Origin of the sequence: Caenibacillus caldisaponilyticus (genome assembly GCF_002003465.1) — a bacterium.
GTDB lineage: Bacteria > Bacillota > Bacilli > Bacillales > Sporolactobacillaceae > Caenibacillus > Caenibacillus caldisaponilyticus.
In genome coordinates, this window is record NZ_BDDQ01000009.1 from 1 (window position 1) to 57,671 (window position 57,671).

Annotated in this window: 57 protein-coding genes, 1 other RNA gene, 3 pseudogenes and 2 other annotated features (1 of these 63 running past the window's edge); of the genes and pseudogenes, 56 read left to right on the plus strand and 5 right to left on the minus strand. The window is 54.0% G+C overall.

The features are described 5' to 3' along the window. From CCB157_RS03735 to yajC, 22 genes are all read left to right on the plus strand, one after another. On the plus strand, positions 1 to 382 hold a 382-nt coding region (locus CCB157_RS03735), incomplete at its 5' end, for a rod shape-determining protein (protein WP_193432248.1). A gap of 28 nt (positions 383 to 410) precedes the next feature. Further along, positions 411 to 1,280 (plus strand): rod shape-determining protein MreC, encoded by an 870-nt coding sequence (gene mreC, locus CCB157_RS03740; protein WP_077614594.1) that lies wholly within the window; start codon positions 411 to 413, stop codon positions 1,278 to 1,280. Further along, positions 1,277 to 1,795, plus strand: a complete 519-nt coding sequence (mreD, locus tag CCB157_RS03745; protein ID WP_077614595.1) for a rod shape-determining protein MreD — start codon at positions 1,277 to 1,279, stop codon at positions 1,793 to 1,795. The genes mreC and mreD overlap by 4 nt, the downstream gene beginning before the upstream one ends. Before the next feature lie 290 nt (positions 1,796 to 2,085). Then, complete coding sequence (gene minC / locus CCB157_RS03750; protein ID WP_077614596.1) at positions 2,086 to 2,775, plus strand: septum site-determining protein MinC; 690 nt, start codon at positions 2,086 to 2,088, stop codon at positions 2,773 to 2,775. A 2-nt stretch (positions 2,776 to 2,777) separates the two neighbouring features. After that, entirely contained in the window at positions 2,778 to 3,575 is a 798-nt protein-coding gene (gene minD, locus CCB157_RS03755; RefSeq protein WP_077614597.1) for a septum site-determining protein MinD, read from the plus strand. A 284-nt stretch (positions 3,576 to 3,859) separates the two neighbouring features. Then, positions 3,860 to 4,588: a M23 family metallopeptidase gene (locus CCB157_RS03760; protein ID WP_077614598.1), complete on the plus strand. Its 729-nt coding sequence runs from the start codon at positions 3,860 to 3,862 to the stop codon at positions 4,586 to 4,588. Then, entirely contained in the window at positions 4,581 to 5,435 is an 855-nt protein-coding gene (locus CCB157_RS03765; RefSeq protein WP_077614599.1) for a site-2 protease family protein, read from the plus strand. Before CCB157_RS03760 ends, CCB157_RS03765 begins: the two co-directional genes overlap by 8 nt. Positions 5,436 to 5,634: 199 nt before the next feature. After that, positions 5,635 to 5,708: a sequence feature (ribosomal protein L21 leader region), on the plus strand. A gap of 12 nt (positions 5,709 to 5,720) precedes the next feature. Beyond that, positions 5,721 to 6,029 carry a 50S ribosomal protein L21 gene (gene rplU / locus CCB157_RS03770; RefSeq protein ID WP_077614600.1) on the plus strand — a complete coding sequence of 103 codons (309 nt, stop codon included), beginning with the start codon at positions 5,721 to 5,723 and terminating at the stop codon, positions 6,027 to 6,029. Positions 6,030 to 6,040: 11 nt separating this feature from the next. Continuing rightward, positions 6,041 to 6,373, plus strand: coding sequence for a ribosomal-processing cysteine protease Prp (locus CCB157_RS03775; RefSeq protein WP_077614601.1), 333 nt, complete (start codon positions 6,041 to 6,043; stop codon positions 6,371 to 6,373). 14 nt (positions 6,374 to 6,387) lie between these two features. Further along, positions 6,388 to 6,678, plus strand: a complete 291-nt coding sequence (gene rpmA / locus CCB157_RS03780) for a 50S ribosomal protein L27 (protein WP_077614602.1) — start codon at positions 6,388 to 6,390, stop codon at positions 6,676 to 6,678. Between the two features lie 131 nt (positions 6,679 to 6,809). Further along, the gene (locus CCB157_RS03785) at positions 6,810 to 7,340 is read left to right on the plus strand and encodes a Spo0B C-terminal domain-containing protein (protein ID WP_077614603.1); all 531 of its coding nucleotides are present in this window, start codon (positions 6,810 to 6,812) and stop codon (positions 7,338 to 7,340) included. 20 nt (positions 7,341 to 7,360) lie between these two features. Then, positions 7,361 to 8,641: a GTPase ObgE gene (gene obgE, locus CCB157_RS03790; RefSeq protein WP_077614604.1), complete on the plus strand. Its 1,281-nt coding sequence runs from the start codon at positions 7,361 to 7,363 to the stop codon at positions 8,639 to 8,641. Between the two features lie 83 nt (positions 8,642 to 8,724). Next, complete coding sequence (locus CCB157_RS03795; protein WP_077614605.1) at positions 8,725 to 9,804, plus strand: LysM peptidoglycan-binding domain-containing protein; 1,080 nt, start codon at positions 8,725 to 8,727, stop codon at positions 9,802 to 9,804. Positions 9,805 to 9,948: 144 nt separating this feature from the next. Beyond that, positions 9,949 to 10,542 carry a YhcN/YlaJ family sporulation lipoprotein gene (locus tag CCB157_RS03800; RefSeq protein ID WP_158077189.1) on the plus strand — a complete coding sequence of 198 codons (594 nt, stop codon included), beginning with the start codon at positions 9,949 to 9,951 and terminating at the stop codon, positions 10,540 to 10,542. A gap of 167 nt (positions 10,543 to 10,709) precedes the next feature. Then, positions 10,710 to 11,426 carry a YebC/PmpR family DNA-binding transcriptional regulator gene (locus CCB157_RS03805; protein WP_077614607.1) on the plus strand — a complete coding sequence of 239 codons (717 nt, stop codon included), beginning with the start codon at positions 10,710 to 10,712 and terminating at the stop codon, positions 11,424 to 11,426. A gap of 80 nt (positions 11,427 to 11,506) precedes the next feature. Further along, positions 11,507 to 12,004 (plus strand): BofC C-terminal domain-containing protein, encoded by a 498-nt coding sequence (locus CCB157_RS03810; RefSeq protein WP_077614608.1) that lies wholly within the window; start codon positions 11,507 to 11,509, stop codon positions 12,002 to 12,004. A gap of 292 nt (positions 12,005 to 12,296) precedes the next feature. Continuing rightward, the gene (ruvA, locus tag CCB157_RS03815; RefSeq protein ID WP_077614609.1) at positions 12,297 to 12,884 is read left to right on the plus strand and encodes a Holliday junction branch migration protein RuvA; all 588 of its coding nucleotides are present in this window, start codon (positions 12,297 to 12,299) and stop codon (positions 12,882 to 12,884) included. A gap of 63 nt (positions 12,885 to 12,947) precedes the next feature. Beyond that, positions 12,948 to 13,910, plus strand: a complete 963-nt coding sequence (ruvB, locus tag CCB157_RS03820) for a Holliday junction branch migration DNA helicase RuvB (protein ID WP_077614681.1) — start codon at positions 12,948 to 12,950, stop codon at positions 13,908 to 13,910. Next, positions 13,903 to 14,103, plus strand: a complete 201-nt coding sequence (locus tag CCB157_RS03825; protein ID WP_077614610.1) for a DUF2905 domain-containing protein — start codon at positions 13,903 to 13,905, stop codon at positions 14,101 to 14,103. The genes ruvB and CCB157_RS03825 overlap by 8 nt, the downstream gene beginning before the upstream one ends. Positions 14,104 to 14,157: 54 nt before the next feature. Further along, the gene (queA, locus tag CCB157_RS03830) at positions 14,158 to 15,204 is read left to right on the plus strand and encodes a tRNA preQ1(34) S-adenosylmethionine ribosyltransferase-isomerase QueA (protein ID WP_077614611.1); all 1,047 of its coding nucleotides are present in this window, start codon (positions 14,158 to 14,160) and stop codon (positions 15,202 to 15,204) included. Beyond that, complete coding sequence (gene tgt / locus CCB157_RS03835; RefSeq protein ID WP_077614612.1) at positions 15,201 to 16,346, plus strand: tRNA guanosine(34) transglycosylase Tgt; 1,146 nt, start codon at positions 15,201 to 15,203, stop codon at positions 16,344 to 16,346. The genes queA and tgt overlap by 4 nt, the downstream gene beginning before the upstream one ends. 26 nt (positions 16,347 to 16,372) lie before the next feature. Continuing rightward, positions 16,373 to 16,705 (plus strand): preprotein translocase subunit YajC, encoded by a 333-nt coding sequence (gene yajC / locus CCB157_RS03840; RefSeq protein ID WP_077614613.1) that lies wholly within the window; start codon positions 16,373 to 16,375, stop codon positions 16,703 to 16,705. Between the two features lie 90 nt (positions 16,706 to 16,795). Here the strand turns inward: yajC and CCB157_RS03845 are convergent, their stop codons facing one another. Both CCB157_RS03845 and spoVB read right to left on the minus strand, forming a co-directional pair. Beyond that, on the minus strand, positions 16,796 to 17,173 hold the full coding sequence (locus CCB157_RS03845) for a TIGR04086 family membrane protein (RefSeq protein WP_158077190.1): 378 nt from the start codon (positions 17,171 to 17,173) through the stop codon (positions 16,796 to 16,798). Positions 17,174 to 17,332: 159 nt separating this feature from the next. Then, positions 17,333 to 18,886, minus strand: coding sequence for a stage V sporulation protein B (gene spoVB / locus CCB157_RS03850; protein WP_077614615.1), 1,554 nt, complete (start codon positions 18,884 to 18,886; stop codon positions 17,333 to 17,335). A gap of 230 nt (positions 18,887 to 19,116) precedes the next feature. On the opposite strand from spoVB, the gene CCB157_RS03855 reads away from it, so the two are divergent. From CCB157_RS03855 to ssrS, 11 genes and pseudogenes are all read left to right on the plus strand, one after another. Continuing rightward, entirely contained in the window at positions 19,117 to 19,392 is a 276-nt protein-coding gene (locus CCB157_RS03855) for a post-transcriptional regulator (protein ID WP_238594584.1), read from the plus strand. Positions 19,393 to 19,580: 188 nt separating this feature from the next. Then, positions 19,581 to 21,807: pseudogene (gene secD, locus CCB157_RS03860) on the plus strand (protein translocase subunit SecD). 228 nt (positions 21,808 to 22,035) lie between these two features. After that, positions 22,036 to 23,124, plus strand: a complete 1,089-nt coding sequence (locus CCB157_RS17935) for a single-stranded-DNA-specific exonuclease RecJ (protein ID WP_238594585.1) — start codon at positions 22,036 to 22,038, stop codon at positions 23,122 to 23,124. Beyond that, positions 23,093 to 24,412 (plus strand): single-stranded-DNA-specific exonuclease C-terminal domain-containing protein, encoded by a 1,320-nt coding sequence (locus CCB157_RS17940; RefSeq protein ID WP_238594586.1) that lies wholly within the window; start codon positions 23,093 to 23,095, stop codon positions 24,410 to 24,412. The genes CCB157_RS17935 and CCB157_RS17940 overlap by 32 nt, the downstream gene beginning before the upstream one ends. A 1-nt stretch (position 24,413) precedes the next feature. Further along, on the plus strand, positions 24,414 to 24,926 hold the full coding sequence (locus CCB157_RS03875) for an adenine phosphoribosyltransferase (protein WP_077614618.1): 513 nt from the start codon (positions 24,414 to 24,416) through the stop codon (positions 24,924 to 24,926). Positions 24,927 to 25,146: 220 nt separating this feature from the next. Then, positions 25,147 to 27,324, plus strand: coding sequence for a RelA/SpoT family protein (locus CCB157_RS03880; protein ID WP_077614619.1), 2,178 nt, complete (start codon positions 25,147 to 25,149; stop codon positions 27,322 to 27,324). Positions 27,325 to 27,365: 41 nt separating this feature from the next. Beyond that, positions 27,366 to 27,809, plus strand: a complete 444-nt coding sequence (dtd, locus tag CCB157_RS03885; RefSeq protein ID WP_077614620.1) for a D-aminoacyl-tRNA deacylase — start codon at positions 27,366 to 27,368, stop codon at positions 27,807 to 27,809. 63 nt (positions 27,810 to 27,872) lie between these two features. After that, positions 27,873 to 28,037, plus strand: a complete 165-nt coding sequence (locus CCB157_RS17525; protein WP_158077191.1) for a hypothetical protein — start codon at positions 27,873 to 27,875, stop codon at positions 28,035 to 28,037. 169 nt (positions 28,038 to 28,206) lie between these two features. Then, positions 28,207 to 28,453: a binding site (T-box leader), on the plus strand. A gap of 212 nt (positions 28,454 to 28,665) precedes the next feature. Continuing rightward, entirely contained in the window at positions 28,666 to 29,934 is a 1,269-nt protein-coding gene (gene hisS / locus CCB157_RS03890; RefSeq protein ID WP_077614621.1) for a histidine--tRNA ligase, read from the plus strand. 4 nt (positions 29,935 to 29,938) lie between these two features. After that, the gene (gene aspS, locus CCB157_RS03895; RefSeq protein ID WP_077614622.1) at positions 29,939 to 31,702 is read left to right on the plus strand and encodes an aspartate--tRNA ligase; all 1,764 of its coding nucleotides are present in this window, start codon (positions 29,939 to 29,941) and stop codon (positions 31,700 to 31,702) included. 69 nt (positions 31,703 to 31,771) lie between these two features. Beyond that, a non-coding RNA gene (gene ssrS, locus CCB157_RS03900) (6S RNA) lies at positions 31,772 to 31,956 on the plus strand. 147 nt (positions 31,957 to 32,103) lie between these two features. Here the strand turns inward: ssrS and CCB157_RS03905 are convergent. From CCB157_RS03905 to CCB157_RS03915, 3 genes and pseudogenes are all read right to left on the minus strand, one after another. Continuing rightward, a pseudogene (locus CCB157_RS03905) lies at positions 32,104 to 33,698 on the minus strand (IS1182 family transposase). Between the two features lie 116 nt (positions 33,699 to 33,814). Beyond that, positions 33,815 to 34,426 (minus strand): RsfA family transcriptional regulator, encoded by a 612-nt coding sequence (locus tag CCB157_RS03910; RefSeq protein WP_077614624.1) that lies wholly within the window; start codon positions 34,424 to 34,426, stop codon positions 33,815 to 33,817. Between the two features lie 94 nt (positions 34,427 to 34,520). Then, positions 34,521 to 35,858 carry an AAA family ATPase gene (locus CCB157_RS03915; protein WP_077614625.1) on the minus strand — a complete coding sequence of 446 codons (1,338 nt, stop codon included), beginning with the start codon at positions 35,856 to 35,858 and terminating at the stop codon, positions 34,521 to 34,523. A 404-nt stretch (positions 35,859 to 36,262) separates the two neighbouring features. Between CCB157_RS03915 and CCB157_RS03925 the strand changes: the two genes are divergently transcribed. The 23 genes and pseudogenes from CCB157_RS03925 to CCB157_RS04040 all read left to right on the plus strand — a co-directional run. Then, on the plus strand, positions 36,263 to 36,922 hold the full coding sequence (locus CCB157_RS03925) for a YczE/YyaS/YitT family protein (RefSeq protein ID WP_238594587.1): 660 nt from the start codon (positions 36,263 to 36,265) through the stop codon (positions 36,920 to 36,922). After that, positions 36,855 to 37,277: a cysteine metabolism transcriptional regulator CymR gene (gene cymR / locus CCB157_RS03930; protein ID WP_077614628.1), complete on the plus strand. Its 423-nt coding sequence runs from the start codon at positions 36,855 to 36,857 to the stop codon at positions 37,275 to 37,277. Before CCB157_RS03925 ends, cymR begins: the two co-directional genes overlap by 68 nt. A gap of 183 nt (positions 37,278 to 37,460) precedes the next feature. Further along, on the plus strand, positions 37,461 to 38,609 hold the full coding sequence (locus tag CCB157_RS03935) for a cysteine desulfurase family protein (protein ID WP_077614683.1): 1,149 nt from the start codon (positions 37,461 to 37,463) through the stop codon (positions 38,607 to 38,609). 99 nt (positions 38,610 to 38,708) lie between these two features. Continuing rightward, a complete protein-coding gene (gene mnmA / locus CCB157_RS03940; RefSeq protein ID WP_077614629.1) occupies positions 38,709 to 39,821 on the plus strand; it encodes a tRNA 2-thiouridine(34) synthase MnmA in 1,113 nt (370 codons plus the stop codon). Between the two features lie 707 nt (positions 39,822 to 40,528). Beyond that, entirely contained in the window at positions 40,529 to 42,922 is a 2,394-nt protein-coding gene (gene recD2 / locus CCB157_RS03950; RefSeq protein WP_077614631.1) for an SF1B family DNA helicase RecD2, read from the plus strand. 108 nt (positions 42,923 to 43,030) lie between these two features. Beyond that, positions 43,031 to 43,231, plus strand: coding sequence for a YrzR-like zinc ribbon domain (locus tag CCB157_RS03955; protein WP_077614684.1), 201 nt, complete (start codon positions 43,031 to 43,033; stop codon positions 43,229 to 43,231). A gap of 93 nt (positions 43,232 to 43,324) precedes the next feature. Then, positions 43,325 to 44,416: an AI-2E family transporter gene (locus CCB157_RS03960; RefSeq protein ID WP_077614632.1), complete on the plus strand. Its 1,092-nt coding sequence runs from the start codon at positions 43,325 to 43,327 to the stop codon at positions 44,414 to 44,416. A 312-nt stretch (positions 44,417 to 44,728) separates the two neighbouring features. Next, positions 44,729 to 47,366, plus strand: a pseudogene (gene alaS / locus CCB157_RS03965) (alanine--tRNA ligase). An 81-nt stretch (positions 47,367 to 47,447) separates the two neighbouring features. Then, on the plus strand, positions 47,448 to 47,717 hold the full coding sequence (locus CCB157_RS03970) for an IreB family regulatory phosphoprotein (RefSeq protein WP_077614633.1): 270 nt from the start codon (positions 47,448 to 47,450) through the stop codon (positions 47,715 to 47,717). Between the two features lie 19 nt (positions 47,718 to 47,736). After that, positions 47,737 to 48,171, plus strand: a complete 435-nt coding sequence (gene ruvX, locus CCB157_RS03975; RefSeq protein ID WP_077614634.1) for a Holliday junction resolvase RuvX — start codon at positions 47,737 to 47,739, stop codon at positions 48,169 to 48,171. After that, entirely contained in the window at positions 48,168 to 48,449 is a 282-nt protein-coding gene (locus tag CCB157_RS03980) for a DUF1292 domain-containing protein (RefSeq protein ID WP_077614635.1), read from the plus strand. The genes ruvX and CCB157_RS03980 overlap by 4 nt, the downstream gene beginning before the upstream one ends. 214 nt (positions 48,450 to 48,663) lie before the next feature. Beyond that, entirely contained in the window at positions 48,664 to 49,800 is a 1,137-nt protein-coding gene (mltG, locus tag CCB157_RS03985; protein WP_143286916.1) for an endolytic transglycosylase MltG, read from the plus strand. 78 nt (positions 49,801 to 49,878) lie between these two features. Next, positions 49,879 to 50,520: an O-methyltransferase gene (locus tag CCB157_RS03990; RefSeq protein ID WP_077614637.1), complete on the plus strand. Its 642-nt coding sequence runs from the start codon at positions 49,879 to 49,881 to the stop codon at positions 50,518 to 50,520. Positions 50,521 to 50,553: 33 nt separating this feature from the next. Next, positions 50,554 to 51,204 (plus strand): uridine kinase, encoded by a 651-nt coding sequence (gene udk / locus CCB157_RS03995; RefSeq protein ID WP_077614638.1) that lies wholly within the window; start codon positions 50,554 to 50,556, stop codon positions 51,202 to 51,204. Positions 51,205 to 51,275: 71 nt separating this feature from the next. Further along, positions 51,276 to 51,752, plus strand: coding sequence for a transcription elongation factor GreA (gene greA, locus CCB157_RS04000; protein ID WP_077614639.1), 477 nt, complete (start codon positions 51,276 to 51,278; stop codon positions 51,750 to 51,752). 41 nt (positions 51,753 to 51,793) lie between these two features. Next, entirely contained in the window at positions 51,794 to 52,231 is a 438-nt protein-coding gene (locus CCB157_RS04005; RefSeq protein WP_077614640.1) for a hypothetical protein, read from the plus strand. Further along, the gene (locus CCB157_RS04010; protein WP_077614641.1) at positions 52,140 to 53,651 is read left to right on the plus strand and encodes a penicillin-binding transpeptidase domain-containing protein; all 1,512 of its coding nucleotides are present in this window, start codon (positions 52,140 to 52,142) and stop codon (positions 53,649 to 53,651) included. Before CCB157_RS04005 ends, CCB157_RS04010 begins: the two co-directional genes overlap by 92 nt. Positions 53,652 to 53,846: 195 nt before the next feature. Further along, positions 53,847 to 54,500, plus strand: coding sequence for a YrrS family protein (locus CCB157_RS04015; RefSeq protein ID WP_158077192.1), 654 nt, complete (start codon positions 53,847 to 53,849; stop codon positions 54,498 to 54,500). Between the two features lie 334 nt (positions 54,501 to 54,834). Continuing rightward, the gene (locus CCB157_RS04020; RefSeq protein WP_077614643.1) at positions 54,835 to 55,485 is read left to right on the plus strand and encodes a class I SAM-dependent DNA methyltransferase; all 651 of its coding nucleotides are present in this window, start codon (positions 54,835 to 54,837) and stop codon (positions 55,483 to 55,485) included. 12 nt (positions 55,486 to 55,497) lie between these two features. Continuing rightward, positions 55,498 to 56,220, plus strand: coding sequence for a 5'-methylthioadenosine/S-adenosylhomocysteine nucleosidase (gene mtnN / locus CCB157_RS04025; protein WP_077614644.1), 723 nt, complete (start codon positions 55,498 to 55,500; stop codon positions 56,218 to 56,220). Continuing rightward, positions 56,198 to 56,665 (plus strand): S-ribosylhomocysteine lyase, encoded by a 468-nt coding sequence (locus CCB157_RS04030; protein ID WP_077614645.1) that lies wholly within the window; start codon positions 56,198 to 56,200, stop codon positions 56,663 to 56,665. The genes mtnN and CCB157_RS04030 overlap by 23 nt, the downstream gene beginning before the upstream one ends. 10 nt (positions 56,666 to 56,675) lie before the next feature. Beyond that, positions 56,676 to 57,599, plus strand: a complete 924-nt coding sequence (locus CCB157_RS04035) for a PLP-dependent cysteine synthase family protein (protein ID WP_077614685.1) — start codon at positions 56,676 to 56,678, stop codon at positions 57,597 to 57,599. A gap of 4 nt (positions 57,600 to 57,603) precedes the next feature. Then, positions 57,604 to 57,671, plus strand: the 5' portion of a protein-coding gene (locus CCB157_RS04040) for a bifunctional cystathionine gamma-lyase/homocysteine desulfhydrase (protein WP_077614646.1). The gene runs 1,069 nt beyond the window's last position; 68 of the gene's 1,137 nt are visible here — the first part of the coding sequence; its start codon is at positions 57,604 to 57,606; its stop codon lies off the right edge, out of view.

Here is a 57,671-nt window from a genome sequence, read left to right on the forward strand (position 1 = left end):
GGCAGGCAAACCCGATCAGACGGAAAGCATGGAGATACGCGGGCGGGATCTTTTGACGGGTCTGCCCAAGACGATCAACATTACGTCGGATGAAGTCGCCGAAGCGTTGAGCGATACGGTCAACCAAATCATCGAGGCGGTGAAGATCACGCTGGAAAAAAAAACGCCGCCGGAACTCGCCGCCGACATCATGGATCGCGGCATCGTCCTGACGGGTGGCGGCGCGCTGTTGCGCAACCTTGACAGGGTCTTGAGCGAAGAGACGAAAATGCCGGTCATCATCGCGGACAATCCCCTGGATTGCGTTGCCATCGGGACGGGACGCGCGCTGGAAAGCCTGCCGATGTTCCGGTCGAAAAAAGGCATTACTTCAAGATCCTGATCCAAGTGATCGTAAGTAGGTGTCTTACATGCCGCCGTTCTTTTCAAATAAAAAATTAATCATCCTTTTAACGAGTTTGATCGTCCTCGTCGCGCTCATCGGCTTTTCCATGAAGGAGCGCGCCAGGCTGACTTGGCCGGAACAATTCATTCACGACACGGTCGGGGGCGCCGAGTTTATATTTAACAGACCCGCTCAATACGTAGCGGGTCTCTTTGAGAACATTTCTGAGATCAAAAGCGTTTACAAAGAAAACAAAAAATTAAAAGCGCAATTAAAAGACTACGCCGCGTTGCAAGCGAAATATCAAGTGCTCAACCAAGAATTCCAAAGTTTGGAAAAGCAGCTCAAGATTGGTTCGTTGCTGGATTATAAAGCCCGTCCCGCGCTCGTCATCGGCCGCTCCTTCGACGAGTGGAACAAAATGATCACGGTGGACAAGGGCGCGCAACAGGGCATCCAGAAGGGGATGGCGGTCGTGACACCGGAAGGCTATTTTATCGGCAAAGTGACCGCCGTCAGCCAGTTGACGAGTGTCGTTACGCTCATCACCGACCCGTCCGAGAGCAATCAGATTTCAGCGGCCGTCGTCAATAAGAATGAGCGAGCTTACGGCATGATTGAAGGCTATAATGCCGATAAAAACGTCTTGATGTTTGAAAAAATTCCCATTGATAAAAAGGTGAAGAAAGGTGACAAAGTGACGACGTCCGGTCTTGGCGGTGTCTATCCTGAAGGGTTATTGATCGGCGAAGTCGTCTCGGTCAAGCCGGACGAGTACGGGCTGACCAAAATTGCCGAGGTCAAACCGTCGGCTGATTTCAATGCCATCGATTATGTCGACATCATCGAAAGAACCGCGGTGTCGTCTTCCGGCTCGGGGGATGCTGCAAAGTGAGAGAGGTCAAGCTTTTTTTCATTCTCTTTGTCCTGTTCCTTTTACAGGGGACCGTCATGCAAGTCTTTTCCCCGGCTTGGTTCGGTTGGCATTTTTCAGCTATTCCCCATTTTGTCCTGATCGCGATCCTTTTAATCGGACTTTTTTACGACCGCACCCGTGCGGTCTGGTACGGCTTGACCTTCGGTTTTTTGATCGATGTCGTCTATACGAACGTGCTCGGCGTGTACGCGTTCTGCATCGCGCTCACCGGCTATTTATTTTCGTTGCTTTCGCGAATCTTTCATCTTTATCTCGTCGTTGTCGTTCTGATCGGCATCTTGGCGGCGGCGTGCCTGGAATTCGAGGTCTACGGCATTTATGGTTTGATCGGCAAAGCGCCGGAGCCATTGGACCACTTTCTTCAATGGCGGCTCGTTCCGACTTTGGTGTTAAACGGCGCCTTCCTCATTCTTATTTTCTACCCGTTCCGCCGCATGCTTGTGTCGATGCGGTCGCATAAAATCGACGGTTGATGGCGCGTTGAAACAACGTCCAGCGCTTCATCGATCGCGAGGGTGGAAGAAGCGTCTCAGCATTTAAAGGAAATCCCCTTGGGCGCGTCGAATGAATTATCATGAGGAGAAGCGCCGGGTCCGGGCAGCCTCATAAACCCGGTCTGCACACCGTTTTGTACAGCAGGATCGACCCCGGCGTGTCAAGGCCTCCTTGTACGAAGTCGCCCCAAACGCGTTTCATGGTCCGGGCCGTTTGCGCGATCCGCCCCGAGCTGCATGAGAGTACGTCATTTGAGGTGAAACCAGCCATGACTAACAAACGGCCGCTTGTAATGATCATGGGCAAAAAGGACGGACTTGTTCTGAAACTGGACGATCAATGCGCCTATCATGATCTTCTCGAGGAATTGAAAGCGAGGCTGTCCGAACGCCGCCAACACTATTCAGACGGGCCGCTATTGTCGGTAAAAGTGGAGGCGGGCAACCGCTATCTTGATCCGGCCCAACGCGAAGAAATCCAGGCCATCATCCGTTCCGAAAAAATGTTGGTTGTTGAAGAGATCACGTCCAACGTCATGACGGTCGAGGAATGTGATGAGCGGTTGCGGAGGCAGTCGCTGCTGCAGGTGAGGCAGACCGTCCGTTCGGGTCAAGTGTTGGAAGCTCCCGGCGATCTGCTCGTGATCGGGGACGTCAATCCCGGCGGACAAGTCGTCGCCTGCGGCAACATATACATAATGGGCGCGCTTCGCGGCATCGCGCATGCGGGGGCCGACGGCGCGTCTGATAAAGTCATCGTCAGCTCTTTGATGAAGCCGACACAACTGAAAATCGGATCGGTCTTCAGCCGATCGGCGGATGTGGTCGAACAGGAAGGCCGTTATATGGAATGCGCCTATGTGGATCCGAATACCGGGCGGATTGCCGTTGACCGCCTGCAATCGTACATCAAAAGGTTTCACGGACTCGCCAGGATGTCGTATGAAGGGGTGAAATAAGCATGGGGGAAGCCATCGTCATCACATCGGGCAAAGGCGGTGTCGGCAAAACGACGACGACCGCGAATATCGGGACGGCGCTCGCCCTTCAGGGGAAAAAGGTTTGTTTGGTCGACACGGATATCGGCTTGCGCAATTTGGATGTCGTGATGGGGCTGGAAAATCGAATTATTTACGACCTCGTCGATGCGGTTGAAGGGCGGTGCAAACTGAGCCAAACGTTGATCAAGGACAAGCGTTTCGATGATTTGCGCCTTTTGCCCGCCTCGCAATCGAAAGATAAATCGGCCGTCCGCCCCGAACAGATGGCCAAAATCGTCGAGGAATTGAAGAGGGACTTTGACTACGTGCTCATCGATTGCCCGGCAGGCATTGAGCAAGGTTTCCGAAATGCCATCTCGGGCGCCGATCAAGCGATCGTCGTCACGACGCCCGAGACGTCGGCGGTGCGCGATGCCGACCGCATCATCGGGTTGATTGAGAAGGAAGAGCACATCGCTCCCCCAAAACTGATTATCAATCGCGTCCGCAGCCATATGATCAAATCGGGCGGCATGATCGATATCGACGATATCATGGACGTCTTGTCGATCGATTTGCTCGGCATTGTCGTGGATGATGAAGAAGTGATCGCCGCTTCCAATAAAGGCGAACCGATCGCCCTCCAACCGTCATCGCGGGCCGCGATGGCCTACCGCAACATCGCCCGCCGCATTTTGGGCGAATCGGTGCCGCTCATGTCTCTGGATGAAAACAAAGGCTTCTTCAAGAAAGTTAAACAGCTCCTCGGCATGCGCTGATTTCGGAAAAGACTCCCGTGAAGGGGAGTCTTTTTTGTTGTTTTGAGGGCCGAGATGCCCGCCCCGGAATGAAGCGCAAAGGAGACGGCTTTCCTCGGCCCCGCCCCCGTACCGAACAAGTGCGTCCATTCGCCCGGCTCGTTTGCCATCTTCCTTTGTTTATGGCGGAAACCCGTCCCCTTGGGTTGGAACCTTATGAAGCCCTCTTTTGCGGAGCGATGGCATAACTTGTCCGACGCGATCATAAATTTTTGTAAAGGACTTCCGCAAGAGGATGATGGAAGATGTCGCGGATCGATGAAATCAGAAGACGCCATAAGGAAAGGCACCGTCGTTTGGCCGGGCGCGCTGGAACGAGACCCGCGGTTCCCGCGGCCGCCGTGCGCGAGCCGGATGTCCCCCGCCGACCGCTTGATTTTGCCCAAAAATGGCTCATCAAATGTTTGTTATCGGGGATGATCGTCCTCGCCGTCGCCCTTTTTGAAAAATCGTACGCCGATGTCTATCCGAGCGTCCAGACCGCCATGCGCTATGCGCTGGAGGAAGATCTCAATTTCGCCAAGGTTTCCGATTGGTATGAACGGGCGTTCGGCGAACCGCTCACCATTTTTCCGTTTAACGAAAAAGACGGCGGTGACGTCAAGAACGCGGCGTCGCAATTCGCGGTCCCGGTGAACGGCACGGTGACCAAAGGCTTTTCGGATGCGACGAAGGGGGTTTACGTCGAAACCGTCAAGAACGCCGAGGTCGAGGCGATCGACAGCGGATTTGTCGTCTCCGTTGAAAATAAAGAAGGCATCGGCCGGACAGTGGTCATCCGCCATTCCAATGGCGCCGAATCATGGTATGGAAAGTTGTCACAGGCGGACGTCAAGGTATACGAGTTTGTCAAAAAGGGGCAAAAGCTCGGAAAGGTGACGAACGAAAGCGGGAAATCGAACGGCCTCTTTTATTTCGCGCTCAAGGAAAAGGATCGGTTCGTCGATCCGATCCAGGTGATCTCTTTTGATTAAATGGCCGCCGTTGCCTGCGATCCGCTTTCATCCGGTCTTTTGGATCGTTCTCGGCGCGGGCGTTTTGACCGGTCGCTTTTATGAAGTCGCGGCGGTTTTTTTTATCGTCATCCTGCACGAGGCCGGTCACTTCGCGGCGGCCAAGGCTTTCCATTGGCGGGTGGCCTCGATTGAATTGCTCCCGTTCGGAGGCGTGATGAAGGTCGATGAAGTCGGGACGAGACCGTTAAGTGAGGAATTGATCGTCACCCTTTCCGGTCCCCTGCAGCATCTCTGGCTGCCGGCCGTCTCGTTCCTGCTCTGCTTGACGCCTTTTTGGAATCCGGAGAACCACGCGCTATTCATGGACCGGAACTGGATGATTCTCGCTTTCAATATGCTTCCCGTCTGGCCGCTGGACGGCGGCAAGCTGATGTTACTTGTGTTATCAAGAGCCTTCCCATACCGGCGCGCGTATCGCTTCACGCTCGTTGGGAGCGCCTTGATGCTCGGCGCGCTTACGGCCTGGATGGCGTTAAAGGCGCCATATTCCGTCAATTTCATGTTGATCGGCGGCTTTCTCGCCTTTTCCATTTATAAAGAGTGGGCGGACCAGCGCTACATCTTCTTGCGATTTTTGCTCGCCCGCTGGAATCGGAGCGGGAGCGCATCCGGGCCGCCCAGAACGATCACGGTTCCCGCCGAGGCGCCTTTTTGGCGTGTTTTTGATCAATTTTACAAAGATGCCACGCACTGCATCAAAGTGAGGGGATACGGTTTTATGCACACCATTGAGGAACCCGCGTTTCTGGACGCCTTTTTTTCAGGGCGCTTCAACGGCCAGCGCGTCGGAGACTTGTTCCGATAGATCGGCGTCATCAGCCGCCTTCGGCTCGTGCAGACGCCAGCGGCCGGGCCGCCTGGCGGAAAACGGGTCAAAAAAATCGCCCGCATCATAGCATCCGGCGAAGGGTGAAGGGATATGAGAATGATCTCCCGTCTGTTCGGCCGAGAGATTGACACAGCGTCCTTCGGTATGATAGCATAACATTGTTAGTCTGTCGGAGCACCCGCTCCAACCGCACGGTAAGGGCTTTAAAGCGCGTGATGCCGCCCGATGCCGGCGAGTCTGAGTCATTGAGGAGGTGCCTATATGTACGCCATCATTGAGACCGGCGGGAAACAGCTGAAGGTTGAAGAAGGACAAACCCTGATCGTTGAAAAGTTGAATGCGGAGGCCGGTGAAACCGTCACGTTCGATAAAGTGCTCTTCGTCTCCGGCGACGACGTTAAAGTCGGCACGCCTTATGTCGAAGGCGCTTCGGTGACGGCCAAAGTCGTTGAACACGGACGCGGCGAAAAAATCGTCGTTTTCAAATTTAAGCGTCGTAAAAACTATCGCCGCAAACAAGGCCACCGCCAACCGTACACGAAAGTCACTGTTGAAAAAATCAACGCGTAAGGTTGGTCGCGATGATTCGCGTCAAGGCGGAGCGCGATGATCAGGGCCGCATCCGGACGGTGACCGTCAAAGGTCATGCCGGAGCCGGGCCATACGGATTTGATCTCGTCTGCGCGGGGGTGTCGGCGGTCTCCGTCGGAACGGTGAATGCGATTGAAGCGCTGTGCGGATTTGATCCGCTCATCGACATTGCCGACGACGGCGGTTATCTCCGCTGCGGGCTCACCGATCAAGTTTCGGACCCCGGCGCGCGGGAAAAAGCCGAACTGCTTCTCGAAGGCATGTTGGTCGCGCTCAAGACCATAGAGAATACCTACGGCGAACATATCAAAGTGACGGATTGAAGGAGGTGGACGCCGTGTTGAAGCTTGATTTGCAATTTTTTGCGACGAAAAAAGGGGTCGGCAGCACGAAAAACGGGCGAGACTCCATTTCCAAACGCCTCGGGGCGAAGCGAGCGGACGGCCAATTCGTGACCGGCGGATCGATTTTGTACCGCCAACGCGGCACGAAGATCTATCCGGGTAAAAACGTCGGCCGCGGCGGCGACGATACGCTGTACGCCAAAGTGGACGGCATCGTCCGTTTTGAACGTTTCGGACGCAACAAAAAACGGGTGAGCGTTTACCCCGTGGCCAAAGAAGCATGATCGAGAAAAAAACCAGCCCAACGGCTGGTTTTTTTAGTGAACGGAAGCGGCTTGACGGCGCGGAATGGCGGTTTCAATATCCGTCCCGATGCGTTATCATGATATAAAGTAAGGATTGGGAGTCGACACCAATGGAAAAGCCGGAGCGGCAAATTGTGGAATTGATCCGATCGCTGCGTCACGAGTGGATGAACCAATTGCATCTGCTGAAGGCCAATCTGTCTTTAAAAAAATATGACCGCGCCGAACAAATCATTGACGACATCATCGAAAGGGCAAAACAGGAAGCGAGATTAACGAATTTGAACGCGCCGAAGCTGGCCGCGCTTCTGCTGACGTACAATTGGAAGTCGCGGCCCTTGCGCTTGGAGATTGAAGCCGTGGATAGCGAAGCCGATTGGTCGGCGCTCGACGACGACTTGACCGATTTTGTCCAAGCCATGATCGATGCGTTCGAACGGTCCGTTGCGCCTTTTGGTAACCACGTGTTGACGTTTTCGATCAAAAGCGACGGCGGCCGGTCGTTTCTCGCGCTCCGTTTCACGGGAGAAATCCGCGACTTTTTCCCGATTGAAGAGCGGCTTGACCGTCTGAATCAAACGCTCCGTCTGGTTGAAAAATATATGCAAACTCGATGCGCCGTGTTCGTTTTCGCGGTTTGACGTCCGACGAGGTGATGCACATGTTTGTCGATCAAGTGAACATTTATGTCAAGGGAGGAGACGGCGGCAACGGCATCGTCGCTTTTCGCCGGGAAAAATACGTTCCGAACGGCGGTCCGGCCGGCGGTGACGGCGGCAAAGGCGGGGATGTCGTCTTTGTTGTCGATGAGGGATTAAGGACGCTCATGGATTTTCGCTATCAAAAGCATTTTAAAGCCGACCGCGGCGAGAACGGCGGTCCGAAAAACCAACACGGAAAAAACGCAAAGGATCTCGTCGTCCGCGTTCCTCCGGGAACCGTCGTCTACGATCGCAACACGGGCGCCCTGCTCGCCGATCTGACGAAGCACGGCGAACGCGCCGTGATCGCCCGGGGCGGCCGCGGCGGGCGCGGCAACGCCCGATTTGCTACACCCGCCAATCCGGCGCCCCGCCATGCGGAAAACGGGGAACCGGGCGAAGAACGCGAAGTGACGCTCGAGTTGAAATTGCTGGCCGACGTCGGGCTTGTCGGATTTCCAAGCGTCGGCAAATCGACGTTGCTTTCGGTCGTCTCCTCCGCCAAACCGAAAATCGCCGCCTATCATTTCACGACGATCGTGCCGAATCTCGGCGTCGTCTCTTTAGAGGACGGCCGCAGCTTTGTCATTGCGGATCTGCCCGGCCTCATCGAAGGCGCGCACCAAGGCGCCGGTCTCGGCCACCAATTTTTGCGGCACATTGAACGGACGAGGGTGATCGTTCACGTCATCGACATGGCCGCGACGGAAGGCAGGGATCCGTACGAGGATTTCGTCAAAATCAATGAAGAGTTGCGGCAATATGAATGGCGGCTATTGGAGCGGCCTCAAGTCATAGCGGCCAACAAAATGGACATGCCCGGAGCCGAGGAAAATTTAAGGGCCTTTAAAGAAAAGCTGAACGACGATTCGATTCCGATTTATCCGATTTCGGCTTTGACGAGGACGGGGCTGACGGCGCTTCTCGCTCATGTCGCCGATCTGGTGGAACGGACGCCGACGTTCCCGATCCACGTGGAAGACGGGCAAGGCGCGGTCTACAAATTCGCGGAAAAAGAACCGAAATTTGAGATCATGAAGGATGACGACGGCGCCTTTGTCGTTAAAGGCGCGGCCGTTGAGCGTTTATTTCGGATGACGGATTTTAACCGCGATGAATCGGTGCGCCGTTTTGCCCGCGCGCTGAGGAGAATGGGTGTGGATGACGCCCTTCGCGAACACGGCATCGAAGACGGGGATACGGTGCGGATTTTGGATTTTGAATTCGAATTCGTCAATTAGCCTAAAAAAAGATCCCTCCAAAAGTGGCAAGACGCCCAAGAACTCCATATAATGTACTGAAATAGTGCGGGAGGGATCTCGATTTGAAAATTTATGTGGTGCAAAAAGGCGATACCCTGTCGCTGATCGCGAAAAAGCACGGGATCGTCTTGTCTGATTTACTCAAGATGAATCCGCAGTTGACCAACCCCGACAATATTATGCCCGGCATGAAAATCAAGGTACCGACGGGATCGAAGCCTGTCAAAAAGAAAGAAATGCCCAAAGAGGCGCCGATAAAGGTCAAGAAAGAGCTGCCCAAAGAGGCACCAATCAACGTCAAGAAAGAGATGCCCAAGGAAGCGCCGATGAACGTCAAGAAAGAAATCCCCAAAGAGGCGCCGGTCAAAGCCAAGAAAGAGGCGCCCATCGCCGCCAAGAAAGAAGCGCCGATCCACATGAAGAAAGAGGCGGTCAAAGAGACGGCGCCCGTCGCTCCGAAAAGCGTTAAAGAAAAAGCGGAACCGAAGAAGGAGGGGCCGGCGATCGGCAAGATGTTGCCTGACGAGGTGAAATACAAACCGACGGAAATCCTCGCTCCTTCCATTCCGCTTATGGATGGCGAATGGAACGCACCGGGGCCTGAAATCAATCCCGGGCAATATCAAAACATTCCGATGATGGAAGAGCCGTTTCCAAACATGATCGCCCCGAAGAAGGACGTCCAAGAGCCGACGGGCAAGGAAGATGAAAAGCCGTGGGATCTCACCTATGGGTCGCCCAGCGCCCCGGTCTCCCCTTCCGCGTATTATCCGGAACCTGCTTATTCCCCTTCATCGGATTACGGACCGCAGCCATATCCCGCCCCGTATCCATCCGGTTACGCGCCGGTTGCGAGTCCATACGCGCCGTCTTACGGTTATCAAGGGTATCCGTGCGGCTGTCATGCGGGTTATGATTATTCCGGCGGTTATTATCCGACCCCTTATGGGCAGCCGGTTTACGGGTATTACTATCCGCAATATTACGGCGCGTTCCCTATGCCGTCGGGTTACCCAGCCGCCTCCAATCTTTACAGGTATACGGATTATTCGGATAATGGTGAATTCGGTTGGTACGGGTACGGCGTTGCCGGACCGTATGATCAGCCGCCCAAAAATCCTGACGACAACGACCATTCGTGACGACGAAAGGTCGTTTTTTCTTTCTATGCGGTTCGTTCCGTTGCTTGGATGAATGCCATGTGTATTTTTAGCATTGCCCCCTGCATCTGTCAGTTTAAGCGGTCTTGGCGCCACACATGCTAATGGATGAAAGGGGGCATCAGAATGAAAAGAACGATGGCGATTTTGTCAACCGCCATGATGGTTGTAAGCTTCACGACGGCGTGCGGCACGACGTACGATCGCGATAATGCCAACCGCGGCGTCCGAAATGTCGGCTATTACACCGATCGGGCGGGCCCGGATCTCGTCCCGGATAACAACTACGCCCAAAACCGCCCGTATGTGCGCAATGGCAGAGACAACGTCGTAAGGAATAATGACGTGACCGATAACAGCTTTCAATGGGATAATGCCACCGCCAGACGGATTGCCAGTCAGGTCAGCCGCTTGAAAGACGTGAAGGACGCGAGCGTGCTCATTAATGGCAACACCGTCGTCGTCGGCGTCATCCCCGAGGACAACGTGCAAAACACGCAAACCTTGGATGAACAAGTTCGGGCGGTCACCAAAAGCCTGGTTCGCGACAAACAAGTGCGCGTGGTGACCGATCGGAACATCGTGAGAAGAATTATGGACGTCAACGACCGCATGGATAACGGGACGGCGCCCGGAAGGGAAGTTCGCTCGGACGTTAAAGGCATACTTAACGACATCGGCAATGCCATTAAACGCCCTTTTCAAAATAACAGCCGTTAGATCGAAGGCAGGCTTTCAGCCTGTCTTATTTATTGTTCCAAAAACAAGTTTATTTTGGAAAAAAGTGTTGTACCTTCCATCCGTCGCGGGTTGTCTGCCGGCTCCTTCTTCCGAGGGGAAGATGTGTTATAATGTGGATGAATTTGTTGATGAGAGGGAGAGTCAGAATGGCCGGACATTCGAAATGGAAAAATATACAACACCGCAAAAGCGCGCAAGATGCCAAGCGCGGTCGACTTTTCATGAAAATGAGCAAAGATATTTTTACTGCCGCAAAAGAGGGCGGCGGTGATCCGGACAGCAACCCCGCCCTTCGCACGGCTATTGAAAAAGCCCGCGCGGTGAACATGCCGAACGAAAACATTGAGCGGGCCATAAAAAAAGCGACGGGAAACCTCGACGGCGTGTCGTATGAGGAAATCACGTATGAAGGCTATGGACCGGGCGGGGTGGCCGTGATGGTCGACGTGTTGACGGACAATAAAAACCGTTCGGCTTCCGAAATCCGCCACGCTTTTTCCAAACACGGCGGAAACTTGGGAGAGAGCGGATGCGTGGCGTTTATGTTTGACAAAAAAGGCGTCATCACCGTCGCCAAAAACGACGTCGATGAAGATCAACTCATGTTGGACGCGTTGGAAGCCGGCGCCGAAGAAATGGAAACCGAAGATGACGTTTATATCATCACGACGGAACCGGAAGCGTACCGCGCCGTTCGCGATGCGCTTCGCGAAAAGCAATATCCGGTCGAAGACGCCGAATTGACCATGGTGCCGAAAACGACCGCGTCGTTGTCTGAAGAGGACGCCGCGAAAATGGAAAAACTGATCGACGCTTTAGAAAGCCTCGATGATGTTCAAGACATTTATCACAACATGAATTAATCTTTTATCATAATCATCTCTTGGTCGGGGGATAATACAAATAAAATTTTACGATCCTCCCACTAAGGGGTGATTTTGTTATGATTTATCGTTGTCTTTTGGCGCTCCTCCTTGCCGCCGTTTCGCTCGGCGTCGAGCTTTTTGGCGGCGGGACGGCCTTGGCGAATACGAAAGTCCCGGCGTGCGCCAAACTTCACGTGCGGGAACATGCGGTGTCCGGGTCGGTGCGGGTGCAAAAGCCGGAGACCGTCCGGATCCATCTCAAGACCACCTATGCCGACGGCATTTCGGTTGAACGAGTGATCGATGGGCACGTCATCGCGATCGACGATGTCCAAAGCAAATATCGCGGCTTTCATGTCCGGAAGTGCTCGGGAAATGAAGTCTTTTTGAATAAAAGAGTCGACGCGCCGTCGCCCGTGACCGAAACCGCGGCCATTATTGGTTTGGAAAGCGGACGGGTTCTCAGCCTCCATAACAGGACGCTCCGACACCGACCGATTCAAACGTTTTTTCAGATTGACGTGAGCGCGCTCGAGACGAATCGCGCCGCGACATTGAACAAATCGTTTTCGTAAGCCTCGAACCATCCGCCCCGATGCCGGGGCTTTTTTCATGCTTCCGGAAGAGCGCGGCGCGGTTCGCACCGTTGGAAACGGTCGCTTGCGCGCGCCACCAGCGGCGGAAAGCGGCCGCGTCCTGATCAGGGGATCAACTGCCCAAGTTTTTCCCGTTCGTCGGATTATGGTATGATGGATGTTGAAGTGTTTCTAGTAAAGAAGAGCGATCGCAACCGCCGCTTGGGCGCGGCGCCGTCCACGTCCTCGGGTTGCGATAAAGTTGCTGCAGAGTGCTGTGGGGGATAGCGATTTGATCGAATACATTCGCGGAACGCTTTCGGATGTGACGAGCGCCTATATCGTCGTGGACAACGGCGGCATCGGCTATTTGATTTACTGCCCGAATCCTTATTCGTTTCTACCGATCGGGGCCGAGCTCACCGTGTTTACCTATCAATACGTTCGCGAAGACGCAATCCATTTATACGGTTTTAAGACGAGAGAAGAACGCGACCTTTTCATTCACCTGTTGAGCGTTTCCGGCATCGGCCCGAAAGGAGCGCTCGCCATTGTGGCTTCCGGAGAACCGGGACGGGTCGCGGCGGCCATTGAAAATGAAGACGAGCGGTTTTTGACGAAATTTCCCGGCGTCGGAAAAAAGACCGCCCGGCAAATGATCCTTGATTTGAAAGGAAAGCTCGGCCGCGTCGGAACGGCCGAGCAAGCGGGCGTCCAGCCGGCGGAAACCAATCGGGCGCTGGATGATGCCGTTCAGGCGCTCTATGCTCTCGGTTATTCGGATAAAGAGATCCGGCGCATCCTGCCGGAATTGGAAGGCGAACCGCTTGCGACCGATGAGTATGTGCGCAAAGCTTTGCGTTTGATGTTGAATCAATAAGGGAGGGTGGCGGATTTGGCGAACGAACGCATAGTCTCTCAAGAATCGGAACCCGGTGAAGAGATGCTGGAACGTTCCATCCGCCCCAAGCGATTGGCCGATTACATCGGTCAAGAAAAGGTGAAGGAAAATCTGGCGGTATTTATCGAAGCGGCGAAACAACGCAAGGAACCTCTCGATCACGTCCTTTTGTACGGTCCGCCCGGGCTCGGCAAAACGACGCTTTCCATGATCATCGCCGAAGAGATGGGCGCAGGCATCCGGACGACGTCGGGGCCGGCGATCGAGCGTCCCGGCGATCTCGCCGCCCTGCTTTCCTCTTTGCAGCCCGGGGATGTGCTGTTCATCGATGAAATTCATCGCCTACCGCGTGCGATCGAAGAAGTACTGTATCCGGCGATGGAAGATTTTTGCCTGGACATCGTGCTCGGAAGCGGAGAAACGGCCCGATCCGTGCGCCTGGATTTGCCGCCGTTTACGCTGGTCGGGGCGACGACGCGGGCGGGCGCATTGTCGCCGCCCCTGCGCGATCGCTTTGGCGTCACCGCACGCCTCGAATTTTATGAGCCGGAAGAACTGGCGGAGATCATTACGCGAACGGCCGGCGTCTTTCAGACCGCGATCGCTCCGGACGCCGCCCGTGAAATCGCCCGGCGCTCGCGCGGCACGCCGCGCATCGCCAATCGCCTGCTCCGGCGCGTGCGCGATTTCGCCCAAGTGGCGGGCGAATCCGTCATTCACTTGGAGGTCGCGCGCGAGGCGCTCCGCCGTTTACAGGTCGATGAGCTCGGCCTCGATCATGTGGATCACCGTTTGCTCGTCACCATCATGACCAAATTCGGGGGCGGTCCGGTCGGCCTGGACACGATCGCGGCCGCCGTCGGGGAAGAGCCGCAAACCATTGAGGACGTCTACGAACCCTATCTTCTGCAAATCGGCTTTTTGCAGAGGACGCCGCGCGGCCGCATCGTGACGCGCCGCGGTTATGAACATTTCGGGATGGAGAGGTCGATCGAAGATGACTGATTTCGGAAAGGTGCTCATGGCCATGGCCGTCGTTTTGTTCGTCATCGGCGCACTATGGCAGATCATCGGACGCCTTCCCGGCGACATCGTGATCCGCAAGGGGAATACGGTGTTTTACTTTCCGATCGTCACTTCCATCGTCATCAGCGTCGTCCTGTCCTTGATCTTCTATCTCATCAATCGCTTTCGTTAAATCGACGGCCGATGTCATCCGTCGCTTTCGTTATAACAACCAGAGGTGTCTGCCATGGACGTGAACTTGTTTGATTTCGACTTGCCTGAAGAATTGATCGCGCAAACGCCGCTGCCCGACCGGTCCGCGTCGAGGCTCATGGTGCTCCATCCGAACGAGAAGCGCATCGAACACCGGCGCTTTCCCGACATCTTGGAATATCTGCAACCCGGGGACTGCCTCGTCTTGAACGATACGCGCGTCATTCCGGCCCGTTTGTACGGCGTCAAAAAAGACACGGGCGCCAATATCGAAGTGTTGCTGTTGCGGCGGCTGGACGGGGACGACTGGGAATGCCTCGCCAAACCGGCCAAACGCCTGAAAAAAGGCACGGTCATTGATTTCGGCGACGGGGCCATGGAAGCGGAATGCATCGAAACCTTCGATGAAGGCCGGCGGGTGCTCCGGTTTAAATATGAGGGGATTTTTAACGAAATTCTGGACGAGCTCGGACAGATGCCGCTTCCCCCGTACATTCGGGAGAAACTGGAAGATAAAGAGCGCTACCAGACGGTGTACGCCAAGCACGAAGGCTCGGCGGCGGCCCCGACGGCCGGCCTGCATTTTACGGAGGAACTCCTCGAACGCATTCAAAATAAGGGCGTGAAACTCGTATTCATCACGCTCCACGTCGGACTCGGGACGTTCCGGCCGGTGACGGTCGAGCGCGTGGAAGAGCACGACATGCATGCGGAATTTTATCGGATGAGCGAGGAGGCCGCCGAGACATTAAATGCCGCGCGCGCGGCGGGGAAAAAGATTTACGCCGTCGGCACGACGGTCATCCGGACGCTCGAGACGATCGCCACGGAAAATGACGGCCGGTTTAAAGCGGCATCCGGCTGGACGGACATTTTCATCTATCCGGGATACCGATACAAAGGCGTGGACGGATTCATCACGAACTTTCACCTGCCGAAATCGACGTTGATCATGCTCGTGTGCGCTTTTGCCGGCCGGGCGTTTGTCATGGACGCCTATCGGGAAGCGGTCAAAGAGCGCTACCGCTTTTTCAGTTTCGGCGACGCCATGTTTATCACAGAAAGGAACCAAAGCTTATGACGACAGCACCGGTGACTTATGAACTGATCAAGGTGTGCAAGCAGTCGGGCGCCCGGCTCGGGCGTCTTCATACGCCGCACGGCACGTTCGACACACCGATGTTTATGCCCGTCGGCACGCTGGCGACGGTGAAAACGATGAGCCCGGAAGAATTGAAGGCGATCGGCGCCGGCGTCATCTTATCCAATACTTATCACCTTTGGCTGCGGCCCGGAGAAGACATCGTGGAAGAAGCGGGCGGCCTGCACCGTTTCATGAACTGGGACCGCGGCATACTGACCGATTCCGGCGGATTTCAAGTGTTCAGCCTGAGCGATTTGCGCGAAATCGAAGAGGCGGGCGTGCATTTTCGCAATCATTTGAACGGCGAAAAGATGTTTTTGTCGCCTGAAAAAGCGGTCCACATCCAAAACGCCCTCGGCTCGGACATCATGATGGCGCTGGATGAATGTCCGCCGTATCCCGCCGACCGCGATTATCTGAAGAAGTCGGTCGAGCGGACGAGCCGGTGGGCGGAGCGATGCCTGAAGGCGAACCGCCATCCCGACCGCCAGGCGCTTTTCGCGATCGTTCAAGGCGGCGTTCATGAAGATTTGCGGAAAATGAGCGCGCGGGACTTAACCTCCTTGGATTTTCCCGGCTATGCCGTCGGTGGCTTGTCGGTTGGCGAACCGAAGCATTTGATGTATGAAACGTTGGAATTTACGACGCCGTTGCTGCCGGAAGACAAACCGCGCTACCTCATGGGCGTCGGTTCGCCCGACGCTTTGATCGAAGGGGCGATCCGCGGCATCGACATGTTCGATTGCGTGCTGCCGACAAGAATTGCCCGCAACGGCACGTGCATGACGTCGACCGGGCGGCTTGTGGTCCGCAACGCCGAGTATGCGCGCGACTATCGCCCGATCGATGAAAATTGCGATTGCTATGTCTGCCAAAACTATACGCGTGCCTACATCCGCCACCTCGTGAAGGCCAATGAAACGTTCGGACTTCGGCTCACCACTTACCATAATCTTTATTTTTTGTTAAAATTGATGGAGCGTGTCCGCGAGGCCATTCGCGAGGACCGCTTGCTCGATTTCAAAGAAGCCTTTTTTGAACAATACGGCTTCAACAAACCGGATGCTAAGAATTTCTAAATTTACTCATAAAGGAGGGTAAAGGCTTGTCAGGACAATACTCTTCACTCATCGTGTTGGTCGTGTTCTTCGTCATTTTCTACTTCCTGTTCATTCGCCCGCAGCAAAAGCGGCAGAAAGAAACCGCGCAAATGCAGGCGAATTTGGCGAAGGGCGACAAGGTGGTCACGATCGGCGGCCTGCACGGCACGATTGACGCCATCGAAGACAACAAAGTGACGCTCAAGTGCAACGGCACGGCCAGGCTGACGTTCGACCGCACGGCGATTCGCGAAGTGATTCAGAAGCGCGCGAATCCCCACGAAAAAGACAAAGCGAAGGAAGACGAAAGCAAGGGCGGTGCGAAGGAGTCCGAATAAACGGGCTCCGCATCGGCATTCGTCGCCTGCTCAAGGCGGATCCTTTCATCATCTCACGGCAAAATGCGCCCCTCCACCCGAGGGACGCATTTATTTTTTGACGAAAAGATTGACGCCGATGATGCCGCCCATGGCCGTGACGGCGGTGTTCGCCACCACTGCGGCCATTTGCGAGGCGGCGAGCGTGCGGTCAAATCCGAGAAACAGGACGAGATAAATGACGGCGGAGTAGAAGAGGCCCGTGCAGGCGCCCGTGACCAAACCTCTTTCTTTCATTTTGGCTCCGGCGGTCATGCCGCCGATGAAGAGCGCGATGAGCGAGAGAATCATCATGGAGAGCGGGGTGAGCGACGCCTCCGACAGCGAGCTCCATTTTAAAATCGAGGTCAAGAAGAACGCCGCGATCAGAATGAGAATGAAGCTGATGACCATGCCGAAACTGCACGCGATAAACAGCCGTTTCGCCACACCGGACACCTCCTGAAACATTCGGATTTTCTAATTAAAGCTTATTCACGTTCGACTGATTTAGAAGACGCTTAAGGGAAACCGATCGGTGCGCGTATGGATCTTTTCCCCTTTCGCCGCTGACAAGCCCATGCGTTGCCGGGCTTCATGTTCGGGCGATTAGGCGATCCACTTGCCGATCACCGGAAAATGTTCAAACTCTTTTTTGGTCACGAGCCGGACGGCGATGATGAGAATGAGATAGAATCCCGCTGTGGCGGCGATCAGCAGAGCGGTGCGCGGAAGCAGTTTCCACGCCGTGAACCAATGCTTCGAACCATAAAGGCCGAACGCCCCAGTCGCCAACATCGCGGCGGCGCCTTTCACATAATCCCACACAACGAGACGAAAACCGATCGATTTGACCACGGAAGCGAGATTGAGCAAGGTGACGAGCACGACGTTGATCGCGTAACCGAGCGCGGCGCCCATGATCCCGAGTTCCGGCCGGCTGGCGAGGGCGAAAATGGTCAAGATCTTGACGACGGCGCCTATCAGGCTGTTCAACATGGCCGCTTTGGCGAGATCCAGCGCCTGCAAGACGGCGGCGAGCGGGGATTGAAAATAAAACAGGATGAAAAAGGGGGCCATGGCCAAGACGTAAACCGCCGATTTTGGCGAGTGGTAAAGCAGCGTCATGAGCGGCTCGGCGTATACATAAGAGATGACGATCGAAAGCCCGCCGGCGATCATCGCGATTTTTAATGCTTGATTGACGCGATAGTGAATGACGTCCGTTCGTTTATTGGCGGCGGCTTCGCTCACGGTCGGCACGAGCGAGACGTACAAGGAGTGGGTGATGAAGCTCGGCAGCGTGAGCAACGGGATCGCCAATCCGGCGAGCTCCCCGTATTGTTTGGTGGCGGCGGCGGCAGACAGCCCGGCGAACGCCAGGCTTTGCGCGACGACGATCGGTTCGAGAAAATAAGAAAATGAACCGATGAGGCGGCTGGCGGTCGTCGGCAACGCGATGTTCATCAACTGATAAAATGTGGTCTTCCCTTTTCCGAGATAGCGCCAAAACTGCTTTCGAATCCGGATTTTTTTCCGCGCTTTAAAAACGCCGAGCATAAATAAAAGGGAGATGAGTTCGCCGATGATGCCCGAAATCATCGCGCCGGCGGCGGCATATTCAATGCCGTACGGAAGCAGCGCCGTCGAAAACCAGGCGACGAGGGTGATGCGCACGATCTGTTCGATCACCATGGACCACGCGTACGGCGTCATGTTCTGCATGCCTTGAAAATAGCCGCGCACGACCGATGCGACGCCGACGATCGGGATGACCGGAGCGATCGCGAGGAGCGGGTAAACCGTTCGTTCATCGGTAAAGAGGATTTTGGAAACGAGGGGGGCGCCGATCATCAAGGCCGTCGTAAACAAAACGCTGAGCGCGCCGACGACCGCTAACGATACCGTCAAGACGCGTTTGATTTTGCGCCGGTCATCGACGGCTTGCGCTTCCGCGACCATCTTGGAAATCGCGGTCGGAAGGCCCAATTGCGTCAGCGCGACGGTAAAGAGAAGCGTCGGATAGGCCATCATATAGAGCCCCATGCCTTCTTCACCGATGATTCGCGCCAACACGATGCGGTTGGCGACGCCCAAAATCTTGGTCACCATTCCGGCGATCATGAGGATGAAGGCTCCGCGAAGAAAGGTTTGTTTTTCCATTCGATACCCCCTGCTTTCCACGGCGCGCTCAGGCGTGAGTTCCGCGAGGCATTGTCTCTGTCCTAAAAAAGTATATGCCCGATGCTTGGTCAAGCATGACAAGCGATCCGAGAAAACGCTTTCCTCTGTCGGCGGCTTTCGTTTTATGTTATATTTGTAAAAAAGGTTGTCTTGCCGTTTGGCTTTTTGCGGAAAGTTGTGGGACACCAGAGGTTACGGGGTGAAACGATTTGAGCAGTGAGCCGAGCATTTACGATGAATGGCGTCATAAAATCGAACCGTTTATCACAAGCAAGCTGGAAGAATTTCGATTTTTGGGGCTCGAGCGGTTGACCGCCGACGAATTGTGGGCGTTTATAAAGGAACAGCTGGAAAAAGCCAAAGAAGAACCGCGCCTGCATCGGATCGTCAGCCGCGTGATGCGGCTTTCCATCAACGATTACATGAACAAAATCCGCATGGAAATGTTCCGGGAGGCCGGTTCCTTAGAATCATTTGATATATAATTTTAGGGCTTTTAGACAAGCCGCCGCGCCTCTTTTTTTTTTGAAACCCGAAATTTAAAAAGTATTTTTGAAATAACGGAGCATCGCTGTGGGGTCTTAAGAGAACGGCGCCTTATCCTTTATTGACAGCGAAAAAACAAGCTCACTATAATTAACTTATTGCAGGTACCCATGAGGAGGTAGTGCGCATGGCCAAGAAATCTAAAATATTCAAGGGGAGGATTGCCGCTTTTTTCTTGATTTTGGTCATATTGGCTGTCGTCATCGGTTTTACGACGAAACCGATTATTAATAATATAAAGCTGGGCCTGGATCTCCAGGGCGGTTTCGAAGTGCTCTACAATGTGACCACGATCGATGGAAAAAAGCCGAATTCTGAAACGCTTCATGAAGCGGTGGCGGCCATCAACCGACGGATCAATGCGCTGGGCGTCAGCGAACCGCAAATTTCCATCGAAAACGGCCATCAAATTCGCGTGCAATTGGCCGGCATCAAAGATCAGGCCAAAGCGAGAGAGCTCTTGTCCACCACGGCCCATTTGACCTTTCGGGATTATAAAGACCGCTTGATGATGGACGGAACCGAAATCATCCCGGGAAGCGCGAAAGTCGAATTTGACAGCACGACGAACGCGCCGGTCGTCGCTTTAAAAATCAAGCACCCCGAGAAATTCGCGAAAATCACAAAAGAGGTGCTGAACATCTCGCCGCCCAACAACGTGCTGGTCATCTGGCTGGACTGGCACAAGGGGCTGTCGTATCAAAATGAATCGACGAAAGACCACCCAGCATACATATCCGCGCCGCAAGTCCACGAGGTACTGGATCGAAAAGATATCATGATCACCGGATTGGATTCCGTGGAGGAAGCCAAAAACCTCGCCGCGCTTTTAAACGCCGGGGCTTTGCCGGTCAAAATGAAGGAAGTTTATTCGACGTCTGTCGGCGCTCAGCTCGGGCAACATGCGATGACGAAAACGGTGACCGCGGGCGTCATTGGCATCGCGGCGGTGTTCCTTTTCATGTTGCTGTTCTATCGCTTTGGAGGCTTTATCGCCAACATCGCGCTCATTGCATATATCTGGCTCGTGCTCGCGGTTTTTGTCGGGTTGCAAGCGGTGTTGACGCTGCCGGGCATCGCCGCGTTGATCCTCGGGGTCGGTATGGCGGTCGATGCCAATATCATTACCTTGGAACGGATAAAAGAAGAAATCCGTTGGGGCAAATCGGTCCGTTCGGCCTTTAAAGCCGGCAACCATCGTTCCTTTACCACGATTTTCGACTCAAACTTGACGACCATCATCGCCGGAGCTGTCATGTTCGTTTATGGGACAAGTTCGGTCAAAGGGTTTGCGGTCATGCTTATCGTGAGCATTCTCGCCAGCTTCCTGACGGCGGTCTTTTTCGCGAGATTTTTGACGTGGTTGTGGGTCTCAAGCCGCATCCTCGATCATAGACCCGGGTGGTTCGGTGTGAGAAAGGGTGACATCCGTGAGCTTTAAATCCTTTGATTTCGTCAAACACCGCAACATATTTTTCGGCCTGTCCATCACATTGACCATACTGGGGATCATCAGCTTGATCTTCTTACGGCTCAATCTCGGCATCGATTTTGCGAGCGGCACGCGGGTGGATATCATGGCCAAACACGCCATATCCATTGACAAAGTGACCGCCACTTTGGATCACTTGGGTCTAAAGTATGAACGGCCGACCCTTTCCGGCAGCGAACATAACATTGCGAGCGTCCGTTTGCCGAAGGTGTTAGACCATCAGGAAGTCGCCCAAGTTAAAGCCGCCTTCAAAAAGGCGTTCGGCGTGGACCCGAGCGTGAGCACAGTGTCGCCGCAGATCGGCCGCGACTTGGCGAAAAACGCTTTTTGGGCCGTGCTCATTTCTTCCCTTTTCATCATCGTGTACGTTTGGATCCGTTTTGAATTCTTGCAAGGTCTCGCGGCGATCATCGCACTGTTGCACGACGCGTTCTTCATCATTACGGTCTTCAGCCTCCTGCACATCGAGGTGAACATCATCTTCATCGCCGCGGTGCTCACGATCATCGGCTATTCGATTAACGATACGATCGTCACGTTCGACCGCATCCGTGAAAACATGCGGCTGCGCAAGAAAAAGATCAAGACGTTTGATGAGTTGGCGGAATTGGTGAATACGAGCATTCGCCAGACGATTGTGCGTTCCATCAATACCGTCATGACCGTCTTGCTTACGGTCGTCGCTTTGATGATCTTCGGGAGCACGGAAATCCGCACGTTTACGATCGCTTTGTTCGTCGGGTTGATTTGCGGCTGTTATTCGTCGATCTTCATCGCTTCGCCGCTTTGGGCGGTATTAAAATTCAAGTACATCACCCGGGAGCGGAAAAAAGGCAAAAAATCCGCTGAATCCCTTACATGATTGAAATGCTGTTGGCAACGGCTTTTCCGGACGATTGAAACGCGCTTTCCATTCGGTCATCAAACGAATAGCGCGATGGGAGGCTCAGCGTCTTTCAACGCCGGACACAACTGTATTCAAGAGACTTGACGGGCATGCGCGCGCCGCATGCCCATGCCTTTGTCCCGCATTCAACCGCGCCGAGGCTCGCGCGGGCACCTGTGGCGTTGGCTGCCAGGATGCGGACGGTTGACGAAGAAGGTGAATGAGTTGCTGTATCCCGAGACGAGATGGAAGTTTGAACAACAAGATGAACGGGCGGCCCGTGCGCTCGCTGAGAACTTGAATATCCCGCCGCTCATCGCCCGGCTGTTGATCGCCCGGGGCATCACGACCGTGGAGGCGGCGGAACGCTTCATCTATATCGATAAAAACGACTTTCATGATCCGTTTCTTCTCGACGGCATGGACGACGTCGTACGCCGCTTGAAACAAGCGATTCTAGGGCATGAAAAAATCCTTGTGTTCGGCGACTACGATGCCGACGGCGTCAGCGCCACCGCGATCATGCTCCTCGGCCTCAGGGCGCTCGGGGCCGAAGCCGATTATTATGTGCCCAACCGCTTTGATGAAGGATATGGGCCAAACGTGCCCGCGTTGGAAAAGGCGCGGAAGGAACGCTACAGCCTTGTGGTGACCGTCGACACGGGCATTGCCGCGATTGAAGCGGCGGAGGCCGCCCGGCATCTCGGCCTCGATTACATCGTCACCGACCACCACGAACCGCCGCCCGAACTCCCGGACGCTTATGCGATCGTCAATCCGAAAAAGCCGGGTTGTCCCTATCCCTTTAAATCGCTCGCCGGCGCAGGCGTCGCTTTTAAAGTGATCCATGCGCTTTCCGGCCGGGCGCCGGAGGCGCTCCTTGATCTGGCGGCGGTCGGCACGATTTGCGACCTCGTTCCGCTCGTAGATGAAAATCGGTTGATCGCGGCGAAGGGGCTAGCCGCTTTGGCGGCCGCTCCGCGCCCGGGCCTGCGCGCCTTGATGAAAGTGGCCGGCATCTTAAAGCAGGATCTCACGGCCGATGACATCGGGTTCGGCATCGGTCCGCGCATCAATGCCGCCGGAAGGATGGATGATGCCCGCCCGGCGGTGGAATTATTGCTCGCCGATTCCGAAGCGCCGGCCGACGCGCTGGCCGAACAATTGGACGATTACAATCGCGAGCGCAAGGCCGTCGTCGACCAAATCGCCGCCGAAGCTTGCGCGGAGGTTGAACGTTTCCCGGAAGAGGAAAAAAAAAGTGCTCGTCATTGCCCGGGAAAACTGGCATGAAGGGGTGGTCGGCATCGCCGCTTCCCGTATCGTTGAGACGTTTTACCGCCCGACGATCATTTTGTCGATCGATCCGGAAACCGGCCTCGCGAAGGGATCGGCGCGCAGCATCGATGGTTTTGATATTTATAAAGCGCTGTCGCGGTGCCGCGATCTCCTGATCCGTTTCGGCGGCCACGAAATGGCGGCGGGGATGACGCTCTCTGCCGACGACATTCCGGAGCTCTCCGCCCGTTTGAACGCCTATGCGGATGATATGCTGTCCGAAGCGGATTTCCAACCGGTGTTGCGCGTGGATCTTTGCGCAAGCATCGGCGAAGTGACGGTTTCGCTTTTGGAAACGCTTGAACGGCTTGCGCCCTTTGGCGTCGGCAACCCGAAGCCGCGCATTGCCGTGCGGGGATCGGCGCTGGCCGAAATCAAGCAGATCGGCTCGGACAAAAACCATTTAAAAATGGTCATCAAAGACGGCGATGCCATTCTGGAAGGGGTTGCTTTTAAAAAAGGCGAACTCTATTACCATATCGATCCGGATGCGGCGGTCACCGTTGTCGGGGCGTTGTCGATCAACGATTGGAACGGTTATCGAAAACCGCAAATCTTCATTGACGACGTCAAAATCGACGAATGGCAACTCTTTGATTGGCGCCGCACCGATGCGTTTGCCGAGCGCCTTGAACACATTCCGCAGAATCGGCGCCTGCTTGTATATTTTCGTGAAGAAACCCGAACGGCGTCCCCGTTTTCGGCCTTTCAACACGAAATGGTCCATAGTGAGCGCGTCGATGCCGCGCTTGCGGAAGCTCGCCCCTTTTTCGTTTTTCTGGACGTGCCGGACAAAGCCGCCGATCTCGCCGAGTTTTTAAAACGTCTTCCTTTTCCCGAACGCATTTATGCGGTTTTTTACAATCCGGAAGGGCGCTTTTTTGAAGCGCTTCCGAATCGCGAGCAGTTCAAAACGGCCTATGCGTATATTTATAATAAACGGCGGGTCTCGATCGTCCGGGCGACCGACGATTTGGCGAAATGGCGGGGATGGCATCCGGAAACGGCGCTTTTTATCTGGCGCGTGTTTTCCGACTTAGAGTTTGTTAAAATAGAAAGCGGGTTTTTGACCTTTGTCGATCGCCCGGAGAAAAAACCGCTTTCGGCGTCTGCCGTCTACCGGGCGCGACAAGAGCGCATCGAGGCGGAAGAGACGTTCTGTTATTCCGGGCGAGCCGCGCTCCGGGAATGGTTTCACCGAATTTATGCGGAAAAGATGCACGCTAAGGAGGCCATTTTGTAAAATGAATTTTAAGGATTATATAAAAATCGTTGAAAATTTCCCGAAAGAAGGGATTTCTTTCAAAGATATCACGCCGCTCATGCAGAACGGGGCGGCCTATAAATCGGCGATCGACGAGATCGTCGCCTATGTCCGCGAAAAAGATGCCGACGTCATCGTTGGACCGGAAGCGCGCGGATTTATCGTCGGTTGCCCGGTTGCCCACGCCTTGGAACTCGGCTTCGTCCCCGTTCGCAAAAACGGGAAATTGCCGCGCGAAGTGATCAAGGTCGAATACGGATTGGAATACGGCAATGAGGCGCTCACGATTCACAAAGACGCCATTCAGCCCGGACAAAGAGTCATCATCGTCGACGATTTATTGGCGACAGGCGGCACGATCGACGCGAGCATCCAGCTCGTCGAAAAGCTGGGCGGGATCGTTGTGGGCCTTGCCTTTTTGATCGAATTGACGTATTTGAATGGCCGCGAGAAGCTGAAAGACTACGACATTTTCACTTTGATGCAATATTAAATGAAAGAGCTCCCGTTCGGGTGCTCTTTTTATAACTATATCTATTTTTCATTATTTTCGGCCTATCGAAGGTTGGCGCGGTCGATGCAGCACGCCGAGGATGAACCGCCGCAATGATTTTCGTTTTTATTCGACAATTATCGCCAAATGCTTTACATATGCGCACGAATTCAGGATAATAAAATCAATACCCCGCTTGTCTGATAAGGTGATGGACGGTATGAATTTTGATCAATTAAAAGAAAAGGCCGGCCGGTATCTCAATGAGTCGGATATCCGCCAAATCGAAAGGGCCTACGAGTATGCCAAACGGGCCCATGAAGGCCAATATCGAAAATCGGGAGAACCCTATATCGTACATCCCGTGGAGGTCGCGGGGATTCTTGTCGATTTGGAAATGGATGCCACGACGATCATCGGTGGTTTACTTCATGACGTCGTCGAGGATACGGCGGTGACGCTCGAGGATATAAAAAATGAATTCGGCGAAGAAGTCGCGTCGCTCGTCGACGGGGTCACCAAGCTCCGCCATTTCGAATATACGTCGAAGGAAGAACAACAAGCGGAAAACCATCGAAAAATGTTCGTCGCGATGGCCCAGGATATTCGCTGCGTCTTGATCAAGCTCGCCGACCGCCTTCACAATATGCGGACGCTGAAATACATGCCGCCGGACAAACAAGTCCAAAAGGCGAACGAAACGTTGGAAATCTTTGCGCCGCTCGCCAACCGCCTCGGCATTTCCACGATCAAATGGGAGCTGGAAGACATCGCGCTCCGTTTTTTAAATCCCCAAGCTTATTACCGGATCGTCAATTTGATGAAGCGGAAGCGGAAAGAGCGTGAAGAATACATCGCCGAAGCGATCGAAACCATCCGCAAGCTGCTTAAAGAGGTCAACATCGAAGCCGAAATCTACGGACGGCCGAAACATATCTACAGCATTTACCATAAAATGGTCCATCAAAAAAAGCAGTTCAATGAAATATATGATCTTTTGGCCGTGCGCATTATTGTAAAAAGCATTAAGGATTGTTATGCGGTATTGGGCATCATTCACACGCATTGGAAGCCGATGCCCGGCCGGTTCAAGGACTATATCGCGATGCCGAAGGCCAACATGTATCAGTCGCTGCACACGACGGTCGTCGGTCCGAAAGGCGAACCGCTTGAAGTCCAAATCCGTACGGAAGAAATGCATAAAGTGGCCGAATACGGGATCGCCGCCCACTGGGCGTACAAGGAAGGGAAAACGCGCAACGTCAAAGACAAGTTCGAAAACAAGCTGACCTGGTTCAGGCAAATCTTGGAATGGCAAAACGAAACGTCCAACGCCAAGGAATTCATGGAATCGTTGAAGGCCGATCTGTTCTCGGATATGGTGTTCGTCTTCACGCCGAAGGGCGACGTCATCGAATTGCCGGCGGGCTCGGTTCCGATCGATTTTGCCTACCGCATCCATACGGAAATCGGCAACCGGACGATCGGCGCCAAGGTGAACGGCAAGATCGTGCCGCTGGACTATCGATTGAAAACCGGCGATATCGTCGAAATCATGACGTCGAAGCATTCCTACGGGCCGAGTCAAGACTGGCTGAAGATCGCGGCGAGCTCCCATGCGAAGAACAAAATCCGCCAGTGGTATAAAAGACAGCGCCGCGAAGAAAACGTCGTCAAAGGCCGCGAACAGATTGAAAAAGAGCTGAAGGCCCAGGGCTACGATCCGAAAGACGTTTTGACCGAGGACAACATCGCTCAGGTCGCGAAAAAATTCAATTTTTCCAATGAAGATGAAATGTACGCCGCGGTCGGCTACAACGGCATTACCGCGAGACAAGTCGTCACGCGCTTGACGGAAAAATTTCGCAAAGAAAAAGTGGAAAGCGCCGAGGCCATCCTGCGCACTTTGCCGGACGTCAAGACGTTCAATACGCGCCGCAAAACCGATTACGGCGTGAAGGTTAAAGGCGTAGACAACGTTTTGATCCGCCTGTCGAAATGTTGCAATCCCGTTCCGGGCGACGAGATCGTCGGTTACATCACCAAGGGACGCGGCGTTTCCATACATCGGACGAATTGCCCCAACATCAAACAGCTCTATTCAAAAGAGCGCCTGCTTGAAGTGATGTGGGAAGGGGAAAACCAAGAATCCAAGCAGTACAACGTCGACATTGAAATCACGGGCTTCGACCGCAGCGGGCTGTTGAATGAAGTGCTTCAAGCGGTCTCGGAAACGAAGACGCAAATCAACGCCGTCTCGGGAAAAGCGGATAAGAATAAATTGGCGGTCATTCACATGACCATTGCCATTCATAACGTCAATCATCTCGTCCGGGTCGTCGAACGGATCAAGCGGATCGCCGATATTTACACCGTCCGGCGCGTGATGGACGCGTGAAAGATGGAATCGGTCGATGTTGAAATCAGTGGGGTGATGGCATGAGAGTTGTCGTACAACGAGTCAAAAGCGCGAGCGTCACCGTCGACGGCGCCGTCGTCGGCGAAATCGGCCAGGGTTTATTGCTCCTCGTCGGCATCAAAAACGATGACGATGAGCGGGCGGTGGATTATGTGGCCGACAAAATTTACGGCCTTCGCATCTTTGAAGATGAGAGCGGAAAAATGAATCATTCCGTCGCCGACGTCGGCGGCGCGATTCTGTCGGTTTCCCAATTTACGCTTTACGGGGACGTCTCAAAAGGGCGCCGTCCCAATTTTATGGAGGCGGCCCGGCCGGAAAAAGCCGAACCGCTTTACGAGCGTTTTAACGAACGGCTGAGAGAAAAGGGGCTTCATGTCGAGACCGGGGTTTTCGGGGCGATGATGGACGTGGCGCTTGTCAACGACGGGCCGGTAACGATCATCGTTGAAAGCAAGCCGTGAGTTTAAAATTCCGCATGGAGGGGCAAAATAAAGGGAACATTACGTGAAAGGAGCCCCTACACCATGCGGCTTGCGCCCAAATCCCTTGACAAGCGATATGCGGCGGGCGAGTGGACGGGCGACGCGCCTTTGAGCGGCGTGAATCCTTTAACAGACGATGCCAAGGCGGATCCCGGCCTGTTCGCGCGCGAACTCGTCGCGGAATTGAAGAAGCAGCAAAGGGGATAACGAACTTTTCTTGACAAAATCGCCAAGACTCCTTATCATAGTTACAAGATTTTTGCCGGCCAGCGGATCGCATCCGATGGGTCGATTCATGCGGTCTGTCCGAGCGGCTTGGCGGACGGGAGCCCATCCCGAACCAGCCTATGAGCCGGCGTACAAGGCCTGAATAGAGCAAATACCGATGACGAAGAAGAGTAATCGGAAGCGCGCGGACAGAGAGGAAACGTCGTAGGCTGGAAGCGTTTCTCCGAAAGCGGCCGATGAAAGACCCTTCCGAGGTGTCTTCCCGAACGACGGCCTCGCCGTTTACCCGTCCATTAGGGAAGACCGCATCTGGCGTTAATGGATGAAGCGGGAAAGCCAAAGGCGTTGTCCGGCTTTCCAATGAGGGTGGCACCACGGGTAACCTCGTCCCTTGATCCGATCGGACAAGGGTTTTTTTATTTTGGGCGGCGCGAAGGTCGGCTTGTTTGCTGCTAAGTCGTACCGTTCCGTTCGAGCCGCTTCAACTCCCGGAGGCCTGTTTTCGCGCCTGAAGGCACCCGGCCTGTTCCCGGCTTCATTCGCTGGCCAAGTTTCCGAGCCATTTTGTCAAAAGCCGATCATGAGATCAAGAGGAGGTCATGACAACATGCCCATTCAAATCCCGCGGGGCACGAGGGATGTCCTGCCGAAAGATATACCGGTGTGGCGGTTGATGGAAGAGACGGCGCGCGACGTCTGCCGCCTGTACAATTATTCGGAAATCCGCACGCCGATGTTTGAGTCGACCGACTTGTTTCAAAGGGGGGTCGGCGAGACGACCGACATCGTCCAAAAAGAAATGTACACGTTTTTGGATCGCGCGGGCCGCAGCTTGACGCTCAGGCCGGAAGGAACGGCTCCGGTCGTCCGCTCGTTCATTGAAAATAAAATGCACGGCCTGCCCGATCAGCCGGTGAAATTGTTTTACATGGGCCCGATGTTCCGCTACGAACGTCCGCAGGCGGGCCGCACGCGCCAATTTACGCAGTTCGGCGTCGAAGCGATCGGTTCCGATGATCCGAATCTTGACGCCGAGGTCATCGCCCTGGCGCTGACGTTTTACAAAAGGATCGGTTTAAAACGCTTGAAGCTCGTCATCAACAGCCTCGGCGATCCGGAAAGCCGGAAGGATTACAAAAAGGCACTCATCGCCCATTTTCAGCCGGCGATCCACGAGTTTTGCGAAGACTGTCAAAACCGTTTGGAACGCAATCCGCTGCGCATCCTCGATTGCAAAGTCGACCGCGAACATGTTTTGATGGCGAGCGCGCCTTCGATTCTCGATTATTTGAATGAGCCGTCGCGCGCCTTTTTTGAAAAGGTGAAAGCGGCGCTCGACCGGATGGGCATCGAATACGAAGTCGATCCGACGCTTGTGCGCGGCCTGGATTATTACCACCACACTACCTTTGAGATCATGGGCGCCGACTTCGGAGCGATCACGACGCTGTGCGGCGGCGGCCGCTACGGCGGTCTTGTCGAGGAATTCGGCGGTCCGAAGGTGCCGGGCATCGGGTTCGGCCTCAGTTTTGAACGCGTGTTGCTCGCCATGGAAGCCGAAGGCATCGCGATGGAAGAAAGCCCGTCGCTCGATTGCTTCGTCGTCGCCATCGGGGAAGCGGCGGAGGACCGAGCCGCCGAGATTCTCCAAGATCTTCGGAGCGCCGGCTTAAGTGCCGACAAGGACTACATGGGGCGGAAACCCAAAGGCCAATTCAAACAGGCCGACCGCTACGGGGCCCGCTTTGTCGCCGTCCTCGGCGACGATGAGCTCGCCCGGGGCGTCATCAATGTCAAAAATATGGCGACGGGGAATCAGGAAGAGGTTTCCATCACGCAGTTGCCCGATTACTTGAAGACCAACACGGAGGTATGAGAGCATGCCGAGAACGATTTATTGCGGAAGATTGACCGAGGAACACGTCGGCGAACGCGTCACGTTGCAAGGTTGGGTGGCGCGGCGCCGCGATCTCGGCGGATTGATTTTTATCGATTTGCGCGACCGCACAGGGATCGTTCAAGTCGTTTTTAATCCGGAACTTTCAAAAGAAGCGTTGGAAGTCGCCGATCGGGTGCGCAGCGAATACGTCTTGGAAATCGAGGGCGAAGTCGTCCGCCGCGCGGAAGGAGCGGTCAATGAAAAAATAAAAACCGGCCGCATTGAGGTCGCCGCGTCTTCGATCCGCATCATCAATGAGTCGAAGACGCCGCCGTTTGCGATTGCCGATGATACCGACGCGTCCGAAGAAATCCGTTTGAAATACCGTTACTTGGATTTGCGCCGGCCCGTCATACAAGAGACGTTGAAGCTGCGCCATAAAGCGGTCAAAGCGATTCGCGACTTTCTGGACGCCCGCGAATTTTACGAGATCGAGACGCCGATGCTGACGCGCAGCACGCCGGAGGGTGCGCGGGACTATCTCGTGCCGAGCCGGGTTCATCCGGGTTCGTTTTACGCGCTCCCGCAATCCCCGCAAATTTTCAAGCAGCTCTTGATGATCGGGGGTTTGGAAAAATATTATCAGGTGGTTCGGTGTTTCCGGGATGAAGATTTGCGCGCCGACCGCCAGCCGGAATTTACGCAAATCGATATCGAAGTGTCTTTCTTCGAGCGCGAAGCGTTGTTTGCGACCATTGAAGAGATGATGGCGCACGTCGTAAAGGCGACCAAAGGCGTTGAATTGCAAACGCCGTTCCCCCGGCTGACGTACGCGGAAGCGATGGCCCGATACGGCAGCGACAAGCCCGATACCCGTTTCGGCATGGAGCTCATCGACGTGTCGCCGGTCGTGGCGAAGAGCGGGTTTAAAGTGTTCACGTCGGCGATCGAAAACGGCGGTCAAGTCAAGGCGCTGAACGTTGAAGGCGCCGCCTCCCGCTATTCCCGGAAACAAATCGATGAACTCGCCGAGTACGCGGCGCAATACGGCGCGAAAGGGCTCGCGTGGCTGAAGGTGGAAGGCGGCGAATTCAAAGGGCCGATTGCGAAATTTTTCGCTCCGGATGTTGCAGACAAACTTAAAGCGGCACTGGCGGCAAAGGACGGCGACTTGCTGCTGTTTGTGGCGGACAAGCCGAAAGTGGTCGCCGAAAGCCTCGGCGCCCTGCGCTTGAAACTCGGCAAGGAACTGGGATTGATCGACCAAAGCAAGCTGAACTTTTTATGGATCACCGAGTTTCCGCTGTTCGCCTGGGATGAGGAAGAAGGAAGGTACGTCGCCGAACACCATCCGTTTACGATGCCGATGGAGGAAGATTTGCCCCTGCTGGAATCCGATCCGGGCCGCGTGCGCGCGGAAGCGTACGATCTCGTCTTGAACGGTTATGAATTGGGGAGCGGATCACGGCGCATCCACCGCCGCGATTTCCAAGAAAAAATGTTTCAACTGCTCGGCTTTTCGCCTGAAGAAGCCCAAGCGCAGTTCGGATTTCTCATGGAAGCCTTGGAATATGGGGCACCGCCGCACGGCGGCATCGCGCTGGGCATCGATCGGATCGTCATGATCCTCGCCGGCCGGACGAGTTTGCGCGACACCATCGCCTTCCCGAAAACGGCGAATGCCTCCTGTTTGTTGACAAACGCGCCGGCTCCGGTCACCGAAAAGCAATTGAAAGAACTGCATCTCGAAACGACGGATATTTAACCGAATGTTCTGATAATAGACCTGTTGAATCCTTTGAGATTTTGTGTTATGATGCAGATAACGTAAAAACGAGTCCTGAGGTGTTCGTAAAAGGCCACATGTTTTGACCGAACAACTTGATGAAAGGGAGCCTGGCAAGTTTTCATCTGGCGTGCAAGCCGCCGAAGAGCGGACGTACAAAGGGTGAAACAGGGCACCCACCTGCCGAGGGCGGGTTCAAAACTCGGGTCGTATACGGCACTGCTGGGACTCAAGGCTGTTCCCAAGTCTTCAGTCATCGGTTCATATAAAAAAAGAAGCCGTCTCAAAAGTCCTGAAGAGGGACTGATTTGAGACGGCTCTTCTCTTGATCATTTTATTTTATGGATAATTATGGGTATCCTTCTGGTAAAAGGCCCCTCTTATGCGACCTTTTTATCATTGTTTTCTTCTTTTTTAACCTTCGGTTTTAATTGGTTTGCCCATTTGTTAAGTTATGGGCAACACAAATTAGACCCCATTCCACCGTCGTTTTGGAAAGGCCTCTTAATAAAAATCTATGGAAACCTCGGTTATACTTGATTTGTCCAAAAACGGGTTCGACATCGCATTTTCGCCTACGATAAAGCTTGTCTCCCTCTTCTGTGGCTAAACGTTCTCGAACCTCTCTCCGTTGCTGTTGATTTTCTAAAGAAACTGAAATGGTTTTCGTATCTTTACCTTTCGCACAAATCTCTTGGAAAGGGCACCCTTGACAATCTAAACAGCGATAAGTTCGTTTTTTAGTGATATAACCATTATCCGTTTTTTGCTTCTTTTCGTATGCAAATGTCAATCGCTTATTATTGGCACAAACCCACTCATCCAACTCTTCATCGTAGGTCATATTTTCGACTCGTCCGACTTGGTTTTTCCATTTCTTTGTTTGTTCCTTATCTAACGTATTATATTTAACGAAAGCCTCAATCTCCTTCTTGTCACAGAAAGCATAATTTTCTTCACTGCCATACCCTGAATCCGCAATAAGCGCTTTTGGTTTTGGCCTACCATAAGATTCGAGAATGCCGAAATGAGGTTGAAGGCATCCCGGATCACCCGCTCGTTGATGCAAACTAAATCCAACAATGAACTGATTCTCCGTACCTATTTGAACATTATACCCCGGTTTAAGTTGACCGTTTTTCATGTGGTCTTCTTTCATTCGCATGAAGGTGGCATCTTTATCGGTCTTTGAGTAGCTATTTCGACCGTTGAAGATTTCTTTTTGTGCCTCATATTTTTGCTTGCGAGGTAAGAGATCTTTTTCAAGTTGGCGTTTGGCTTTTTTGATCGCTTTGTTTTTGGGTTCCGTCTCTAACCTTTTTTCTAGGACACTAAGGGTGTCTTTAATTTGTTCAGAAGTGACAGGATTTTTATCCAACCTCTCTTGTAAACTTGATTCAACTTCAATTTTTTCATCTTCCTTGGTTATGGCCTCGATTCCGGCCACGATCGTTCGGTACTTTTCATCGAGTTTAGCGTCAAATTTTTCTGTTGCTTTCCGCCAAACAAACGTGTATTTATTGGCGTTGGCTTCGATTTTGGTTCCGTCTAAAAAGTATTCTTCCAATTGGATGAGCCCTTGTTGATGGAGGAGATCCACGATGGAAAAGAAGGTTTCATAAATGATATCCTTCATTCTTTCCGAACGGAAACGGTTAATTGTACGAAAATCCGGTTGTTGATAATTCGCCAACCACATGAAGTAAATATTTTCTTGGAGTTGGGAAGCGATTTTGCGTGAAGAATAAATGCCTTTGGTGTAGGCATAGAGGATCACTTTTAACATCATTTTGGGATGATAGGCTGCTCGTCCCCCTCCGGGATAAACACGATAAAGAATCTTGTCATCAATCTGTTCGACGACCTGATGAACAAGGCGAGAAAGATGGTTTGGGGGAATTTTAATCTCCAAATCCAATGGTAAAATGAGTTGGTCCATGTTATAATCAATGAAGGAAATATGATCATGTTTCATAAAAAATCGCTCCTTTGGTTAGTTATTGGTGGTACTTTAATTATACCAAAAGGGGCGATTTTTTTTACAAGGAAAGAGGGCGCCTCAAAAGCTAGGCTTTTGAGACACCCTCTTTTTTATTTTGCCAATTTTTCCAGGTTGCCGTTTTTGTCCATCTTAAAAGTGGGACCGGACGGAGGGCTGTCATCTTCCAGCATCACCATGCGCCGGGCGCGGTCCATGATGTTGATCAACGCTTGATAATCCTCTTCAATCGTTTGATGGTTCTTCTTCAATTTGTTCAGTTCTTTTTCCAAATTCGCAACTTGCTCTTCCAATTCCCGGTTCTTCGCTTTCAATGCCTCATTTTCTTTGGCCAGCTGGTCGGCGTTAAAGTCATGAGTTTGAAAGTTTTGTAGAAAGGCGATGACGTCGTTTAACGTCAGCGTTTGATCGCCTGCGGACGGAACCGGTGCGGACGCAGCGGCCGCATAGACCCGCGGGCGTCTTTGCTGGGTTCTTTTCAGCTCTTTGCGCTGCTTTTTCGCAAGTTCGATCGCTTTTTCATATTTTTTTCGGACGATCGCATTCCAACGAAATCCGCAGGCCGCCCCGGTGCGATTGAGTTTGTCGCCGACTTCTTCAAAGGCTTCCAGCTGCGTCGAGCCTTCACGGATGTGGCGAAGGACCGTTTCCGCAAGCAACAAGTCATCTTCGTGGCTCCAAGCATCTTGCCTCACTTTTGTCATAATGACCTCTCCTTACCAGTTTGCGCTGTATAGGAAAATCATTGACAAAAATGAGGCGGTTTATACAAAGCTAAAAATATTTTCTATATATCTTTCATTTTTTTTCGCTCTTGTTTTTTAGCGACAACCAGTAATCCAAACGCTTTTGAATGGTTTTTTCGTATCCTCTTGGCGACGGCCGGTAAAAGGTTTTTCCCCGCAGGGACGGCGGCAAATAGTCTTGGGCGACGTAGCCTTCTTCATAGTCGTGCGGGTATTTATAATCGACGCCGTGCCCGAGCCGTGCGGCCCCTTTATGGTGGGCATCGCGCAAGTGCAGCGGCACTTCCCCCGTCCGTTCGTTGCGGACGGTTTCCAGCGCCTGGTCGATGGCCATGACCACGCTGTTGGATTTTGGCGCGGTGGCGATATACAAGGCCGCTTCGGCGAGCGGAATTCTCGCTTCCGGCATGCCGATGAACTCGACCGCGTACGCCGCGGCTTGCGCGATGAGCAAAGCGTTTGGATCGCTCAAACCGACGTCCTCGGCCGCGTGGACGTATATCCGACGGGCGATGAAGCGCGGATCCTCGCCGGCGGCGATCATTTTGGCCAGCCAGTAAAGCGTCGCATCCGGATCTGATCCGCGCATGCTTTTGATGAAGGCTGAGATCGTATCATAATGGTTGTCGCCGTCTTTGTCGTATTGGAGGACGCGCTCCTGAATGGATTCCTCGGCGACTTCCAATGTGATATGGATCTTGCCGTTCTCATCCGGATCGGTCGTCAACACGGCGAGTTCCAATGCCGATAAAGCGGTGCGGGCGTCGCCGTTGGCCACGTCGACGAGGTGATTGAGCGCTTCCTCATCGATTTCGATCGGGTAATTCCCGTATCCTCTTTCTTCATCTTTCAAAGCTTGCATGAGAATGGCACGAATGTCTTTGTCGTCGAGGGGTTTGAAGCGGAATAAGCGGGCCCGGGACAGGAGGGCGGCGTTAAGCTCATACAGCGGGCTCTCGGTCGTCGCTCCGATCAAAATGATTGTTCCGTCCTCGACGAAGGGCAAAAGCGCGTCTTGTTGACTTTTGTTGAACCGGTGAATTTCATCGATGAAAAGGACCGTTCTTTGTTCGTCATATTTCAAGCGTTCTTTGGCATCTTGGATGATTTTGCGGATGTCTGCGACGCCCGAGGTTACCGCGTTGATCTGTTGGAAATGGGCGCTCGTCGTCCCGGCGATGATCTTGGCGAGCGTTGTTTTTCCCGTTCCCGGCGGCCCGAAGAAGATCATGGGCGTCAGCTTGTCGGCCTTGATCGCCCGTCTGAGCAGGCGGCCTTCCCCGACGATGTGGTCCTGGCCGACGAATTCATCCAAGGTGCGCGGCCGCATGCGGTCGGCGAGCGGCGCCCCGGTCCGGCGCGCTTCTCTTGAATAATCGAAAAGATCCATAGGCATCGCCCCTTCTTTTGGAAAAAATACAACAGCGGGGAAGAGAATGCAAGTTCGAGGCGCTTGAACGAAGGCGGCAGCTTGCTCCCGAAAGCGGCCAAAGGCGCCGGAAAAGGGGTGTCCATCCGTTACGCCGGGGCGGTCATTCGTGTTATAATAATAATTGTTTATTTAAAATCAGGAAAAGTCATTGGACGGAATCATTTGCCTTCATCGGCTCGGGCGCATGACCCGTTCTGCACCATGCGCCGGAGCTTGAGGACGGTTGAGCCGAGTTGGAGAAGCGGAGTGGAGCATGCAGATGAAAAAACCGTTTAACCGCCGGTCGTCCGCTGCCGAATGGGCGGTGACGTGGAGCGTTTTTTTTCACCGGCTTGTTGATCATGTCGGGCGGGATCGCCCTCATGATCCGTGCGAACCTGGGCGCATCGCCCTGGGACGTCTTTCATATCGGATTATATAAACATTTCGGTTTGACGATCGGCACGTGGTCCATTATCGTCGGACTTGTGATCATTTTGTCGACGTGTCTTTTGACGCGGACTTGGCCGCAAGCGGGCGCGCTGTTGAACATGGTTCTCGTCGGCCTTTTTATCGACGCGTTTTTGGCCGTCATCGATACGCCCGCCACGCTGGCGGGGCGCTGGGTCATGCTCGGCGCCGGCATATTGGTGAACGGCGTCGGCATCGCCTTTTATATCGCCGCCGACAAAGGCGCCGGACCAAGGGATACGCTCATGCTTTATTTGACGGAAGTGACCGGATGGAGCATCGCGACGATCCGCCGCCTGCTCGAGGCAGGCGCGCTCGTGTGCGGTTGGCTCATGGGCGGCCCTGTGTCATTCGGTACCGTTGTTTTTGCTCTTACCATCGGAACGATGGTCGGAAGGTTTTTGCCGCCTTCCCGTCGGGTGGTCAAACGCTTGGTTTCTTATGCGCAGGGGAGCGGCGGAAGCGAACATTCCTTAGCATTGATGGCAGAGCGAGGTGCTGTTCTTGAAGATTTCAACCAAGGGACGATACGGCCTCACCATTATGATGGCCCTTGGCCACCATTACGGTAAAGGACCTTTATCTTTAAAAACGATCGCCGATGAAAACGGCTTATCCGAGCATTATTTGGAACAACTGATCGGACCGCTCCGGAACGCCGGCCTTGTCAACAGCATCCGAGGCGCTTACGGCGGCTACGTGTTGGCCCGCAAACCCGAGGATATCACGACGGCGGACATCATCCGCGTTTTGGAAGGGCCGATCCAGCCGGTCGAGATCATGGACGACGACGATCCCGCGAAACGGGAGCTGTGGATCAAAATTCGCGATGCGGTCAAGGAAGTATTGGAAAGCACGACGCTGGCCGATCTCATCCATTTTGAGAGCGGCAAATACGTTCAGGATCCGGAAATGTTTTATATTTAAATTAAATATGGACGGGTTGTGCCGATCCTTAAAACATCCAGCGGTGATTAAAAAGAGAGAACGGCCGCTGAACGGATATGATGATGTTGGCCTCTCACTAAAATTTGCATGATGGGGCATTGGACTCGATCGTGACGGAGATGGGTTGGAACATCCCACCGGTTGTGGAGGAAGTGAAAAATGATGGAACCTATATATTTGGATCATGCCGCGACGACGCCGACGCATCCCGAGGTCATTGACCGGATGGTTTCGGTCTATCGCGAAGCGTTCGGCAATCCGTCGAGCGTCCATAGCTTTGGAAGGAAAGCCCGCCGCCTCGTCGATGAAGCGCGGGAAGCGATCGCCCGTTCCATCGGAGCGTCCCCGAAAGAGATCGTCTTTACGAGCGGCGGGACCGAATCCGACAACATGGCGATCATCGGCGCGGCGTACGCGAAAAAAGAGCAAGGCCGGCACATCATTACGACGAAAGTTGAGCATCACGCCGTTTTAAATACGTGCCGAGCCTTGGAAAAACAAGGTTTTACAGTTACTTATCTGGACGTGGATCGCGCCGGGCGTGTGGACGTGGAAGCGTTGCGCCGGGCGCTGCGCGACGACACCATTCTTGTCACCATTATGTACGGCAACAACGAAGTCGGCACGCTCCAACCGATCGCGGCCATCGCGGAGCTGTTAAAGGGACGCGATGTGCTCTTCCATACGGATGCGGTTCAAGCCTTCGGCACGGAGGCGATTGACGTGCGGACGCTGGGCGTCGATCTCTTGTCGATGACCGCCCATAAAATCAACGGACCGAAAGGCATCGGCTTTTTGTACGTCCGCGAAGGCGTCCGCCTCGTCCCGTACCAACATGGCGGCGAACAGGAACGCAAACGGCGGGCGGGCACGCATAACGTCCCCGGGATCGTCGGCCTGCAAAAGGCTTTGGAAATCGCCGACGCGGAGCGCGAGCAGCGCGTCCGCCATTATCGCGCGCTCCGCGACGTCTTGTTATCCACCTTGGAGGAAAGAGGGGTCCGCTTCGCCGTCAACGGCGATCCGGACGGCGGCTTGGCGCATATTGTCAATCTCTTTTTCCCGGGCACGAACGTCGAGACGCTCCTCACCGCTCTCGATCTGTCTGGCGTCGCGGTTTCAAGCGGCTCGGCGTGCACCGCGGGATCGGTGGACCCCTCCCATGTGTTGACGGCGATGTTCGGAGCGGAATCGGAAGAAGCAAAAAGCTCGATTCGCGTGAGCTTCGGGCTTTATAATACGGAAGAGCAAGTCAAAAAAGCGGCGAACATCATCGCCGAAACCGTGGGGCGGATGGTCTCTGGAGCATAACGCTATCATGGCGTTTTGTTCACGGGGCGGATCTTCACCCCGCCCATCGGTTGGTTATATAGAAAAATGCCAGATTAGGAAACGAAGGAGGTGGGCCGGATGGCCAAAGCTCGCGTGGTCGTCGGGATGTCGGGCGGCGTGGATTCGTCGGTCGCGGCGCTCCTCTTAAAACAACAAGGGTATGATGTCGTCGGCATCTTCATGAAAAACTGGGACGATACCGATGAAAACGGCGTGTGCACGGCGACGGAAGATTTTGAAGACGTCGCCCGCGTCGCGGGCCAAATCGGCATTCCCTATTATGCGGTGAATTTTGAAAAGGAATATTGGGATAAGGTGTTCACTTATTTTCTCGACGAATATAAGGCCGGGAGAACGCCGAATCCCGATGTCGTCTGCAATAAAGAAATCAAATTCAAGGCGTTTCTCGATCACGCCTTTTCCCTCGGAGCCGATTACGTCGCCACCGGCCATTATGCGCGGATCGACCGCAAAGACGGGCGCGTCCGGCTGTTGCGCGGGGCCGACGAAGGGAAAGACCAATCGTACTTTTTGAACCAGCTGACGGAAGAACAATTGGCCAGAGTGCTGTTTCCGCTCGGGGATCTGAAGAAAACCGACGTGCGGCGGATCGCCAAGGAGTACGGATTGGCAACGGCCGACAAAAAGGACAGCACGGGCATTTGTTTCATCGGCGAGCGCAATTTTAAAGAATTTTTGAGCCGTTATTTGCCGGCGCAGCAAGGCGAAATTTATACCATTGACGGCGAATATAAAGGCGTGCACGACGGGCTGATGTACTATACGAACGGACAACGCCAAGGGCTCGGCATCGGCGGGCCCGGCGGACCGTGGTTTGTGTGCGGCAAGGACTTGGAAAACAACATTTTGTACGTGGCGCCGGCCGATCATGAGGCGTTGTATTCCGAAGGCTTGCTGGCGGAAAACGTCAATTGGATCAACGGGGCGCCCGGCAAAACCTTTGAATGCACGGCAAAATTCCGCTATCGCCAACCCGATCGCCGCGTGACGGTGACGGTGGAAGACGGCGGCCGCGCCAAAGTGTTGTTTAAAGAACCGCAAAAAGCCGTGACCCCCGGTCAAGCCGTCGTTTTTTATGACGGAGACGTTTGTCTCGGCGGGGGCACCATCAGCCTGATCAAGCAAAAAGCCTATCATGAAAAACTCGATTTTGTCCGGCCGGCGATATGACAACGGACCGCGGCGGGATACCGCCGCGGTTTTTTACGTGATGGACCAAGCCGCGCGGCCGGCGATTCCGAACGCATGCCGGACCCGAATCAAAGGCGATGCGCGCGGAACCCCAATGCTTAACGTTTCCAGTCCCCCTTAATGCCGCGTCGTTTCATCACACGGGCGGCCGGGCAATTGAGAATTCGTTTTTCATTGAATCCCCCTCTCCATCAAAAAAATTTCCTACTTGATAGCTGTGGGATCACGACAAATTTCATGAAGCGGCGAAATCAACATCAGAAGATTCGGCGCCACTCCAAAGAAAGCGCGGTTTCTGATATACTTAACGCAGACTAAAGTATGGATCGGGAAGAATGTCTCTTCCGCGCGTCCGATGGCCTTTACGCCATCCGTTTCGGTGCGGCCTGCGCTTCTCGCTCCGGACGCGGTCGAAAAGCCGAAAGCCAGTCCATGAGGCGGCGTCTCCTCCGGAGCCGTCCGTTCGGGCTTATGTTTGAACGCCGCCCGTTGCGCTGCCTATTCATTCGGTTTGCGGCTTCAAGCCGCCATGGATGAACGCTTGCCGAATGGCCAAACGGCCCGCCGGCGGCGTTCATCGCTGCCATGAGGCAATGGGGTTGGCCTCTTCCGGAAGTCTGTGAATCGGTCTCCCCTCATCAAAATGCATCACTACTATTTTGTTCGGTCGAAGGAAGCGAATGACGATGAGCGATCAATCGGCATTGGACTTGTTTGCCGAGGAAAAAAAATATATCAAAGGGATCCCGGAGCGCATCATCTTTCACAATGACGACAACGCCTATACGGTATTGCGGGTGAAGATCGAGGAAACGAACGAAAACATTGACGAAAAAGACATCATCGTCTGCGGATATTTTCCCGTCATCCATCTGCACGAAAGCTATCAATTTTTCGGACAGGTCAAACTGCATCCGCGCTACGGCAAACAATTCGAAGCCGATCAGTTTCGCAAGCTTCTCCCGCAATCCAAAGCCGGCATCGTCCAGTACTTGTCCGGTGATCTCTTTCCGGGCATCGGAAAGAAAACCGCCGAAGCGATTGTCGAGGCCCTCGGCGAGGCGGCGATTTCCAAGATCTTGAACGATCGCAACGCGCTGAATGACGTCCCAAAGTTGTCAAAGGAAAAAGCGGATCAAATCTACGAGACGCTCATCGAACATCAGGGTTTGGAAAAAGTCATGATCGCGCTTTCCGACTACGGCTTCGGCCCGCAATTGTCGATGAAAATTTATCAGGTTTACAAAAACCAAGCGATCGACATCATCAACGAAAACCCGTACCGCCTCGTCCATGACGTTGAGGGCATCGGGTTTCATCGCGCCGATGAACTCGGGAAAATGCTGGGGCTTGCGGCGGATAGCCCTGAGCGGATTCAAGCCGGCGTATTGTTTTGGCTGAACGAACGGGCGATGAACGACGGCCACGTCTATATGCCTCTTGAGGAAACGTTGGACGGGGCGGGGCGGTTGTTGTCGACGAAAGAAGGAACGGTCGACGAAGCCGCCATCATCCGGGAGATTGAATATCTCGAAGAAGAAGGAAAACTCGTCGTCGACGATGGGGCGGTTTATTTGCCGTCTCTCTACTATGCGGAAAAAGGGCTGGTCACGAGCATTAAAAAGCTGTCTGAACAAAAAGATTTTGAGCGGTCGTTTTCCGAAAGCGAATTTTTAGAAGCCCTTGGCTCCCTCGAAGAGCGCCTCGGCATCCAGTACGCGCCGTCGCAAAAAGAGGCGATCCGTGCCGCCCTGACTTCACCGCTCATGATTTTGACCGGCGGACCGGGCACGGGCAAGACGACGGTCATTAAAGGCATCGTCGAGGTGTATGCGGAATTGAACGGGCTGTCGCTCAATCCCAAGGACTACGACGATGACCGCCCGTTTCCGATCGCGCTCTGTGCGCCGACGGGAAGGGCCGCCAAGCGGATGAACGAGTCGACCGGGCTGCCGGCGACGACGATTCACCGATTGCTGGGATGGCGCGGCGCCCAGGGCGGTTTCGAACATGATGAAGACCATCCGATTTCCGCGCGCCTTGTCATCATCGATGAAATGTCCATGGTCGACATTTGGCTCGCCAATCAATTGTTTAAATCGCTCGCCTTGCCGACGCAGGTCGTCATCGTCGGCGATGAAGACCAATTGCCGTCGGTCGGCCCCGGCCAGGTGCTGAACGATCTCTTGCAATCGGGCGCCATCCCGACGATCCGTTTGACCGACATTTATCGTCAGGCCCAAGGCTCCTCGATCGTCGAGCTCGCCCACAGCATTAAAAACGGCGTCGTGCCGGATGACCTGTGCGAGCCGAAGGAAGACCGCCGCTTCTTTGAATGCAAACAAGCGCAGATCGTCGATGCCGTCATGCAAGTCTGCCAAAACGCCTTAAAAAAAGGGTATACCGTGCGCGACATCCAGGTGCTCGCCCCGATTTACAAAGGCAACGCGGGGGTCGATGCCCTCAACGCGGCGCTGCAAAATTTGTTTAACCCGCCCGATGACCAAAAACGGGCGCTCGAATACGGCGACAAAACGTTCCGGGTCGGTGATAAAGTCCTTCAGCTCGTCAACAATCCGGAAGAGAACGTGTTTAACGGTGACATCGGCGAGGTCGTCGCGGTCTTTCGGGCGAAGGAAACCGTGGAAAAAGAAGATCAGCTCGTCGTGTCGTTTGACGGCCATGAAGTGAGATACTTAAAACGCGATTTGAATCAATTGACGTTGGCTTACTGTTGTTCCATCCATAAATCGCAAGGGAGCGAATTTCCGATCGTCGTTCTCCCCGTCGTCAAGGGGTATCACCGCATGTTGCGGCGCAACTTGATTTATACCGCCGTCACGCGCAGCAAGGCGTATTTAATTCTTTGCGGCGATCCGTCCGCATTCGCTTATGCCGTCGGCCAGGCCGGCGTCGACCGCCGCTATTCGCGGCTAAAGGACAAGCTCGCCGATCGCTTGGCGTCTCCATCATCTGATTTCGCGTTTCCGGATGGCGAAGCTTTTCCGGACGACGATGAGGCGGCCGCGTTCGAGGACGAGGCGTTTCCGTACGTTGCGCCGAACTTTCCGTCCTCGTGAGCCCTTGACGGCCATGATCCCTGTTTTTTCGGGCAGATCATGAATGAGCGGTAAAGCGTGGTATGAATCCCAGATGGATTGGACAGGATGGGATCTGAGGTGAAAACGATGAACTGCCCGAATTGCAAAGGAAAAAATCTTGGGAAGATCGGCGTCAATCAATATTATTGTTGGGACTGCTTCGTTGAACTGTCCCTTTCCAAAGGGAAAATCTCGCTCGCCCAGATTGAAGAAGACGGTACGCTGACGGACCTCAACGATTTGTTCGAAGAAAGCGAACTCCGCATCGAATCGCCCGGAACGGCTTAACGCGCCGCCTTCCGGGCGATTCGATTACCCGCCGCCTTCCGCCGTGATTGAAGCGGCCGAATTTGTCGCAAGATAAGGGCGGAGGGATTGATTATGACCAAATGGACGGCGCTCCCGTGGCTTAAGATCCTGGCGATACTCCTTCTCTTGTTTTTGAACTGTTGGATTGCGCTGAAATTGTTTCCTTATGTCGGCCATGCGCTCGGCTATCTTCTCAAAGTGCTCGCCCCGTTTCTCATCGCGGTTTTTATCGCCTATCTTCTGCACCCTTTGGTCGAGGGGCTGCACCGCCAGGGAATCGCGCGGTTGCCCGCGATCGCCATTATTTATATATTGTTTTTCGGCACGGTCATTTACGCCGGCATAAAAGGGACGCCGATCTTCATCAAGGAACTCAAAAGCTTTGCCAAGCAGGCGCCGGAATTGTCGGAAATGTACCGCGATCACGTCAATCGCTTTTATTACGCGACGTCGGACTGGCCGGAAACGGTTCATGACCATTTCGACCGGCTCGTCGCCTCTTTGGAAGCGGGATTGAACCGCATCGTCCGCAAGATCGTCGAAACGATCCAATGGCTGTTTCGTTCCGCTTTTACGATCCTGCTCATTCCTTTTATCGTCTTCTATCTCTTGAAGGATTATGAACGGATCAAGGCATGGCTCGTTCGCTTGACGCCGCAGAGGTGGCGGGAGCCGGCGCGCGCACTGATTCGGGACGTCGACCTGTCGCTCGGCAGCTACATCCGCGGGCAACTTTTAGTCTGTTGCGTCCTCGGGGGCGTGGCTGCCGTCGGTTTATGGCTGTTGGGCATTCCTTATGCCATTCTTCTCGGCTCGTTTATCGGCATCACGGATATCATTCCGTATTTCGGACCGCTCCTCGGCGCCGTGCCGGCGGTGTTCATCGCCGTGACGGTTTCCGTCAAACAGGCGATTTTCGTCGTTTTGCTCATCGCCGTTCTCCAATTTCTTGAAGGCAACGTCATCAGCCCGCTCATCGTCGGAAAGAGCGTGCACATCCATCCGATCGTCATCATGCTTTCGCTCGTCATCGGAGGAGACGTCGCGGGCGTGGTCGGCATGCTGCTTTCCGTGCCCGTTTTCGTCACGCTTCGCGTATTCGTTCGACATTTTTGGCATTATTACAAGAAAAAAATTGACAACCGTGAACCCTCTCATCTATAATGACGGCATGAAAAATGAAAACGATGATGGAGCGAACCGCCGGATGGTCGCGAGGCCAGAGAGGGTTTTCCGAGGCTGGAAGAAAACCCACGTGCGACATCTGCGGAAGCCACTCCGGAGTGCAGCTAATCCCTGCCGGTATTGCGCCGTTATCGCTAACGAGGTGATAAGCCTTGTCCGCCTTCGGCCGACAGGCTTATAACCAGGGTGGTACCGCGTGAGAACAGCCTCTCGTCCCTGAATGGACGGGGGTTTTTTATTTTCAACAAGCAATCCTCTTAAATCCTTCATTATGTTCGGGAGGGAATGCCAATGAAAACGCTCAGTTCAAAAGACGTCAGAAACATGTTTCTGGATTTTTTCAAACAAAAAGGGCATAAGGTGGAGCCGAGCGCATCGCTCATTCCGGTGGACGACCCGTCTCTCCTTTGGATCAACAGCGGCGTCGCCACGCTGAAAAAGTATTTTGACGGCCGCGTCGTTCCGGACAATCCAAGAATCGTGAACGCCCAGAAGGCGATCCGGACGAACGACATAGAAAACGTCGGTTATACGGCCCGCCACCACACCTTTTTTGAGATGCTCGGCAACTTTTCGGTCGGGGATTATTTCAAGAGGGAAGCGATCCACTGGGCGTGGGAATTTCTGACCAGCCCGGATTGGATCGGGTTCGATCCGGATCGGTTGTCCGTGACCATCCATCCGGAAGACGATGAAGCCTACGAGATCTGGCATAAAGAAATCGGGATACCGGATGAGCGGATTGTTCGTCTGAAGGAAAATTTCTGGGACATCGGCGAAGGGCCGTGCGGGCCGAACTCGGAAATCTTTTACGACCGCGGCCCGGAATTCGGGGACGATCCGAACGATCCGGAGCTGTATCCCGGCGGGGAAAACGAGCGTTATCTTGAAGTGTGGAATCTCGTGTTCTCCCAATACAACCACAATCCGGACGGCAGCTATACCCCGCTGCCGAAGAAAAACATCGATACCGGCATGGGACTTGAGCGGATGTGCTCCATTCTTCAAAACGGCAAAACCAATTTCGACACCGATCTGTTCCTGCCGATCATCGAAAAAATCGAGACCATCTCCGGGCGCCGCTACGGAAACGACGCCGAAGCGGACACCGCTTTTAAGGTGATCGCCGACCACGTTCGCGCCGTCACTTTTGCGATTTCCGATGGCGCGCTGCCTTCGAACGAAGGGCGCGGTTATGTTCTGCGCCGCTTGATCCGTCGCGCGGTCCGTTTTGCGATGGAAATCGGCATCAACCGGCCGTTCATGTACGAGCTCGTCCCCGTCGTTGCGGAGATCATGGGTGATTTCTACGAAAACCTGAAGAACAACACCGCCTTTGTGCAAAAGATCATCCGTTCGGAGGAAGAGCGTTTCCACGAAACCTTGCATGAAGGCATCGCGATTTTACAAGAAGTCATCGCCAAGGCGAAAGAAGAAGGAAAAACACAAATTTCCGGCGTCGACGCCTTCAGGCTGTACGATACATTCGGGTTTCCGGTCGAATTGACGGAAGAATACGCGCAGAAGGAAGGGCTGTCCGTCGACATGGCCGCCTTCGAGCAAGAATTGGAGGCGCAAAGGGAGCGGGCGAGAAGCGCGCGCCAAGACGTCGATTCCATGCAGGTGCAAAACAACACGCTGCGCGAAATCAAGGAAGAAAGCCGGTTCATCGGTTACGAACAACATGAGGCCGATGTGAAAATCACCGTCATCATCAAGGAGAACGAACGGATTGACACCGCCCGTGCCGGGGAAGAGATCAAAATCATGCTCGATCAAACCCCGTTTTACGCGGAAAGCGGCGGACAGATTGCCGATATCGGCACGCTGGAGAACGAAACCGCCGAGCTCCGCATTAAAGACGTGCAAAAAGCGCCGAACGGACAACACCTGCATACCGCCGTCGTCCAACGCGGCGAAGTGCGGACGGGCGACGCCTTTACGGCGAAAATCGACCGCGACCGCCGCGCCGATACGGAGAAAAACCATTCGGCGACCCATTTGCTCCATCAGGCTTTAAAAGATGTTCTCGGCCAACACGTCAACCAAGCGGGCTCGCTTGTCGCTCCGGATCGCCTGCGCTTCGACTTTTCGCATTACGCGAAAGTCACCGACGAGGAGCTGGAGCGGATCGAAGCGATCGTCAACGAAAAAATTTGGGCGTCCTTGCCCGTGACGACCATGCAAATGGGCCTTAAGGAAGCGAAAGCCATGGGCGCGATGGCGCTGTTCGGCGAAAAATACGGCGAGATCGTCCGCGTCGTTAAAATCGGCGACTACAGCTTGGAGCTTTGCGGAGGCTGCCATGTGCGCAATACAGCCGAAATCGGCCTCTTCAAAATCGTGTCGGAATCCGGCATCGGGGCGGGCACGCGCCGCATCGAAGCGGTCACGGGCAAACACGCCTTCCAATTGCTCAATCAGCGCCTGAAAGAAATGCGCGCGCTCGCCGAATCGCTGAAGACGAACTTGGACGGCATCCCGGATCGCATCGAAGCGCTGCGCGCACAAATTCGCGAATTGGAAAAGGAAAATGCTTCGCTTACGGCGAAATTAGGAAATGCGCAAATCGATGAACTGAAAAAAACGCGTCCGCGTGGTATCCGGCGTGCCTGTTCTCGCGGAAAAAGCGGAAGGAGTGGACATGAACGGGCTGCGCGCGATGGTTGACCGGTTAAAAAATACGCTCGAATCGGGTATTATGGTATTAGCATCCGCAGAGTCCGGTAAAGTGAACATCATTTGCGGTGTGACGAAGGATCTGGTCGAGAAGGGCTTTCACGCCGGTCAATTGGTGAAAGAGGTCGCCAAGCTTTGCGGCGGCGGCGGAGGCGGTCGGCCCGACATGGCCCAGGCGGGGGGCAAAGATCCCAAAGGGCTCGACAAGGCGTTGGCTTTTGTGACAGAATGGGTTAAAGAAAAAGCGTGACGGACGTTCAACCGCGTGCGGGGCGATACCCGACGGCCGGGCGTATCAAGAGACATTTCATGTTGCGAGGGGAGACCTGCAATGGACAAGACGATGAAGTTCAATTTCCACGATGATCCGGATCGCCAAGACATCAAGGACGTCTTGTTAAGGGTATATCAAGCGCTGCAAGACAAAGGCTACAATCCGATCAACCAAATCGTCGGCTATTTGCTTTCGGGCGATCCGGCCTACATTCCCCGCCACCAAGACGCGCGCAATTTGATCAGAAAGATTGAGCGCGACGAAATCATAGAAGAGCTTGTCACCACATACCTTGAAAAACATTGCAAGGATGGATTCGGCAGATGAAGCACGGGGATTTCCGGCCATGAGAATCATGGGATTGGATTACGGATCGAAAACCGTCGGCGTGGCGGTCAGCGATGCGCTGGGACTCACGGCGCAAGGCATTGAAACGATCCGTTACGAGCAACATAAGAAACACGAGCTTTTTCAACGGCTGGAAGCGTTGATCAAACAGTACGGCGTGGAGCGTCTCGTTGTCGGTTTGCCCAAAAACATGAACGGTTCGGTCGGCGAACGCGGCCGGGAAAGCGCCGCGTTTGCCGATCAATTGAAAAAGCGCTTCGGGTTGCCCGTTGAATTGTCCGATGAACGGTTGACGACCATGGCGGTGGAACGCATGCTCATCGATGCCGACGTCAGCCGCGGCAAGCGAAAAAAAGTCATCGACAAGATGGCGGCCGTGTTGATTTTACAAAATTATTTAGATCAAATGAGAAACGGAGTGGCGCCGCAATGACACATGAAGAACAAGAACGCATCATCATCCCGGATGAAAACGGCGAGGAACACCTTTTCGACATCCTCTTTACGTTTGACGTTGAGCAAACCGGACGCTCCTACATGGTGGTGAAGCCTGTCGAAGCCCCCGAGGACGACGATGACGAATATGAAGAAGTGTTTGGTTTCCGTTATGAAGAAACCGATGGCGAGTTCAGCTTATATCCCATCGAAACCGATGCGGAATGGGATATGGTTGAAGAGATGCTGAACACGTTTACCACGGAAGACATCTGATTTCTCCCCCCGTCAATCCGGCGGCTTTTCCTTAGGGAAGCCGCCTTTTTGTGGTCGAATGCAGGGGACGAGCTTAAAGGGGCGATGGCGCCGGCTTCTTTTTCCCAATCCGCTCTTATAAGAAGCAGATGCTGATCCGACATTTCAGCGCATATATCGACAGAGCGGCGTCTTATAGTATAATGATCGTGGGAAATTGAAAGGAGCGTCGCCATTGTCACAAACGAATGATCGGTGGAACCAATGGATGGAACAGAGCGAAGAGGCCCGGCTCGTCAGGCGCATCGCCGCCGTTGTGGTGAGCGCGGTTCTTGTCCTGATCGTCGCGGGCGGATTGTTTGCCACTTACTACGTTCAGCGCGCGCTAAAACCGCTTAATGCCGACAGCAAACAACAAAAGGTCGTCACGATCCCGACCGGGTCGTCCGCTGCTGAGATCGGGAGGATTTTAAAGGATAAAGGCATTATCCGCAACGCGACCGTTTTTCGTTTTTATTGCAAGTATAAGAATGAACATGATTTTAAAGCGGGCGTCTATCGGCTTTCGCCTTCGATGTCGATCGATCAAATCATCAAGGCGATCGAATCCGGCCGAACCTATGCCGGCGCCGGATTGACGCTCACCATTCCTGAAGGGCTTTGGGTGGAAGACATTGCCGCGCGGATCGCGGCGAAGACGAAATACTCCAAGGATGAAATCTTGAATGTGATGAAGGACCGCGCTTATATTAAAACCCATTTCATGAAGGATTACCCGTTTTTAAACGACGTTATTCTCGATAAACAGATCAAATATCCGCTGGAAGGATATTTGTTCCCGGCGACGTATCGATTTACAAAGAAAAATCCGAGCATCGATGAAATCATTAAACAGATGTTGGACAAGACCCAGGCGGTGCTGGGCAAATATCAGGATGACATCGCAAACAGCCGATTGGGTTCCGTCCACAAAGTGTTGACGATGGCGTCGCTCGTCGAAGCTGAGGCAAAAAACGACACCGATCGCAGGCTGATCGCCGGCGTCTTTTACAACCGGTTGAAAAAAGGCATGCCGCTCCAAAGCGACATGACCGCGCTTTATGCCGTCGGAAAAAGAAAAGCCCACGTCACGTTCAAAGACACGGGTCAATCTTCGCCATATAATACCTATTTGCACAAAAATCTCCCGGTCGGGCCGATCGACAATCCCGGCGAAGCGTCGCTAAGGGCCGTCCTTCATCCGACCCCGTCCGACTATCTCTACTTCTACGCCCGTCCGAACGGGGAGATTCTCTATGCCAAGACGCTCAAAGAACATCAGGCGAACATAAAAAAATATAAAAAGGAATGGGCAAAATTGAAAGAGGAGTGACCGGGCGGGTCGCCCTCTTCTTTTAACGCGGTCCCGTTGCATCGGTGCCCACCTTGGTTCGGAGGGAAGGATGGCTTCTTGGAAGAGGAAAGTTTAAATCGTTATCTCACGCGATTAAACGGCGGGGAGGCGAGCGGGTTGCAGGCGCTTGCGGAGGAAGCCCGGGCGGAAGGGATTCCGATCATGCAGCCCGAAGCGCTCGCCGTTCTCCTTTTGTGCATCCGCATGAAGCGGCCGAACACGATTCTGGAGATCGGGACCGCCATCGGTTATTCCGCCATCCAAATGGCGCTTGCCTCTGGCCGTGGCGCGAGGGTGGTCACCGTGGAACGCGATCCCATCCTCGCCGGTCGTGCGCGCGACAACGTGGCGCGCTTTAACCTGCAGGACGCGGTCGAGGTGATTGAAGGCGATGCGCTGGAGGCCGTCGAAGCCGTCCGCGTCCATGGCCCGTATGATTTCATCGTCATCGATGCCGGTAAAGGCCATTACAAGGAATTTTTTACGACCTACGCGGCCGGTCTCGTCCGGGGCGGCGTCGTGTTTTGCGACAATGTGCTGTTCCGCCGCCATGTGTTGAACCCGGAAGCGGCGCCGAAGCGGATTCGGCGGCTCGCCGCCAAAATGGACGCGTTTAACCGCTGGCTCGCCCGGCAACCGGGCTTTGATACCATGTTTTTGTCGGTCGGGGACGGCGTGTCCATCAGCATTCGCAAATAAACAAAGCAACCAAATAGAAAGGATTTTTTAAGCATGAAGAAAAAACCGATCATCATTGGGGTGGCCGGCGGTTCGGGTTCCGGCAAGACGACCGTGGCCAGGGAGATCTGCCGGCATTTTCCGGACCAATCCATCGCGGTGATCGAACAGGATGCATATTATAAAGCCCAAGATCATAAGTCAATGGAAGAACGGCTGAAAACGAATTACGACCATCCGTTCGCCTTTGATTGGGATTTATTGCTCGAGCACTTGAACAAGCTTCTCCGGTTCGAACCGATCAATAAACCGGTGTATGACTATACAGTCCATACAAGATCTGATAAAATAATTCCTATACAACCGAAAGATGTCATCATTTTGGAAGGCATCCTTATTTTGGAAGATCACCGGCTGCGTGATCTGATGGATATTAAAGTCTATGTCGATACCGATTCCGACCTGCGCATCATTCGCCGTCTCATGCGGGATACGCATGAGCGCGGGCGTTCGATGGATTCCGTTATCGAACAATATCTTTCCGTCGTCCGGCCGATGCACAACCAATTCATCGAACCGACCAAGAGGTATGCCGATATCATCATTCCGGAAGGCGGGCAAAACTCCGTGGCCATCGATTTGTTGGTGACCAAAATTCGCGCGATTTTAGGCGGATCCGAGCCGCAAGTCGTCCAATCGAATTGAAAAGATGAAACGAAAACGGTCTCATGGTTGGGACCGTTCAACGCTATTCGAAGACAAGGGAGTGTTAGGGTATGGCTGAGGAAAAAAAACATTACATGACCGCCGAAGGTAAACAAAAATTGGAACAAGAATTGGAATACCTCAAAACGGAAAGGCGCAAACAAGTCGTCGAGCGCATCAAAATCGCCCGCAGCTATGGCGACCTCTCGGAAAACTCGGAATATGACGCGGCGAAGGATGAACAGGCGTTTGTCGAATCGCGCATTCAACAGATCGAACAAATGATCCGCAACGCCATCATCATCGAAGAAGACGCCTCCAATCCGAATGTGGTCAATATCGGCAAGTCCGTCACCTTTAAAGAGCTGCCGGACGGTGAAGAAGAAACGTATACCATCGTCGGCAGCGCCGAGTCCGATCCGTTTGAAGGGAAAATTTCCAACGATTCCCCCATGGCGAAAAGCTTGATCGGCAAATCGGTCGGCGACGAAGTCGTCGTCCCGACGCCGGGCGGGGAGCTGCGCGTGAAAATACTCAAAGTGCAATAATGGTCTCTCGATAAAACCGCGGTTTCAGCCGCGGTTTTTCTATGGGATCAAGCTTCGATCGCCTTGTTTGGGAGCTGCGTTTATTTTTCGGCCCGGCCGGTTTGGCGATCGCTCCAACGGTCAACAATGGAGATGGGGTGATCGCGATGATCAAAAGGCGGATCGCCGTGGTCGGTGCGGCTTTATTGTGCACGGCGGCAATGCTCATCGTTCGTCTCGCGCAAATCCAACTTTTTGACACCGAAAGCTTTTCGAATGAAAAAATCAATCTCATCGACAAGAGCATTGAACAGCGGACGACCGCTTTTATCGTGGACGACGGCCGCGGCGTGATCGCCGACCGCAACGGCGAGATTCTGAATGTGAAAGAAAAAAAACGCCCTCATTTTGTTTCCGTTTTTAAAAAACGCGAGCTGGCCGGCGGACACCGTCGCCGCGATTTTAAACGTTCCCCGGTCGTCGCTGCTTTCCGCCGTTAAAAGCGCCGATAAACCCTTTGCCTTCAAGCGGGACGAATTAACTATCAGCGCGGCGCAGAAGGCGGCGATTAACCGGCTCAACGTCCCCGGTGTTCAAGTGCTGACCATTCGCTATCGGCCTGCGCGGTCGGCCTCTTTTGTGGTCGGTGCCGTCGGTGAAAATCCGGAGATCGTGCGCGCGAAATATCCGGACCTGCTGCGAAACGGCGGGCTTGATCCGACCGCCAAAGTCGGCATCATCGGATTGGAAAAGGCGTTCGACCCGTTTTTGTTGAGCACCCGTGAAAGCAAACTTCTGTATCATACGGCGGCGGGCGGCGCGCCCCTGTTCGGCGGCGGCGTCAAAATCAGCGGGGAGAGCGAAAGCGACGTTTATCCGTTAAAAGTGGTGACGACGCTCGATCGGAACATTCAAGAAATGGCGGAGCGGGAGATGGCGGCCGCGGGCATCACAAAAGGCGGGGTCGTCATTCTTGATGCGAACACGAGCGATTTGCTCGCGATGGCGAGCCGGCCGGAAATGGATCTGAAACATCCGTTTAAGCAGGAGAACTTGATGCTCGCGCCCGCCTTTCCGGGTTCGGTGTTCAAAATCGTGACGGCCGCGGCCGCGATCGAAAAAAACATTGTAAGCCCGACGGAGCATTTTAACTGCGATCAAAATCCGTACGGCACGGGCCGCAGCGACCGAACGCTCGGTACGCTGAACTTTGAGGAAAGTTTTTATCAAAGTTGTAACTACACGTTCGCCACGCTCAGCACGCAGATGATGGAGACCGATCCGAAGGTGCTTGACCGCTATGCCGCCAAGCTCGGATTGACCGAACCCGTCGGTTGGACGGGCGATGTCTATCGCCTGAAATCGTTTAAACACTTTCCCGATGAAGGCAAAAACACCATTTGGTTGAACGAGAGCGAACGCCAAGATCCGAAAGCGATCGCGCAAACCGCGATCGGCCAGCGCAACGTTAAACTCACCCCCCTCTCCGTCGCCAACATGATGGCCACCATTGCCCGCGGCGGGGAAAAATGGCAAGTGCGGGCGGCCACGGCGGTCGATTATCACAAGATGCCGGGCGTCTCTGTGGCCACGTTTCCCCATCAAAAAATGACGGGTGAGACGATCGAGCCGTATACTGCGATGCGCCTGCAAGCGCTGCTCAGAGGGGTCGTCAAGGATTCCAAAGGCACGGGGCATCGCCTGGCGGACGCCAAATATCCGATCGCCGGCAAATCGGGGACGGCCGAAACCGGCAGCACCCGCACGAATCAATGGTTTGCCGGTTACTTTCCCGCGGATCGGCCGAAATACGCGATGATCGTCGTCGATTTGCAAGGCGATGGCCAAAGCGCGAAAATCTATGAAGCCTACGAACGGCTCGTCAATGACCTCTATCAATACGATCACGGCGGGCGCTAAAAGCTTCAATCCGCGGGCGTCTTCGCCAATTTATGACCCCGCACTTTTTTGCGCCGGCTTTCGGCCATTCGGAATCACAAGATGACGCGCGCCGGCGGGGAAAATTTTGACGATCGGACAGGATAAACTTTGCTACTACGAATGATATGAAGATGATACAATCTTAGTATAGAGAAGTTCGAAGGGGGAGTTGTTTTGCCAAACCGTAACGATTTCCGTCCTTCTCGTTCGATAAGAAAAAAAGAGGAACGGTTGAATCGCTTCCTCAACTGGGCGATCACCGCGGTGATCGCTTGCATCTTGGCCGTAGGCGGATATCTTTTCGTATCCGTCTTGCATGCCCCGGCGGAACAGAAGGCTTCCGATTCGGCATCAACGAACGTTCAAAATAAATCGTCGAGCGATCAAAGCGGAAATACTCACGACAAAAAACACCAGGATGATCAAGGGGATCAAGCCGGCAACGCTTCGGGGAGCGTCGGGTCGGGTTCTTCTGACGGCGACCAGGCGTCCGGCGGCGATGAGGGTGCCTCCAACGACGGCGCCTATAATATGGAGGGAGGCGGCCCGCAAGGCCCTTGGCATCCGATCGGCACGGTTCAAAAAGAGCCGCACCATACCGACTACATCAAAGGTTCCGTCGATTGGAACGAACGGGTGAAGGCTTTGCTGTACGCCACCGGTTTGAGCGAAGACGATTACATTTTATGGCGGCTCGAAAACGGCGGGTCGCCGGACAAATCAAGAGGTGTGATCAGCTCCAAAGAAAATCCGGAGAAAAAATATGTCGTCTTGTTGCAATGGGTGACGGGCAAAGGCTGGAAGCCGATCAGCGTCACCATCCAATAAAACGTCCCCCGCACCGGGGGATTTTTTTGTCTTGTCATTTTCTTGCGGCCGCAGCGATTCGCCAAAGCGGGACGATGATGTGCAGTCCTGTCTATCCATCAGCGATGCGATAGTCCTGCAAGCGTTCATCCCAGCGCCGACAACCGCAAGGTGCCCTCCGCCCGCCGTTGCGAAATCCGTTCGCGGCGGCGACGCCTTGCTTTACCGAACGAAAGGTGAGGAAAAGCCCTTCTGCTTGGCAAAGAAAACTTTAATGTGGTACCGTTAGGGTGTCATTGAAATATTATTCCTATAAGAATACTAAGCATTAGCGTCGCTGGAGAGGAGGCGCCTTATGGGGCGTGAGTTTATCGAGATGTTTGATGAGTGGGCGGATACTTACGATCTCACCGTGAAGGGAGACGATGAAGAATACAAAGAGGTTTTCGAAAACTACGATCGCATTCTTGAGGAAGTGGCCCGGCGCGCCGAAGGGACGGTCGTTGAATTCGGCGTCGGCACCGGAAACTTGACGAAGCATTTGCTGAAACGAAATCTAAAGGTGTACGGCATCGAACCGTCCGCGCGCATGCGAGGGAAGGCCAAACACAAATTTCCCCATTTGGAATTGTATGAAGGGGATTTTTTGAACTTTCCGCTTCTGGATCGCCGCGTGGACACGATCGTCAGCTCTTATGCGTTCCATCACTTGACCGATGAAGAAAAAGACCGCGCGATCGCCTTGTATGGTCAATGGCTCCCCGAAGGTGGTAAGATTATTTTTGCGGATACGCTCTTCGAGAATGAAAGCGAAAAGCGGAACATTTTAGATCGGGTGAAACAACAGGGGTACTCCCGGTTGCTGCACGATCTGGAGACCGAGTATTATCCGCTGAAAGCGACGTTGGCCGATCTGTATGCGAAAAACGGCTTTACCGTTCAATTTACGCCGCTCAATCGCTACGTTTGGCTGACGGAAGCCGAAAAAAGAAAAAAGAACGGATAGGGAGGCAAATTCATGAAAATCGGCCTCATCGGAGCCATGGATGAAGAAATTGAACTGCTGAAAAGCAGCATGGAAAACTTACAAAGCGATCGGGTGGCGCAAACCCAGATTTTTTCAGGGCGAATCAACGACGTGGACGTCGTGCTTTTAAAATCGGGGATCGGAAAAGTGAACGCGGCGCTCGCGACGACGATTCTGATCGAGCGCTACCGGCCCGATTTTGTCATCAACACGGGGTCGGCCGGCGGTTTTGACCAATCGCTTGAAGTCGGGGATGTCGTCATCTCTACGGAAGTGCGCCATCATGACGTGGATGTGACGGCGTTCGATTATGAATACGGCCAAGTACCGAACATGCCGGCGGCGTTTACCGCCGACCCTTATTTGGTCGGCGTCGCCGAAAGAGCGGCGGCGAAGCGGCTCGGCGCGCGGAACGTGGTAAAAGGGCTGATCGCCACCGGCGATTCCTTCATGGCCGACGAAGGGCGCGTCCGGTTCGTCAAGTCCAAATTTCCCGAGTTGAAAGCCGGAGAAATGGAAGCGGCGGCCGTTGCCCAAGTGTGTTACCAATTCGGGACGCCGTTCGTCATCATCCGGTCGCTGTCGGATATCGCCGGCAAACATGCCGATGTCCTGTTCGACCAATTTTTGCATACCGCCGCGAAACATTCCGCGGAGCTGATCATATCTATGATTGAGGAGATGAAGGAACATGGCGGAAAAAATGAACGTTGAAAGCTTCAATCTGGACCATACGAAGGTCAAAGCGCCTTACGTTCGCCTCGTCGACGTCATCGAAGGGGCGCACGGTGACAAAATCTACAAATACGACATCCGCTTTTGCCAACCGAATAAAGAGCATATGGACATGCCTGCGCTCCATTCCCTTGAACATCTCATGGCGGAAAACATCCGCAATCATTTGGAGAACGTCATCGACCTCAGCCCGATGGGGTGCCAGACCGGCTTTTACCTGTCCGTCTTCAATAATGAAAGCTATGATGACGTTCTTCGCGCCATTGAGCAAACGCTGAACGACGTCCTGAATGCGACGGAAGTGCCCGCCGCCAATCCCGTTCAATGCGGCCGGGCCGAAAGCCATGACCTCGAGGGCGCCAAAGCGCTGGCGGAAAAAATGCTGGCCGCAAGAGGCGAATGGCACCAAATCTTTGCGGAGTGAAGGGATGGCGATGGAATACTACCGCAATGTCCATGAACTGATCGGCCGGACGCCGCTTGTCGAAATCACGCGCTTCCCGCTTCCCGAGGGCGTTCGCCTCTTCGCCAAACTGGAATTTTACAACCCCGGCGGGAGCGTCAAAGACCGGCTCGGGCAAGAACTCGTCCGTGAAGCTTTAGAGAGCGGAAAGCTCTCCGAAGGCGGGACGATCGTGGAGCCGACGGCCGGCAATACCGGCATCGGTCTGGCGCTGGCCGCCCTTGGAAAAAATATTAAGGTCATTTTTTGCGTTCCTGAGAAGTTCAGCATCGAAAAACAGGAAATCATGAAAGCGCTCGGCGCTCAAATCGTTCATACGCCGACGGAGGAAGGCATGGAAGGCGCGATCCGGAAAGCGAAAGCCCTCGTTCAGGAGATACCGGGCGCCTACATGCCGGGGCAGTTTGAAAATCCCGCCAACCCGAAAACATATTATAAAACCCTTGGTCCGGAAATTTGGGAACAAACGGACGGAAAAGTCAGCGTGTTCGTCGCCGGCGCCGGTTCCGGCGGCACCTTTATGGGGACGGCGGAATTTTTGAAAGAACAAAATCCGCGGATCAAGACGGTCATTGTCGAACCCGAAGGCTCGATTTTAAACGGCGGCTCGCCGGGATCGCATCGGACGGAAGGCATCGGCATGGAATTTTTGCCGCCGTTTATGGATCGCCGCTACTTCGACGCCATCCATACCATACCGGATGACGATGCGTTTCGCATGGTCCGGGAATTGGCGAGACGGGAAGGGCTACTCGTCGGCAGCTCTTCCGGCGCCGCGTTTGCTGCCGCCCTTAAGGAAGCGGAGGTCGCCGAACCCGGTGCGATCATCGTGACGGTTTTCCCGGATTCATCCGACCGCTACATCAGCAAAAAAATCTTTGAAGGAGGCATTTAAAGGCATGAAGCCGAAGACGAAAGTCATTCATGCGGGAATCACGGGGGACGCGACCACCGGCGCCGTCACCGT

Bases quoted from the DNA above. Each gene is read 5' to 3' on its own strand.
- mreC (WP_077614594.1), top strand. From the start codon at position 411: ATGCCGCCGTTCTTTTCAAATAAAAAATTAATCATCCTTTTAACGAGT.
- minC (WP_077614596.1), top strand. From the start codon at position 2,086: ATGACTAACAAACGGCCGCTTGTAATGATCATGGGCAAAAAGGACGGA.
- minD (WP_077614597.1), top strand. From the start codon at position 2,778: ATGGGGGAAGCCATCGTCATCACATCGGGCAAAGGCGGTGTCGGCAAA.
- CCB157_RS03760 (WP_077614598.1), top strand. From the start codon at position 3,860: ATGTCGCGGATCGATGAAATCAGAAGACGCCATAAGGAAAGGCACCGT.
- rplU (WP_077614600.1), top strand. From the start codon at position 5,721: ATGTACGCCATCATTGAGACCGGCGGGAAACAGCTGAAGGTTGAAGAA.
- CCB157_RS03775 (WP_077614601.1), top strand. From the start codon at position 6,041: ATGATTCGCGTCAAGGCGGAGCGCGATGATCAGGGCCGCATCCGGACG.
- CCB157_RS03785 (WP_077614603.1), top strand. From the start codon at position 6,810: ATGGAAAAGCCGGAGCGGCAAATTGTGGAATTGATCCGATCGCTGCGT.
- obgE (WP_077614604.1), top strand. From the start codon at position 7,361: ATGTTTGTCGATCAAGTGAACATTTATGTCAAGGGAGGAGACGGCGGC.
- CCB157_RS03800 (WP_158077189.1), top strand. From the start codon at position 9,949: ATGAAAAGAACGATGGCGATTTTGTCAACCGCCATGATGGTTGTAAGC.
- CCB157_RS03805 (WP_077614607.1), top strand. From the start codon at position 10,710: ATGGCCGGACATTCGAAATGGAAAAATATACAACACCGCAAAAGCGCG.
- CCB157_RS03810 (WP_077614608.1), top strand. From the start codon at position 11,507: ATGATTTATCGTTGTCTTTTGGCGCTCCTCCTTGCCGCCGTTTCGCTC.
- ruvB (WP_077614681.1), top strand. From the start codon at position 12,948: ATGCTGGAACGTTCCATCCGCCCCAAGCGATTGGCCGATTACATCGGT.
- CCB157_RS03825 (WP_077614610.1), top strand. From the start codon at position 13,903: ATGACTGATTTCGGAAAGGTGCTCATGGCCATGGCCGTCGTTTTGTTC.
- queA (WP_077614611.1), top strand. From the start codon at position 14,158: ATGGACGTGAACTTGTTTGATTTCGACTTGCCTGAAGAATTGATCGCG.
- tgt (WP_077614612.1), top strand. From the start codon at position 15,201: ATGACGACAGCACCGGTGACTTATGAACTGATCAAGGTGTGCAAGCAG.
- spoVB (WP_077614615.1), bottom strand. From the start codon at position 18,886: ATGGAAAAACAAACCTTTCTTCGCGGAGCCTTCATCCTCATGATCGCC.
- CCB157_RS03875 (WP_077614618.1), top strand. From the start codon at position 24,414: ATGAATTTTAAGGATTATATAAAAATCGTTGAAAATTTCCCGAAAGAA.
- CCB157_RS03880 (WP_077614619.1), top strand. From the start codon at position 25,147: ATGAATTTTGATCAATTAAAAGAAAAGGCCGGCCGGTATCTCAATGAG.
- dtd (WP_077614620.1), top strand. From the start codon at position 27,366: ATGAGAGTTGTCGTACAACGAGTCAAAAGCGCGAGCGTCACCGTCGAC.
- CCB157_RS17525 (WP_158077191.1), top strand. From the start codon at position 27,873: ATGCGGCTTGCGCCCAAATCCCTTGACAAGCGATATGCGGCGGGCGAG.
- hisS (WP_077614621.1), top strand. From the start codon at position 28,666: ATGCCCATTCAAATCCCGCGGGGCACGAGGGATGTCCTGCCGAAAGAT.
- aspS (WP_077614622.1), top strand. From the start codon at position 29,939: ATGCCGAGAACGATTTATTGCGGAAGATTGACCGAGGAACACGTCGGC.
- CCB157_RS03910 (WP_077614624.1), bottom strand. From the start codon at position 34,426: ATGACAAAAGTGAGGCAAGATGCTTGGAGCCACGAAGATGACTTGTTG.
- CCB157_RS03915 (WP_077614625.1), bottom strand. From the start codon at position 35,858: ATGGATCTTTTCGATTATTCAAGAGAAGCGCGCCGGACCGGGGCGCCG.
- CCB157_RS03925 (WP_238594587.1), top strand. From the start codon at position 36,263: ATGATCCGTGCGAACCTGGGCGCATCGCCCTGGGACGTCTTTCATATC.
- CCB157_RS03935 (WP_077614683.1), top strand. From the start codon at position 37,461: ATGGAACCTATATATTTGGATCATGCCGCGACGACGCCGACGCATCCC.
- mnmA (WP_077614629.1), top strand. From the start codon at position 38,709: ATGGCCAAAGCTCGCGTGGTCGTCGGGATGTCGGGCGGCGTGGATTCG.
- recD2 (WP_077614631.1), top strand. From the start codon at position 40,529: ATGAGCGATCAATCGGCATTGGACTTGTTTGCCGAGGAAAAAAAATAT.
- CCB157_RS03955 (WP_077614684.1), top strand. From the start codon at position 43,031: ATGAACTGCCCGAATTGCAAAGGAAAAAATCTTGGGAAGATCGGCGTC.
- CCB157_RS03960 (WP_077614632.1), top strand. From the start codon at position 43,325: ATGACCAAATGGACGGCGCTCCCGTGGCTTAAGATCCTGGCGATACTC.
- CCB157_RS03970 (WP_077614633.1), top strand. From the start codon at position 47,448: ATGGACAAGACGATGAAGTTCAATTTCCACGATGATCCGGATCGCCAA.
- ruvX (WP_077614634.1), top strand. From the start codon at position 47,737: ATGAGAATCATGGGATTGGATTACGGATCGAAAACCGTCGGCGTGGCG.
- CCB157_RS03980 (WP_077614635.1), top strand. From the start codon at position 48,168: ATGACACATGAAGAACAAGAACGCATCATCATCCCGGATGAAAACGGC.
- udk (WP_077614638.1), top strand. From the start codon at position 50,554: ATGAAGAAAAAACCGATCATCATTGGGGTGGCCGGCGGTTCGGGTTCC.
- greA (WP_077614639.1), top strand. From the start codon at position 51,276: ATGGCTGAGGAAAAAAAACATTACATGACCGCCGAAGGTAAACAAAAA.
- CCB157_RS04005 (WP_077614640.1), top strand. From the start codon at position 51,794: ATGGGATCAAGCTTCGATCGCCTTGTTTGGGAGCTGCGTTTATTTTTC.
- CCB157_RS04020 (WP_077614643.1), top strand. From the start codon at position 54,835: ATGGGGCGTGAGTTTATCGAGATGTTTGATGAGTGGGCGGATACTTAC.
- mtnN (WP_077614644.1), top strand. From the start codon at position 55,498: ATGAAAATCGGCCTCATCGGAGCCATGGATGAAGAAATTGAACTGCTG.
- CCB157_RS04030 (WP_077614645.1), top strand. From the start codon at position 56,198: ATGGCGGAAAAAATGAACGTTGAAAGCTTCAATCTGGACCATACGAAG.
- CCB157_RS04035 (WP_077614685.1), top strand. From the start codon at position 56,676: ATGGAATACTACCGCAATGTCCATGAACTGATCGGCCGGACGCCGCTT.